The organism is Pseudomonas sp. F9001, assembly GCF_013385435.1.
Taxonomy (GTDB): domain Bacteria; phylum Pseudomonadota; class Gammaproteobacteria; order Pseudomonadales; family Pseudomonadaceae; genus Aquipseudomonas.
In genome coordinates, this window is the sequence record NZ_JACAPX010000014.1 from 1 (window position 1) to 53,282 (window position 53,282).

The 53,282-nt window shown below is 61.4% G+C and carries 46 protein-coding genes; 28 read left to right on the top strand and 18 right to left on the bottom strand.

The window, feature by feature from the left end; genetic code table 11:
* Window positions 1–249: 249 nt before the first annotated feature.
* The 4 genes from HX818_RS15580 (at window position 250) to HX818_RS15595 (ending at window position 7,594) form a co-directional block, all read left to right on the top strand.
* A complete protein-coding gene (locus tag HX818_RS15580) occupies window positions 250–1,161 on the top strand; it encodes an SDR family oxidoreductase (RefSeq protein WP_008438591.1) in 912 nt (303 codons plus the stop codon).
* 485 nt (window positions 1,162–1,646) lie between these two features.
* Window positions 1,647–3,437 carry a DUF1302 domain-containing protein gene (locus HX818_RS15585; RefSeq protein ID WP_177020369.1) on the top strand — a complete coding sequence of 597 codons (1,791 nt, stop codon included), beginning with the start codon at window positions 1,647–1,649 and terminating at the stop codon, window positions 3,435–3,437.
* A gap of 26 nt (window positions 3,438–3,463) precedes the next feature.
* Window positions 3,464–4,831 (top strand): DUF1329 domain-containing protein, encoded by a 1,368-nt coding sequence (locus HX818_RS15590; protein ID WP_003212808.1) that lies wholly within the window; start codon window positions 3,464–3,466, stop codon window positions 4,829–4,831.
* Window positions 4,832–5,104: 273 nt separating this feature from the next.
* The gene (locus tag HX818_RS15595; RefSeq protein ID WP_134325763.1) at window positions 5,105–7,594 is read left to right on the top strand and encodes a LuxR C-terminal-related transcriptional regulator; all 2,490 of its coding nucleotides are present in this window, start codon (window positions 5,105–5,107) and stop codon (window positions 7,592–7,594) included.
* A gap of 155 nt (window positions 7,595–7,749) precedes the next feature.
* On the opposite strand, the gene HX818_RS15600 is transcribed toward HX818_RS15595, so the two are convergent.
* The gene (locus HX818_RS15600) at window positions 7,750–8,538 is read right to left on the bottom strand and encodes an IclR family transcriptional regulator (RefSeq protein WP_008438587.1); all 789 of its coding nucleotides are present in this window, start codon (window positions 8,536–8,538) and stop codon (window positions 7,750–7,752) included.
* A 119-nt stretch (window positions 8,539–8,657) separates the two neighbouring features.
* Between HX818_RS15600 and hmgA the strand changes: the two genes are divergently transcribed.
* The 4 genes from hmgA to HX818_RS15620 all read left to right on the top strand — a co-directional run bounded on the left by hmgA (window position 8,658) and on the right by HX818_RS15620 (window position 13,404).
* Window positions 8,658–9,941, top strand: a complete 1,284-nt coding sequence (gene hmgA / locus HX818_RS15605; RefSeq protein ID WP_003212802.1) for a homogentisate 1,2-dioxygenase — start codon at window positions 8,658–8,660, stop codon at window positions 9,939–9,941.
* Window positions 9,942–9,944: 3 nt separating this feature from the next.
* A complete protein-coding gene (gene fahA, locus HX818_RS15610) occupies window positions 9,945–11,231 on the top strand; it encodes a fumarylacetoacetase (protein ID WP_003212801.1) in 1,287 nt (428 codons plus the stop codon).
* A 12-nt stretch (window positions 11,232–11,243) separates the two neighbouring features.
* The gene (gene maiA / locus HX818_RS15615; RefSeq protein ID WP_177020370.1) at window positions 11,244–11,885 is read left to right on the top strand and encodes a maleylacetoacetate isomerase; all 642 of its coding nucleotides are present in this window, start codon (window positions 11,244–11,246) and stop codon (window positions 11,883–11,885) included.
* Window positions 11,886–12,018: 133 nt separating this feature from the next.
* Window positions 12,019–13,404: an aromatic acid/H+ symport family MFS transporter gene (locus HX818_RS15620; RefSeq protein WP_177020371.1), complete on the top strand. Its 1,386-nt coding sequence runs from the start codon at window positions 12,019–12,021 to the stop codon at window positions 13,402–13,404.
* Here the strand turns inward: HX818_RS15620 and HX818_RS15625 are convergent.
* On the bottom strand, window positions 13,328–14,131 hold the full coding sequence (locus HX818_RS15625; RefSeq protein WP_003212796.1) for a SirB1 family protein: 804 nt from the start codon (window positions 14,129–14,131) through the stop codon (window positions 13,328–13,330). The genes HX818_RS15620 and HX818_RS15625 overlap by 77 nt on opposite strands.
* A 186-nt stretch (window positions 14,132–14,317) precedes the next feature.
* On the opposite strand from HX818_RS15625, the gene HX818_RS15630 reads away from it, so the two are divergent.
* Entirely contained in the window at window positions 14,318–15,337 is a 1,020-nt protein-coding gene (locus HX818_RS15630; protein WP_177020372.1) for a Glu/Leu/Phe/Val dehydrogenase, read from the top strand.
* A 6-nt stretch (window positions 15,338–15,343) separates the two neighbouring features.
* On the opposite strand, the gene HX818_RS15635 is transcribed toward HX818_RS15630, so the two are convergent.
* Complete coding sequence (locus HX818_RS15635) at window positions 15,344–16,651, bottom strand: acetamidase/formamidase family protein (protein WP_177020373.1); 1,308 nt, start codon at window positions 16,649–16,651, stop codon at window positions 15,344–15,346.
* A 217-nt stretch (window positions 16,652–16,868) separates the two neighbouring features.
* Here HX818_RS15635 and HX818_RS15640 point away from each other — a divergent pair, with 217 nt between their 5' ends.
* Window positions 16,869–17,594, top strand: coding sequence for a dienelactone hydrolase family protein (locus HX818_RS15640; RefSeq protein WP_087695180.1), 726 nt, complete (start codon window positions 16,869–16,871; stop codon window positions 17,592–17,594).
* Window positions 17,595–17,801: 207 nt separating this feature from the next.
* Here HX818_RS15640 and HX818_RS15645 read toward each other — a convergent pair whose 3' ends face one another.
* Entirely contained in the window at window positions 17,802–18,062 is a 261-nt protein-coding gene (locus HX818_RS15645; RefSeq protein WP_003212789.1) for a YebG family protein, read from the bottom strand.
* 305 nt (window positions 18,063–18,367) lie between these two features.
* Between HX818_RS15645 and HX818_RS15650 the strand changes: the two genes are divergently transcribed.
* Together HX818_RS15650 and HX818_RS15655 are read left to right on the top strand one after the other, a co-directional pair.
* A complete protein-coding gene (locus HX818_RS15650) occupies window positions 18,368–18,625 on the top strand; it encodes a DUF6124 family protein (RefSeq protein ID WP_008438570.1) in 258 nt (85 codons plus the stop codon).
* Window positions 18,626–18,908: 283 nt separating this feature from the next.
* Window positions 18,909–19,397, top strand: a complete 489-nt coding sequence (locus HX818_RS15655; protein WP_003212783.1) for a phosphate-starvation-inducible protein PsiE — start codon at window positions 18,909–18,911, stop codon at window positions 19,395–19,397.
* On the opposite strand, the gene HX818_RS15660 is transcribed toward HX818_RS15655, so the two are convergent.
* From HX818_RS15660 to HX818_RS15670, 3 genes are all read right to left on the bottom strand, one after another.
* Window positions 19,394–19,711 (bottom strand): DUF3509 domain-containing protein, encoded by a 318-nt coding sequence (locus HX818_RS15660; protein ID WP_003212781.1) that lies wholly within the window; start codon window positions 19,709–19,711, stop codon window positions 19,394–19,396. The genes HX818_RS15655 and HX818_RS15660 overlap by 4 nt on opposite strands.
* Window positions 19,712–20,011: 300 nt before the next feature.
* A complete protein-coding gene (locus tag HX818_RS15665; RefSeq protein WP_177020374.1) occupies window positions 20,012–21,307 on the bottom strand; it encodes a serine/threonine transporter in 1,296 nt (431 codons plus the stop codon).
* A 60-nt stretch (window positions 21,308–21,367) separates the two neighbouring features.
* Window positions 21,368–22,744 (bottom strand): L-serine ammonia-lyase, encoded by a 1,377-nt coding sequence (locus HX818_RS15670; RefSeq protein WP_008438553.1) that lies wholly within the window; start codon window positions 22,742–22,744, stop codon window positions 21,368–21,370.
* A 137-nt stretch (window positions 22,745–22,881) separates the two neighbouring features.
* On the opposite strand from HX818_RS15670, the gene HX818_RS15675 reads away from it, so the two are divergent.
* Together HX818_RS15675 and HX818_RS15680 are read left to right on the top strand one after the other, a co-directional pair.
* Complete coding sequence (locus tag HX818_RS15675) at window positions 22,882–23,829, top strand: LysR substrate-binding domain-containing protein (protein WP_003212775.1); 948 nt, start codon at window positions 22,882–22,884, stop codon at window positions 23,827–23,829.
* A 211-nt stretch (window positions 23,830–24,040) separates the two neighbouring features.
* Entirely contained in the window at window positions 24,041–24,451 is a 411-nt protein-coding gene (locus HX818_RS15680; protein ID WP_003212772.1) for an HPF/RaiA family ribosome-associated protein, read from the top strand.
* Between the two features lie 72 nt (window positions 24,452–24,523).
* Here the strand turns inward: HX818_RS15680 and HX818_RS15685 are convergent, their stop codons facing one another.
* The gene (locus tag HX818_RS15685; RefSeq protein ID WP_177020375.1) at window positions 24,524–26,032 is read right to left on the bottom strand and encodes an MFS transporter; all 1,509 of its coding nucleotides are present in this window, start codon (window positions 26,030–26,032) and stop codon (window positions 24,524–24,526) included.
* A 104-nt stretch (window positions 26,033–26,136) separates the two neighbouring features.
* Between HX818_RS15685 and HX818_RS15690 the strand changes: the two genes are divergently transcribed.
* Complete coding sequence (locus tag HX818_RS15690) at window positions 26,137–27,009, top strand: LysR family transcriptional regulator (protein ID WP_177020376.1); 873 nt, start codon at window positions 26,137–26,139, stop codon at window positions 27,007–27,009.
* Here the strand turns inward: HX818_RS15690 and fecA are convergent, their stop codons facing one another.
* From fecA to HX818_RS15705, 3 genes are all read right to left on the bottom strand, one after another.
* Window positions 27,010–29,355 carry a TonB-dependent Fe(3+) dicitrate receptor FecA gene (gene fecA, locus HX818_RS15695; protein ID WP_177020377.1) on the bottom strand — a complete coding sequence of 782 codons (2,346 nt, stop codon included), beginning with the start codon at window positions 29,353–29,355 and terminating at the stop codon, window positions 27,010–27,012.
* A gap of 90 nt (window positions 29,356–29,445) precedes the next feature.
* On the bottom strand, window positions 29,446–30,387 hold the full coding sequence (locus HX818_RS15700; protein WP_087695174.1) for a FecR domain-containing protein: 942 nt from the start codon (window positions 30,385–30,387) through the stop codon (window positions 29,446–29,448).
* On the bottom strand, window positions 30,384–30,872 hold the full coding sequence (locus HX818_RS15705; protein WP_177020378.1) for a sigma-70 family RNA polymerase sigma factor: 489 nt from the start codon (window positions 30,870–30,872) through the stop codon (window positions 30,384–30,386). Before HX818_RS15705 ends, HX818_RS15700 begins: the two co-directional genes overlap by 4 nt.
* A 159-nt stretch (window positions 30,873–31,031) precedes the next feature.
* On the opposite strand from HX818_RS15705, the gene HX818_RS15710 reads away from it, so the two are divergent.
* The 6 genes from HX818_RS15710 to HX818_RS15735 all read left to right on the top strand — a co-directional run bounded on the left by HX818_RS15710 (window position 31,032) and on the right by HX818_RS15735 (window position 37,304).
* Complete coding sequence (locus tag HX818_RS15710) at window positions 31,032–31,334, top strand: DUF3649 domain-containing protein (protein WP_003212759.1); 303 nt, start codon at window positions 31,032–31,034, stop codon at window positions 31,332–31,334.
* Window positions 31,331–32,905 carry a PepSY domain-containing protein gene (locus HX818_RS15715; RefSeq protein WP_177020379.1) on the top strand — a complete coding sequence of 525 codons (1,575 nt, stop codon included), beginning with the start codon at window positions 31,331–31,333 and terminating at the stop codon, window positions 32,903–32,905. The genes HX818_RS15710 and HX818_RS15715 overlap by 4 nt, the downstream gene beginning before the upstream one ends.
* The gene (locus HX818_RS15720) at window positions 32,906–33,232 is read left to right on the top strand and encodes a DUF3325 domain-containing protein (protein WP_177020380.1); all 327 of its coding nucleotides are present in this window, start codon (window positions 32,906–32,908) and stop codon (window positions 33,230–33,232) included. It begins immediately after the preceding gene.
* An 11-nt stretch (window positions 33,233–33,243) separates the two neighbouring features.
* A complete protein-coding gene (locus HX818_RS15725) occupies window positions 33,244–33,804 on the top strand; it encodes an RNA polymerase sigma factor (protein WP_003212753.1) in 561 nt (186 codons plus the stop codon).
* A complete protein-coding gene (locus HX818_RS15730) occupies window positions 33,801–34,790 on the top strand; it encodes a FecR family protein (RefSeq protein WP_087695170.1) in 990 nt (329 codons plus the stop codon). Before HX818_RS15725 ends, HX818_RS15730 begins: the two co-directional genes overlap by 4 nt.
* 273 nt (window positions 34,791–35,063) lie before the next feature.
* Window positions 35,064–37,304 (top strand): TonB-dependent receptor, encoded by a 2,241-nt coding sequence (locus tag HX818_RS15735; RefSeq protein ID WP_008438524.1) that lies wholly within the window; start codon window positions 35,064–35,066, stop codon window positions 37,302–37,304.
* Window positions 37,305–37,439: 135 nt separating this feature from the next.
* Here HX818_RS15735 and HX818_RS15740 read toward each other — a convergent pair whose 3' ends face one another.
* Entirely contained in the window at window positions 37,440–37,790 is a 351-nt protein-coding gene (locus HX818_RS15740; protein WP_003212747.1) for a glutaredoxin family protein, read from the bottom strand.
* Entirely contained in the window at window positions 37,790–38,794 is a 1,005-nt protein-coding gene (yejK, locus tag HX818_RS15745) for a nucleoid-associated protein YejK (protein WP_003212745.1), read from the bottom strand. The genes HX818_RS15740 and yejK overlap by 1 nt, the downstream gene beginning before the upstream one ends.
* 397 nt (window positions 38,795–39,191) lie before the next feature.
* Between yejK and HX818_RS15750 the strand changes: the two genes are divergently transcribed.
* Window positions 39,192–39,473, top strand: coding sequence for an HU family DNA-binding protein (locus HX818_RS15750; protein ID WP_003212743.1), 282 nt, complete (start codon window positions 39,192–39,194; stop codon window positions 39,471–39,473).
* Window positions 39,474–39,537: 64 nt separating this feature from the next.
* Here the strand turns inward: HX818_RS15750 and rlmF are convergent, their stop codons facing one another.
* The 5 genes from rlmF to HX818_RS15775 form a co-directional block, all read right to left on the bottom strand.
* Window positions 39,538–40,560 carry a 23S rRNA (adenine(1618)-N(6))-methyltransferase RlmF gene (rlmF, locus tag HX818_RS15755; protein ID WP_003212741.1) on the bottom strand — a complete coding sequence of 341 codons (1,023 nt, stop codon included), beginning with the start codon at window positions 40,558–40,560 and terminating at the stop codon, window positions 39,538–39,540.
* 248 nt (window positions 40,561–40,808) lie between these two features.
* Window positions 40,809–43,655: a valine--tRNA ligase gene (locus tag HX818_RS15760; protein ID WP_177020381.1), complete on the bottom strand. Its 2,847-nt coding sequence runs from the start codon at window positions 43,653–43,655 to the stop codon at window positions 40,809–40,811.
* A 185-nt stretch (window positions 43,656–43,840) separates the two neighbouring features.
* Window positions 43,841–44,245, bottom strand: coding sequence for a DNA polymerase III subunit chi (locus tag HX818_RS15765; protein ID WP_177020382.1), 405 nt, complete (start codon window positions 44,243–44,245; stop codon window positions 43,841–43,843).
* Window positions 44,246–44,252: 7 nt separating this feature from the next.
* Entirely contained in the window at window positions 44,253–44,681 is a 429-nt protein-coding gene (locus HX818_RS15770) for a DNA polymerase III subunit chi (protein WP_003210446.1), read from the bottom strand.
* 51 nt (window positions 44,682–44,732) lie between these two features.
* Window positions 44,733–46,223, bottom strand: a complete 1,491-nt coding sequence (locus tag HX818_RS15775) for a leucyl aminopeptidase (protein ID WP_008438515.1) — start codon at window positions 46,221–46,223, stop codon at window positions 44,733–44,735.
* 282 nt (window positions 46,224–46,505) lie between these two features.
* Here HX818_RS15775 and lptF point away from each other — a divergent pair, with 282 nt between their 5' ends.
* The 6 genes from lptF to era all read left to right on the top strand — a co-directional run bounded on the left by lptF (window position 46,506) and on the right by era (window position 53,240).
* Window positions 46,506–47,624, top strand: coding sequence for an LPS export ABC transporter permease LptF (lptF, locus tag HX818_RS15780; RefSeq protein ID WP_003210442.1), 1,119 nt, complete (start codon window positions 46,506–46,508; stop codon window positions 47,622–47,624).
* Window positions 47,617–48,696, top strand: coding sequence for an LPS export ABC transporter permease LptG (lptG, locus tag HX818_RS15785; protein ID WP_003210440.1), 1,080 nt, complete (start codon window positions 47,617–47,619; stop codon window positions 48,694–48,696). Before lptF ends, lptG begins: the two co-directional genes overlap by 8 nt.
* A gap of 152 nt (window positions 48,697–48,848) precedes the next feature.
* Complete coding sequence (gene lepA / locus HX818_RS15790; protein ID WP_003210439.1) at window positions 48,849–50,648, top strand: translation elongation factor 4; 1,800 nt, start codon at window positions 48,849–48,851, stop codon at window positions 50,646–50,648.
* Window positions 50,649–50,653: 5 nt separating this feature from the next.
* Window positions 50,654–51,508: a signal peptidase I gene (gene lepB / locus HX818_RS15795; RefSeq protein WP_003210437.1), complete on the top strand. Its 855-nt coding sequence runs from the start codon at window positions 50,654–50,656 to the stop codon at window positions 51,506–51,508.
* 147 nt (window positions 51,509–51,655) lie between these two features.
* Window positions 51,656–52,345 (top strand): ribonuclease III, encoded by a 690-nt coding sequence (gene rnc, locus HX818_RS15800; protein ID WP_003210434.1) that lies wholly within the window; start codon window positions 51,656–51,658, stop codon window positions 52,343–52,345.
* Window positions 52,338–53,240, top strand: a complete 903-nt coding sequence (era, locus tag HX818_RS15805) for a GTPase Era (protein ID WP_003210432.1) — start codon at window positions 52,338–52,340, stop codon at window positions 53,238–53,240. The genes rnc and era overlap by 8 nt, the downstream gene beginning before the upstream one ends.
* Window positions 53,241–53,282: the final 42 nt, after the last annotated feature.

A 53,282-nucleotide genomic window follows, 5' to 3' on the forward strand; every position in this document is an offset into this window, starting at 1 on the left:
GGGCGAGGCACCGAGTGGTGGGGCAAAGACCTTTTGGTTACTTTTGGGGCGTTTGCCAAAAGTGACCCGCTGTAAGAGCGGAACCATAAGCCGCCGTTACCTAAATAACGGATATGTCCCCCATCTAACCCACACCAATCATCCCCCAGCCTTATCGCGCACCATTCACCCCCAGCCGTATTTATTGTGACCACAAGCCCCGTGCCTGACACTCAACCCATCCACCCCTAACCACCCCTGGAGTCCCCAATGAGTGAGCCTGTGCAGTTCCAAGACAAGGTCGTGATCGTCACCGGTGCCGGCGGCGGACTAGGCCGCGCCCACGCACTCCTGTTCGCCAGACACGGCGCCAAAGTGCTGGTCAACGATCTTGGCGGCTCAACCCAGGGCGAAGGCGCCAACGCCTCGGCGGCCGACCGCGTAGTGGCCGAAATCCGCGAAGCCGGCGGCATCGCCGAGGCCAACCACGACTCCGTCACCGACGGTGACAAGATCGTCCAGAACGCCCTCGACGCCTTCGGCCGCATCGACGTCGTGGTCAACAACGCCGGGATCCTGCGGGACAAAACCTTCCACAAAATGGAAGACAGCGACTGGGACCTGGTCTACCGCGTACACGTCGAAGGCGCCTACAAAGTCACTCGCGCCGCCTGGCCCCATCTGCGTGAACAAGCCTACGGCCGGGTAATCTTCACCGCCTCCACTTCCGGTATCTACGGCAACTTCGGCCAGTCCAACTACGGCATGGCCAAGCTCGGCCTGTACGGCCTGACCCGCACCCTGGCGCTGGAAGGCCGCAAGAACAACATCCTGGTCAACGCCATCGCCCCCACCGGTGGTACACGCATGACCGAAGGCCTGATCCCGCCGCAAGTCTTCGAACGCCTCAAGCCGGAATTGATCAGCCCGCTGGTGGTGTACCTGGGCAGCGAGGCGTGTCAGGAAACCTCCGGGCTGTTTGAGGTGGGCGGCGGCTGGATCGGCAAGACCCGCTGGGAGCGCAGCCTGGGGGTTGGGTTCGACCCTGAAGCCGGGTTCTCCCCGGATGATGTCGCCGCCCACTGGCAGCAAATCTGTGACTTCGACGGGGCCGCTCACCCCAAGGACAACATCGAGGCCTTGAAGGAGATGATGGCCAACCTGCAGAAGTACAGCCTGTGATCATTACGTGAAAAAGTTTTAATCAAGCGGGGCGCCATGGCGCCCCGCTTTATTTCAGGCATAAAAAAAGCCGCTGCAAAGGCAGCGGCTGAAGTAAGACGTTTGATCAAGGAGCAATAAATCAACGTCAGTGAACACCGGTAACAGATTGAAAATATTGATCAATCCATAAAAAACTGGCTGTTCTTCCAGATTCTGGAAGCGGGCGGTTTGCCCTGAAAGCCAGGCAAGAATAGGCTTTTGTTACAAAATGAAAAATAGCGATTCGAGACAAGGACTGTTACCAAACCCGCAACAGTGGCAATAACACCTCATCCATCCTCCTGATAATCCTTCATCCATCTCGTCCATGGCCTCTCCAAGACCCCGGCCAGAGCGCCCTCTCATCCTTTCGAGCGACAACACGAATACCTCCTTGGTGCGCTTATCGCTCCTGATCGCGGGCAGTAGGGTGGGGCCTTCTGTCACACCACCGGGGAAGACGCATGACAAAAACAACAATGCGCGCCATCTTCAGGCCACAGGCGCTGGCCGCTGCGGTTGCTTTGGGTTGCTGTGCCCAGGCGCAGGCTGTTTCGTTCAACATCGGCGAGATCGAAGGGCAATTCGATTCCTCGCTGTCGGTCGGTGCCAGCTGGGGCATGCGCGATGCCGACAAGAAGCTGGTGGGCATTCCCAACGGCGGAACGGGCCAGGCTTCCACCGGCGATGATGGTCGCCTGAACTTCAAGAAGGGCGAGACCTTCTCCAAGATCTTCAAGGGCATCCACGACCTGGAACTCAAGTACGGCGACAGCGGCGTGTTCGTGCGCGGCAAGTACTGGTACGACTTTGAACTGCAGGACGAAGACCGCGAATTCAAGCAGATCAGCAATAACCACCGCGACGAAGGCGCACGCTCTTCCGGCTACGAATTACTCGACGCGTTTGTCTATCACAACTATTCCATCGGCGATTTGCCGGGCAACGTGCGCGTCGGCAAGCAGGTGGTCAGTTGGGGGGAAAGTACGTTCATCGGCAACTCCATCAACAGCATCAACCCCATCGACGTTTCCGCGTTCCGCCGCCCTGGCGCCGAGATCAAGGAGGGCCTGATTCCGGTCAACATGGTGTTCGCCTCCCAAAGCCTCACCAACCAGTTGAGCGTGGAAGGTTTCTACCAGTTGAACTGGGAAAACACCGTGGTGGACAACTGCGGCACCTTCTTCGGTAACGACGTGGTGGCCCACGGCTGTAACGGCAACTACACCGTCGGCAGCCCGGCGATTGCGCCGTTGCAGCCGGTGGCGGCGGCGTTTGGCCAAGGCTTCCAGGTCACGAACGAAGGCGTGGTGGTGCAGCGTGCAAAAGACCGCGAGGCGCGCGATGGCGGCCAGTTCGGCATGGCGTTGCGCTGGCTGGGGGATGACACCGAGTACGGCCTGTACTTCATGAACTATCACAGCCGCACGCCCACCGTCGGTACCATCACCGCCAACACCAACCTGGCAACCATTGGCGCTATTGCCAACGCGGCCAACGGGATCGCCCCGGGTTCCGGGGCCGGCCTGGCGCAAAGCACGATGCTCGGTCGCGGCCAGTATTACCTCGACTACCCGGAAAACATCCGCCTGTTCGGTGCCAGTTTCTCCACCACCTTGCCCACCGGCACCGCCTGGACCGGCGAAATCAGCTACCGCCCGAATGCTCCCGTACAACTCAACACCACCGACCTGACGCTGGCCCTGGTCAACCCGATTGCCGGCAACGCCGCTTCACCGATCAGCAGTTCCTTCGGTGCCGACAACGCCGGCTACCGCCGCAAGGAAATCACCCAGATCCAGAGCACCATGACCCAATTCTTCGACCAGGTACTGGGCGCCGAACGCCTGACCCTGGTGGGCGAGGCGGCCTTTGTGCACGTCGGCGGGCTGGAGGCGAAATCCAAGCTGCGTTATGGCCGTGACTCGGTCTACGGCCAGTACGGGTTCGGCGGCGACACCGATGGGTTTGTCACGGCCAACTCCTGGGGTTATCGCGCCCGGGCCATCCTCGATTACAACAACGTATTCGCCGGGGTCAACCTCAAGCCCAACGTGTCGTGGTCCCAGGACGTCAGCGGCTACGGCCCCAACGGCCTGTTCAACGAAGGCGCCAAGGCCATCAGCGTCGGCGTGGATGCGGACTACCGCAACACCTACACCGCGAGCCTGAGCTACACCGACTTTTTTGGCGGTGACTACAACACCCTCACCGACCGCGACTTCATCGCCCTCAGCTTTGGCGTGAACTTCTGATTTGGCTTAAGTAAGGACAAGAGACTATGCGCAAAATGATTCTGCAATGCGGGGTGTTGGCCCTGAGCCTGTTGGCCGCCAACGTGATGGCCGCAGTGTCGCCGGAAGAAGCGGCCAAGCTCGGCACTACCCTGACCCCGGTGGGCGCCGAGAAGGCCGGTAACGCCGATGGTTCGATCCCGGCATGGACCGGTGGTATCCCGAAAAACGCCGGGGCGGTGGACAGCAAAGGCTTCCTCGCTGACCCGTTTGCCAATGAAAAGCCGCTGTTCGTGATCACCGCCGCCACGGTCGACAAATACAAGGACAAACTCTCCGAAGGCCAGGTGGCGATGTTCAAGCGCTACCCGCAAACCTACAAGATTCCGGTCTACCCGACCCACCGCACGGTCAACCTGCCGCCGGAGATCTACGAGTCGATCAAGCGCAGCGCGCTCAACGTACACGCGATCAACGACGGCAACGGCCTGGAAAACTTCACTGGCAACCGCTACTACGCTTTCCCGATTCCGAAAAATGGCGTGGAAGTGCTGTGGAACCACATCACCCGTTACCACGGCGGCAACCTGCGCCGCATCATCACCCAGGCCACGCCGCAGACCAACGGCAGCTACACGCCGATCCGTTTCGAGGAAGAAGTGGCCGTGCCGCAACTGATCCCGGACATGGACCCGGTCAAGGGCGCCAACGTACTGACCTTCTTCAAACAATCGGTGACCGCCCCGGCGCGCCTGGCCGGCAACGTACTGTTGGTGCATGAGACGCTCGACCAGGTGAAGGAGCCGCGCCTGGCCTGGGTCTACAACGCCGGCCAGCGCCGCGTACGCCGTGCGCCGCAAGTGGCCTACGACGGGCCGGGCACTGCGGCCGACGGCCTGCGTACCTCGGATAACTTCGACATGTTCTCCGGCGCCCCGGACCGCTACGACTGGAAGCTGGTGGGCAAGAAGGAGATGTACATTCCCTACAACAGCTACAAGCTCGACTCGCCGACCCTCAAGTACGACGACATCATCAAGGCCGGCCACATCAACCAGGACCTGACCCGCTACGAGCTGCACCGGGTCTGGGAAGTGATCGGCACGGTCAAGCCGAGCGAACGGCACATCTACGCCAAGCGCCACATGTACATCGACGAAGACAGCTGGCAGGTGGCGCTGGTGGACCACTACGACGGCCGCGGCCAGCTGTGGCGTGTTGCTGAAGGTCACGCGCAGTTCTACTACGACCACCAGGTGCCGGCCTACACCGTCGAAACCCTGTACGACATCATCGCCGGGCGCTACATCGCCCTGGGCATGAAGAACGAAGAGAAGAGCAGCTTTGTGTTCGGCTTTGCGGCCAAGGCGGCCGACTACACGCCGGCAGCATTGCGCTCGGAAGGCGTGCGCTAAAACCTGATTGAAATACGGTCAAACTGTGGGAGCTGGCTTGCCTGCGATAGCGGTGCATCAGTAACAGATACCTGGCCTGACACACCGCCATCGCAGGCAAGCCAGCTCCCACACTGGAACGCATTTCAACGCTGAATCTGATGCCGGGTGGCCTTTTGGCTCCCGGCTTTTTTATGCCCGCCAATCAGCCTGCTGAATACTCCTCAACAACCGCCAGCCACAGGACTAGGGTAGGGCGCACGCCGCCTAATAATAAAAAACAGGGACGCAGTAATGACCGCCATGACCCGTTGTCTGGATCGTCCTGGATTCATGCCACGCTTGTCTCCCCATCATCTGTTGCGCCCGCGCCTGGCCGTGCCGCTGCTCAACGCCACCGCGCGGGTGAAGTTGCTCTGCGCCCCGGCCGGCAGTGGCAAGAGTGCATTGCTCGCCGAGTGCGCGTTGCAGGCGCCTTCGCAGTGCCAGGTGTACTGGTTGCCGCTGAATGGCGTGGCCTCGGATTTGTGTCAGCGCCTGGCGCAAAGCCTTGGCCTCGACTTTGTTGATGAGCCCACCTTGCTGCTGGCCCTGAACCGCTGGCAAGCGCCGGCCTGGTTGTTTCTCGATGACTTCTGCCGCGTGCCGGCGCCTGAACTGGATGGGTTGCTTGACCGCATTCTGGCCGCCAGCAGCCCGGCCTTGACCTGGTGGATCGGCGCGCGGCGGCGGCCGGCCTGCAACTGGCCCCGGCTGTTGCTTGATGATGAACTGTGGGAATGCAGCGCTGCCGAGTTGGCGTTTGACCCCAGCGAAATCCAGCACTTGGCCGGGCCCAGCGCCGACAAGGTGTTGCAGTTCAGCGCCGGCTGGTGTGCCGGAGTGCGTATCGGATTGCTTGAAGGCGACGGGCACCCGGACAAAACCTTGCTCGACTACCTGCAACACGAGTTGTTCACGGGCCTGGCGCCGGAATTGGCCGAGGCCTGGCGCGTGCTCGCGCACCTGCCACGCTTCAACCCGAGCTTGTGTGACCACCTGTTCGGCTTTGGTGATGGTGGCGACTACCTGCGAGACTTGCAGACGCTGGGCGCCTTTATCGAGCCCTGGGAGGAGTCCACCGACTGGCTGCAAGTCTTCCCGCCACTGGCCCAACTGATGCGCGCCGAACCCTGGCCAGCCAGGCGCTCCTGGCACCGGCGCGCGTGCCAATGGTTTACCGCCGCCGAGGACTGGCAAGCAGCGTTTGAGCAAGCGTTGCAGGCCGAAGAGTACGAAGTGGCCGTAAGCCTGTTGCAGCATTTCAGTTTTGAAGACCTGTTCCGCCAGCAAAACGCGGTGCTGTTGTTGCGCCTGCATGAGCAGCATGGTGATGAATTGATGCTGGGCTCGGCGCAACTGGTGGGCTTGGTAACGGCGGCGTTGCTGTTTGCCGGGCGTTTCGACCAGGCGGCGTTGTGCATTGACCAACTGGCGCGTTTCACTCCGCAACCGACCGCGCACCTGCAGCGTTATCTGCTGGCCCGCTGGCAGGCGCAATGGGGCTGGCTGTTGCATCTGGGCGGCGAAGCCGCACGGGCCCGGGAACATTTTCTCGAAGCCCTGCAAGACTTGCCCGAGAGCGCCTGGACGTCGCGCCTGATGTGCCTGTCGGGCCTGACCCAGCAAGCCTTGCTGCGTGGCGAGCTGGACGTGGCCCAGGCGCTGAACCGCGAGGCGTTGTGCCTGGCGCGCTCCCACGGCTCACTGCTGTTGGAGGCATTGTTGGAGCTCGATCATGCGCAGTTGCTGGAGCAGCGCGGCGCGCCGTATCGGGCCCAAAGCCTGCTGGAAAATGTGCAGCGCATGCTGGTGCAACAGCGGCTTAAAGCCGGGCCGTTGATGGGGCGGATTTGCTTGCGACGTGGGCACCTGGCGCTGCGCCAGGGCCACGACGCCGTGGCCGCCGAATGCTTCGAATCCGGCCTGGGCATGTGCCTGCACAGCCAGGACAAACGCGTGCTCTACGGCTACCTGGGACTGGCGCTATTGGCCGCCAACAAGGGCGATTACGCCCAGGCGTTTATCCAGTTGCGCGACGCTGAACGCCTGATGCAGCAACGCCAGGTGCCCGACACCGTCTATCGCGCCGTATTGCTGTTGCTCAGCGGGCATTTCTGGCTGCAACAGGGCCGTGCCGAACTGACCCTGGAGGCGGTGACCCGGGTGCTGCGGCACTACCGTGGCCCCAAGGCGAAACAAGCACCGCCGGCCACCCTGGAGTTGATCCCCAGGCTTGAATATTTGCAGGTGCTGGCCGAAGTGAAATTGCATCGCGCCGAAGAGCCTGTCGCCCGCCTGAGTGCGTTACTGGAGGCCGCCCGTCAGCGGGGCATGCTGTGCCTGGAAGCGGAGTTGCACTTGGTGCTGGGGGAAGTGGCCTGGCAAGTCGGCGATCGCCCGTTGGCCGTGCGCTCGCTGGAAGCCGGATTGGAACTGGCGGGGCGTTGCCAGGTACAGCAGGCGATTCGCGAGCTGCGCCTCAGGCAACCGGGGTTGTTGAGTGCGTTGGGGCTGGAGCCGCAGGAATGCCCGGCGGCGGCGGGGGAAAATCCCCTGAGCCAGCGCGAGCTTGAGGTGCTGCAACTGATTGCCCAGGGCAATTCCAATCTGGAAATTGCCAGCCAATTGTTTATCTCGCTGCACACGGTAAAAACCCATGCGCGGAGGATTCACAGCAAATTGGGGGTGGAGCGGCGCACCCAGGCAGTGGCCAAGGCCAAGACGCTGGGCTTGATGGCTTGAAGCCATGCACTATTCGTCAAACAATGACGATCAAATGTGGGAGCGGGCTTGCTCGCGAATGCGGTGTATCAGTCACTGATGCTTTAACTGACAGACTGCATTCGCGAGCAAGCCCGCTCCCACATTTTGTTCTGTTGGGTGCCTGATACTGAGCGTTACGGCTGATAACCCATGCGCCAACTCACCGCCTGGGTCGCCGCCAGCAAACGCTTCGCCGCCGGGCCGTCTTCATCGGCATGGAACAGCGACGTCGGCCCCACCACGGTCAACACCGCCGCCACTTGCCCGACCGCGTTGAACACCGGCGCCGACAACGCGTCCACACCCGGCATCAGCAAGCCATGCACAAAGTGCAAGCCGCGCTGGCGGATCTGCTCACAGGTGGTCGCGTATTCCTGGTCATCCGCCAACGCATGGGCAACGCCCGCCTGAATCTCCCGCTCGCGCAACTCCACGGTTTCCCGCGACGGCAGGAACGCACTGAACACCAGCCCGGTGGACGAACTGAGCAACGGCAACACCGAGCCCAATTGCGTGACCACCGTCACCGCGCGCACCGCCGGCTCGATGTGCACCACGGTCGCGCCCTGGTTACCCCAGACGGCCAGGAAGCAGGTTTCATTCAACTCATCCCGCAGTTCCGCCAGGGGCAGGGCGGCGACTTTCAGCACGTCCATGCTGCCCAGCGCGGCCAGCCCCACGCGCAAGGCTTCGCGGCCCAGGCCGTAATGGTTGGTGGCGGTGTTCTGTTCGGCAAAACCCGAGGCAATCAGCGCCTGCAAATAGCGGTGGACCTTGCTCGCCGGCATTTGCACGTGCTCGGCCAGGCGCGACAACGAGGTGGCCGGCGACAGTTCAGCCAGGGCCTTGAGGATGTCGGTGCCCACTTCAGCCGAGCGGACTTTCTGTTTACCGGTGTCGCGGGGGGCGGGCGGCTTTTCCATGGAAGGCATGAATCCGAAAGACGAATGGGCGTCTTTATAGCTTGACGGTCAACAGGTATCAAATTACGTTATGCGTAACTGGATTACGATAAAAACAACTTCCGCTCAGAGGACGATCCATGACCCTCGAATACCAATCGGGTTTTGGCAATGAATTTGCCACTGAAGCCTTGCCCGGTGCATTGCCCGTCGGCCAGAACGCCCCGCAGAAAGCGCCCTACGGGCTGTACACCGAACTCTTTTCCGGCACCGCCTTCACCATGGCCCGCAGCGAAGCCCGGCGCACCTGGTTGTACCGCATCCAGCCGTCGGCCAATCACCCGGCGTTCGTCAAGCTGGAACGGCAATTGGCCGGTGGACCGCTGGGCGCTGTGACGCCCAACCGCCTGCGCTGGAACCCGCTGGATATTCCGGGTGAGCCGACAGATTTCATCGATGGCCTTGTAGGCATGGTCGCCAATTCCGGATCGGAAAAACCCTCGGGCATCAGCATCTACAACTACCGCGCCAACCGTTCGATGGACCGCGTGTTCTTCAACGCGGACGGCGAACTGTTGATCGTTCCCGAGCAGGGCCGCCTGCGCATTGCGACCGAACTGGGTGTGCTGGAAGTCGAGCCACTGGAAATCGTCGTGCTGCCCCGGGGCCTGAAATTCCGCGTCGAACTGCTGGATGCCCTGGCCCGCGGTTACGTCGCCGAGAACCATGGCGCGCCACTGCGCCTGCCGGACCTTGGTCCTATCGGCAGCAACGGCCTGGCCAACCCACGGGATTTCCTCACGCCGGTCGCCCATTACGAAGACCTCAAGCAACCGACCACGCTGGTGCAGAAATTCCTCGGTGAACTGTGGGGCTGCCAGCTCGACCATTCGCCGCTGAACGTGGTGGCGTGGCACGGCAACAACGTGCCGTACAAATACGACCTGCGTCGTTTCAACACCATCGGCACCGTGAGCTTCGATCACCCGGACCCGTCGATCTTCACCGTATTGACCTCGCCCACCAGCGTGCACGGCCTGGCCAACCTCGACTTCGTGATCTTCCCGCCCCGCTGGATGGTCGCCGAAAACACCTTCCGGCCACCGTGGTTCCACCGCAACCTGATGAACGAATACATGGGCCTGATCCAGGGTGCCTACGACGCCAAGGCTGAAGGCTTCGTGCCCGGCGGCGCGTCGTTGCACAGCTGCATGAGCGCCCACGGCCCGGATGGCGAGACCTGCACCAAAGCCATCAACGCGACGCTTGAGCCCCACAAGATTGATAACACCATGGCGTTCATGTTCGAGACTAGCCAGGTGCTGCGTCCTACACAGTTCGCGCTGGAATGCCCGCAACTGCAACCTTCCTACGACGCTTGCTGGGCCTCGCTCCCTGCAACCTTCAACCCGAATCGGAGATAACCCATGACTCAGCCTAATCTCACCCGCAGTTGGGTGGTTTCCGCCAACGGTCACCGGGATTTCCCGCTGCAAAACCTGCCGTTGGGGGTGTTCAGCCTTAATGGCTCGGCACCGCGCAGTGGCGTGGCGATTGGCGAGCAGATTCTTGATCTGCACGCCGCGTTGGAATGCTTTGAAGGCGAAGCCCGCCGGGCCGTTGAAGCCACCGCTGGCGGCCAATTGAACGCGTTTTTCGAACTCGGCCGTGGCCCGCGCGTGGCCTTGCGTGAACGCCTGCTGGAACTGTTGGCCGAAGGCAGCGACCAGCAAGGCAAACTGCAAGCTGCGCTGCACCCGGCTGCCGATTGCCAGATGCACCTGCCGGCCAGGATCAACGACTACACCGACTTCTACGTGGGCATCGAGCACGCGCAAAACGTCGGCAAGCTGTTCCGCCCGGACAACCCGCTGCTGCCCAACTACAAGTATGTGCCGATCGGCTACCACGGCCGCGCGTCGACGATTCGCCCGTCGGGCACCGAGGTCCGCCGCCCGAAAGGCCAGACCCTGCCAGCCGGCCAGACCGAGCCGACCTTCGGCCCCTGCGCACGCCTGGACTACGAGCTGGAACTGGGCATCTGGATCGGCCAGGGCAATGCCATGGGCGACTCGATTGCCATCGGCGACGCGGCTGATCACATCGCCGGTTTCTGCCTGCTCAACGACTGGTCGGCGCGGGATATCCAGGCCTGGGAATACCAGCCGCTGGGCCCGTTCCTGTCGAAGAGTTTCATCACCAGCATTTCGCCATGGGTGGTGACGGCTGAAGCCCTGGAACCGTTCCGCAAGGCACAACCGGCGCGCCCTGAAGGCGACCCACAACCGCTGCCATACCTGCTGGACAAGCGCGACCAGGCGGCCGGTGGTTTTGATATCGAACTGGAAGTGCTGCTGACCACCGCCTCGATGCGCGAGCAGAACCTGCCGGCCCATCGCCTGACCCTGAGCAACACCCAACACATGTACTGGACCGTCGCGCAGATGGTTGCGCACCACAGCGTCAATGGCTGCCAGTTGCAGGCGGGTGACCTGTTCGGTTCGGGCACCTTGTCGGGGCCTGAAGCCGGACAATTCGGCAGCCTGCTGGAAATCACCGAGGGCGGTAAAAAGCCGATCGAACTGGCCTCCGGCGAAGTGCGTAAGTTCCTCGAAGACGGCGACGAAATCATCCTGCGTGCCCGCTGCACCCGCGACGGGTTTGCCTCCATCGGCTTCGGCGAATGCCGGGGTACCGTGGTCGCGGCACGCTGAGAGGGCAGGGCCATGGAACTCTATACCTACTACCGCTCCACTTCGTCCTACCGGGTGCGGATCGCGCTGGCCCTCAAGGGCCTGGACTTCACCGCCGTGCCGGTCAACCTGCTGGTGCCCAAGGGCGGCGCCAACCATCAGCCGGAGTACCTGGCGATCAACCCGCAAGGTCGCGTGCCGGCCTTGCGCACCGATGAGGGTGATGTGTTGATTCAGTCGCCGGCGATCATCGAGTACCTGGAGGAACGTTATCCACAGGTGCCGTTGCTCTCCACGGATCTGGCAACCCGCGCCCATGAGCGCGCGGTGGCGTCGATCATCGGTTGCGACATTCATCCGCTGCACAACTCCAGTACCCAGAATCTGCTCAAGCAATGGGGGCACGATGAAGCGCAGGTGCTGGAGTGGATCGGGCACTGGATCAGCCAGGGCCTGGCGGCGGTGGAGCAGTTGATTGGTGATCAGGGTTATTGCTTTGGCGAGCAGCCGGGGATGGCGGATACGTTCTTGATTCCACAGTTGTATGCGGCCGAGCGGTTCAAGGTGTCGCTGATGGCGTACCCGCGCATTCAGCGGGTGGCGGGGTTGGCGGCGCAGCATCCGGCGTTCATGGCGGCTCATCCCGCCAACCAACCGGATACCCCACCAGTCTGATCGTTCCCACGCTCTGCGTGGGAATGCCGCCCTGGACGCTCTGCGTCCGTGACGCGGAGCGTCACCTGATTCATTCCCACGCGGAGCGTGGGAACGATCTACACCACTATAAAAACAATACAGGTCCCTTGCGATGCACAATCAGATTGCCAGCTTTCGTGCGGCACTCGACGCCCGTCCGGTGTCGCGCTATCAGTGGTTGATTCTCCTGTTGCTGGCACTGTTGCTGGTCACCGATGGCTACGACGCCCAGGTCCTGGGCTACGTAGTACCGGCGCTGGCCAAGGACTGGGGCCTGGAAAAAGCCGCGTTCGGCCCGGTGTTCAGCGCCAACCTGCTGGGGCTGACGCTGGGCTCCCTGGCCGTCACGCCGCTGGCGGATCGCTTCGGGGTGCGGCGCATCCTGCTGTGCTGTGTGTTGATCTACGCCAGCCTCACGGTGCTGATGGTGTTCGCCAACTCTCTCAATACCTTGATGGCCGCCCGCTTTATCTGCGGCATCGGCATGGGCGGTGCAATGCCCAGCGCCATGGCCCTCATGTCGGAATACTCACCACCCCGCCTGCGAACATTGATGGTGACGCTCGCCGCCTGTGGCTTCTCTTTCGGCGGTGCGGCCGGTGGTTTTGTCGCGGCCGGGTTTATCGACAGCTTCGGCTGGCAGGCGGTGTTCCTCGCCGGTGGTGTGACGCCATTGCTGTTGTTTCCGTTTCTTGCCTGGATGTTGCCCGAATCCCTGCCGCGCCTGCTGCGTGATGCACCGCCCTATGCGCGCCTGCAAAAAGTCACCGCGCGCATGCTGCCCGGCTGGCAACCACCGCCAGCGAGCGAGGCAGAAAACCGCCAGGAGCAAGGCAGCAAACTGACGGTGGTGGAGCTGTTCCGCCATGGCTACGCGCGCCCGACATTACTGCTGTGGGCGACGTTTTTTGTCAGCCTGATCCTGCTGTATTTCATGATCAGCTGGCTGCCTTCGCTGTTGCTGGAAAGCGGTTTGAGCCTGAATGAGGCCAATCTGGTGACCTCGATGTTCCTGTTCGCCGGGACCTTGGGCGCCATCGGCATGGCCTGGTTTGCCGACCGGCTCAAAAGCAAAGTGCGCCTACTGTCCGGCGTGCTGGCAGCGGCTGCGGTGTGCACCATCCTGCTGGGGCTGAATCACGACAATCCGCGCTATCTGGTGGCCTGCGTGTTTGCTGCGGGCTTCTGCATCATCGGCGGTCAACTGACCCTGAACGCGTTCGCCAGTAACTTCTACCCGGCTCACGTGCGGGCCACCGGTACAGGCTGGGCACTGGGTGTCGGGCGGTTCGGGTCGATCCTGGGGCCGCTGTTCGGCAGCCTGCTGCTGGCGATGCACATACCGGTGCAGCAGATTTTCTTCTTCTGCGCGATTCCGGCGGTGATAGCGGCGTTGTTGATTATCCAGGTGCGCTCGCCAGTCAATGCACCACAGAGTTCGGCGGCAAATGCCCCAGCCGTTCGGTCAGGCGTAGACGCTGGATCGGGTCTTCGCTGAGCATCAATGCGTGTTCCAGGTCAAAACGCTCGGCGTTCGGGCAATCCAGGCGCTGATACAAACTGGCCCGGGCCAGGTAATCGGCGGCGCTGGCATTGCCCAGCTCCAGCACGCGTTCGGCATCCACCAGAGCGGCCAGGTGGTCGTCGTTGGACAGGTGCAACTGGCGCAGATTACGCGACAGCCGTTGCAGGATCGATCGCGGCTCGGCGGTGTGCAGGTGGTCGGCCTGCAACTTGAGATTGGGCCCGTACTGGCGGGTCAGCAGGTCGCGGCAATCGTTGGGGTACAGGCGTCGGCCGCCGCAGGGGTCGAGCAGGTGATCGGCGCCCGGCACGCGCAACAGGAAGTGCCCCGGGAAGTTGACGCCCACCAGCGGAATGTCCAGGCGCCGCGCCAGCTCCAGGGCAATCAGCCCGAGAGCCAGCGGCTGCCCGCGTTTACGCTTCAACACCTTGTCCAGCAGCGCGGCGGCGGGGCGCAGCGGGGTGTGGTCATCCTGGGCGAACCCCAGGTCGTTCATGCGCCGCAGCAACGGTTGTCCGAGTTCATCCGCCGGCAGCATCGGCATGCTGAGGCTGACCAACTGCTGCAGTACCTTGAAGTCCTGCAGGATGGCCAACGGGTCCACCGCCGGGTCGTGCTCGGCCGCCATCCACAGAGCGGCTTCAAACAGCGCGGGCGGTGACCGTTCCAGGCAGGCAAAAAAGGCGTCGCGGGGCTTCATTGGGTTCTCCTGCGGATGTCTCGTTTTAGCCTTGCTGTGAACTTTCGTCCAGTGCCTTAAGACAGGTCCTACCTGTTTATGTCGCAAACCCTTTAAAACCGGTGGTCTTATTCCTGCGCGCTTCAGCAGGGTTTCGCTGGCGGTCCTATACTTGGCGCCTACCAGAAGTGATTCGGGAGCTTGACGATGTTTGCGCTCATGCACAGCACCCGCCTTGAATCGCTGCACCTGAGCGTTGACCCGGCCACCGGGTTGAGGGCGGTCATTGCCATCCACAACAGCCGCCTGGGTCCCGCCCTTGGAGGCTGCCGCTACCTCTCTTACCCCGACGATGAAAGTGCCGTGGCGGATGCCGCGCGCCTGGCGCAGGGCATGAGCTACAAGGCCGCGCTGGCCGGTTTGCCGGTGGGTGGCGGCAACGCGGTGATCATCCGCCCCGCCCATGTGGAAAGCCGCGCGGCATTGTTTGAAGCCTTCGGCCGCTGCATCGAGCAGTTGGATGGCCGCTACATCACCGCCATCGACAGCGGCACCTCGGTGGCCGACATGGATTGCATCGCCCAGCAGACCCGCTATGTCACCAGCACCACGGCGGCCGGCGATCCCTCGCCCCACGCGGCGATGGGCGTGTTCGCCGGCATCCGCACCACCGCGATGGCTCGCCTGGGCAGCGATAATCTGGAAGGTCTGCGCGTGGCGATCCAGGGCCTGGGCAACGTCGGTTATGCCCTGGCCGAGCAACTGCACGCCGCCGGGGCTGAATTGCTGGTGAGCGACATCGACCACGGCAAGGTGCAACTGGCGATGGAACAACTGGGTGCGCACCCGATTGCCAACGAAGCCTTGCTCAGCACCCCATGCGATATCCTTGCGCCCTGTGGTGTGGGCGCGGTGTTCAACCGCTACACGGTCGCGCAGTTGCGATGCGCAGCGGTGGCCGGCTCCGCTAGTGCGCAGCTGACCAACCTGCAAGTGGCCGATCAACTGGAAGGGCGTGGGATTCTTTACGCGCCGGACTACGTGATCAACTCCGGTGGGCTGATCTACGTGGCCCTCAAGCACGGCGGCGCGGAGCTGGAAACCATCACCGCGCACCTGTCGAACATCGGCACACGCCTGACCGAGATCTTCGCCCATGCCCAGGCTGAAAAACGCTCACCCGCGCGGGTAGCGGATGAGCTGGCGGAGCGCTTGCTGTACCGCTGAGGCGGGTCAAAGCTGATATTTCTCCCGGGTCAGTTGGCCCACGCCCATACGATCAAGGATGTGCATCGGGCACAGAATCGTGACCCGCACGGTTCCCGGCAGGCGGCTGATTTCAATCGAGCCGTTGATGGTCGCGCGGTTGCGCACTTCGTCGAGCGGCAGCCCGGTCACGGCGGCTGCGCGTTCCAGTCCGTTGTCTGTCGCGACGTTGAGATTGGTCCCACTGCCGATGAAGGTGATGGGCGCGTTCTCCTCGATCTCCACCTGGCCCCAGCGCTCCCCCAGTGCCTTCACCCGCAGGCGTTGCTCCGCGGTCATCGGGCGCGCCATGGGCGGCAGGTCATCGAGGTTTTGCAGCAGGATCGGCCCGTCCAGGCTCAGGCCCTTGATCACCTGCACCGTCAGTTCGGTTTCCCCCGACACATCGGTGGCATGCCCGGCAATTTCGCCATTGCCCTGTTGAGCATGCATATCGCCCATGTATACCCCGGCGCCGGGGACCTTCACCGGGCAGATCAGGATGCAGCCTTCGCGCACGGAATTGGTGTCCATGTGGCCATCGGTTTTCGCGGCGTGCAGTTCATCGTGGGTCATGCTGTAGCGATGGGGCGCGCCCACCAGGTACTGGCCGAAGTCGCCGCAGTTGTGGGAATCCGGCAGATCCCGTGAAGGCGTGGTGCCGATGTTGCCCAGGAATGGGCGCATATGCGCGGCCAGGCCCGGGATATCGGCGCGGGCCAGGGACAGGATCGAGTGCTGGGCAGACAATTCGGGCAGCGCCGACATGTCCGATGCCTTGCCGGCCAGGCGATCCGCCACGGCCTGGTTGACCGTCAGGCTCACCTGATGCTCGGCATCCAGAACGATCACGTAACCATTGCTGAAACGAAACGCACTGACCTCGGCGCCACAGGCATCGCAACGAATGGCGTCATCGCCAATGCCTTCGACGTGGCTGGCGGGATGCTCTTGCCCGCAGTTGGAGCAGAACTTCGCGACGAACGGGTCGCCATGGTAGCGACCTTCGACAAAACTCATGACCCCCGAGGACGTGGCCAGGGAGGTGACGCGCATGCGCTTGATCTTCAGCGCCACCGCGTCGCCGATTTCGGCGCCGGCGATGAACACGGGCTGGGTCACTTCATGGCCACCCTCAAAGGCCGGCGTGATCATCGGGCCCCAGCAACCGGGCGGGGTGCCGGTGATCAAGGTGCCACCGTCGGCCAGCGGGCCGAGCATTTTCTGGCTGGGGCCGAGCAGCCCATTGGTGTAGGAGGTGACGGTGAGACGGTCGACAGATGGGAGGTTATTCATTTTATTTTCCGGGCCCTGAGTGATTGAATGTTGAACAGGCTTCATCACTTAAGCGCCGATGTGTATCTGTCGTGTGTCGCGCTGCCGCGATTGCCGGTACGTGTGTATCTCAGGGGCATCCATACACACTCTGATACACCCGCAGTGGCGGACACGTGCAAATACAGATATCTCTGTTGCAGGCTTACTTTTTCAAACCCATCAGAACGAGGTTGGCATGTCCAAACAAACAGCAGGGCGCTCCAGCGGGCGCATGATCACCTTCAAACGCCCGGATGGCGCTGACGTCAACGGCTACCTGGCCAGCCCGGCGGTACTCGAAGGCGCGCCGGCGATCGTGGTGATCCAGGAATGGTGGGGCGTAAACGATCAGATCAAGGGCGTGGCCAATCGACTGGCCGAATGCGGTTACCGCGTGTTGGTGCCGGACCTTTATCGCGGCGCGTCGACCGTGGAAGAGGAAGAGGCTCACCACCTGATGGATGGGCTGGATTTTGGTGACGCGGTTTCCCAGGACATCAAGGGTGCTGTGCAGTACTTGCAGGCGGATTCGAAAAAAGTCGGTGTGACCGGTTACTGCATGGGCGGGGCGTTGACGTTGCTGGCGTTGAACGCGATTCCGGAAGTCGCTGCGGGCGTGGTGTGGTACGGCTTCCCGCCGCTGGAGTATCTGGATGCTTCGAAGATCAAGGCGCCGCTGATCGGGCATTGGGGCACGCAGGATGCCTTCTTCAATATCGACACCGTGGCGGAGCTGGAGTCAAAACTGCATGCTGCGGGTGTGGACGCGACTTTCCATCGCTACCTGGCGCGCCATGCGTTTGCCAACGAGACGGCGATTGGTGATGGTCGGATTGCAGACACGCAATACGATGCCGCCTGGTCGCAACTGGCGTGGGACCGCACGTTGACGTTCTTCGGCAAGACCTTGTGGCAGGCATGACACATGTGAAAGGCATCAACGCATAACCTGTGGCGAGGGAGCTTGTTGTGGCGAGGGAGCTTGCTGTGGCGAGGGAGCTTGCTCCCGCTGGGCTGCGCAGCAGACCCAAAAGCTTGGGAGCGCTGCGCACTCCAGCGGGAGCAAGCTCCCTCGCCACAGCAAGCGCCCTCTGCCACAGCAAGCCCTTTCGCCACTACTGGCAATGCATCACTCAGCCGCTGGCTGCCCAATCTCCGCCAATGCACTCGCATTGTTCTTGAACGCCGCCGCAAACGCCGCGCGGTTCTTGGCCATGAAAATACCGGCATCTTCTGCCTGCTTCTCGCTCAAGCCTTCGACGTTTTTCAACAGCACTTCCATCAGGGACTCTGCCAGTTCAAGCATCTGGTCGTGTGCGTCGGCAAGTTTGCGATCCACGAATGTAGTCTCCAGGTCACGGGTACTGCGATACAGGGTTTCAACAGCCATTTTTCGGCCTCGTCATCGGTGCAGTATTGAAGGGAGTTGCCCTTGGTTCGAATGTCGCCAAGCGTTCTCGCGACTACTGTATTTATATACAGCTAAAAGCATAAGCCAATCCATGGGCTTTGGGTAGTGGCTTTTCAATGTAGCTGGCAAATGCTGGTTTGCCCTATCGGAAACTTCTCACAGGTTGGTGGGGTTGCAGGAGCGTCATTCAGTGGCTTACCTTCTCCGGGCTTCGCTTATGCGGTACACGAGTTTGGCGGCTCGAATTTAAGGAGCAAACATCTTGTAAATCCAAGGAATGCACCATGGTAAAAATGACTGCCTGTTTTTCTGAATCGCCTATAAAGCCGCCTACCGCGCTTTTCGCTGTGACCCCAAATACTGACACTGAAACATTACTCGCCAACGCCAGCGAAACCTTGAACAGTGCCCGTGAAATGGCCAGTAGCCTGGCTTTTGAGCTTGAAGGACCACAGCGAAGTTTGCTTCTGGCGATCCATCAACTGCTGGAAATGAGTGGTTTGTTGGTTGATCAGGCGTTGGACCAAGTCGCCCCGACCTGACCTGAATCACCCGGTCACCTGGATCGTTCCCACGCTCTGCGTGGGAATGCATACCGTGACGCTCCGCGTCACCTCTATCCGAAACCGTGGGGCATTGGACGCGGAGCGTCCGGGGCGGCATTCCCACGCGGAGCGTGGGAACGATCATCAAGCAGCAAGATAAGTGCCTCATATCACCCCGCCACCATCTCACTCCCTGTTCCCTGGCCTTTTTTCTGCATGCAGAGAAACCGTCACGTCCAACCCGCATTATCCGGTCGAGCCGACCTAAGGAAGCATCATCGTGAAAATCAACTGGGCTGAAAACCTGCGCAAGACCGTGCACCAACTGGCCGAGTCCTTGGGAAATCTGTTCGTCGAGACCTTCCACTACCTGGCACTGTTCGCCATTGGTGCGGTGACCGCCTATGCCGCGGTGATGGAATTTCTGGGGATGCTGGAGACGGGGCACATCAAGATCGATGACATCTTGCTGCTGTTCATCTACCTGGAACTGGGGGCGATGGTCGGGATTTATTTCAAGACCAACCACATGCCGGTGCGCTTCCTGATCTACGTGGCGATCACGGCGCTGACCCGTCTGCTGATTTCCAACGTGTCCCACCACAACCCGCCCGACATCGGCATCATCTACCTGTGCGGTGGGATTCTGCTGCTGGCGTTCGCGATTCTGGTGGTGCGGTATGCGTCGTCGGCATTTCCGTCGGTGAAGGTCGAAGGCCCGCGCCGCAAGGGCGAAGCGAGCCTTGAAACAGAGAAGGGCGAGCTCTAGAACCCTGCGTTGAGCGGCGGCCTGCTGACCGGCGGCCGCTGCAGTACCTGGTGGCTGTCCCCATCGGTCATCACCGCCAATATCTCCATCGCGCTGTGCCCCTGCTCGATCGCAATCCCGAATTGCACACTCTGCACCAGCCGTTTCAGGCGCTGGGGGTCGTTGCGTTGTTCGGCGCTGATCATGCGTTTGGCCACGACGCCGTCTTCATCGGACAGGGTCAGCATGATGCTGCCGTCCAGCCGCTGGATGCTTAAATTGACCCGGTATTTCGGGGCGAAGGTGTCGGTGATGATCTGAAAAGGGTTGTCCATGGTGCGTTACCGCCTGATAAGAACATGCAGTCATTGACGACCGGTGTCGGGATTAGTTCGCGTTTCCTGACCACCGGCCATTCGCTCGCTGAGGTTTTCACAAGGTCCGTTTTCCTCAGTAGCTGTACAGCAAGGGGCGTGCCGTACAGCAATCTGCCTGCCATCAAATTTCCCCTGTGGGAGCGGGCTTGCTCGCGAATGCGGTGTGTCAGCCAATGATTGCTCAGCTGAACGACCGCTTTCGCGAGCAAGCCCGCTCCCACAGTGGGTGGGTGGTGTTTTTGAGTTCGGTGATCCGTTTCAGGGCATGACCGAAAAAACGATCGCAGACAGCGCAATCAAGCCGATCAACACCACAAACACGTTGGACGCCTGGCCCGAGTACTGGCGCAGGGATGGCACTCGGCGGATGGCGTACATCGGCATCAGGAACAACAGGCAGGCGATGATCGGCCCGCCCATGGTTTCGATCATGCCGAGGATGCTCGGGTTGAAGGTGGCCACGGCCCAGCAGGTCAGCACCATGAACAGCGCGGTGCAGCGCTCCAGCCACTTGGCGGACATCGAACGGTTACGTCCGCGCAGGGATTTGACGATCAGGCCCTGGAAACCTTCGCTCGCGCCGATGTAGTGGCCCAGGAAGGATTTGGTGATTGCCACCAGCGCGATCAACGGCGCGGCGTAGGCGATGACCGGGGTCTGGAAGTGGTTGGCCAGGTACGACAGGATCGAGATGTTCTGCGCCTTCGCGGCGGCGAGGTCAGCCGGCGACAGGGCCAGCACGCAACTGAAGCAGAAGAACATCACCGTCAGCACCATCATGCTGTGGGCCATGGCCAGGATGCCGCTGCTTTTGCGCTCGGCTTGCGGGCCGTACACACGTTTCTGGTCGACGGCGAAGGCGGAGATGATCGGCGAGTGGTTGAAGGAAAACACCATCACCGGGATCGCCAGCCACAAGGTCTTGAAGAAGGCCGGCAGGGGCATGCCTTCGCTGGCGGAGGCGAAGAATGCACCGTTCCAGTTGGGGATCAGGCTCACCGCCAATAGCAGCAGGGCGGCGACGAAGGGGTACACCAGCACGCTCATGGCCTTGACGATCACGCCCTGGCCGCAGCGCACAATGGCCATCAGGCCGAGGATCAGCACCAGCGACAGGATTGCCCGGGGCGGTGCAGCCAGGTGCAGTTGGTGTTCCATAAAGCTGGTCAGGGTGTTGGTCAGCGCCACGCTGTACACCAGCAAAATCGGGAAGATCGCGAAGAAGTACAGCAGGGTGATCAGCTTGCCGGCGCCGATGCCGAAGTGTTCTTCCACCACTTCGGTGATGTCGCCGGATTTGCCCGACAACACAAAGCGCGTCAGCCCACGGTGGGCGAAGAAGGTCATCGGGAAGGCCAGCAGAGCCAGCACGATCAACGGCCAGAAGCCGCCCACGCCAGCGTTGATCGGCAGGAACAAGGTGCCGGCACCGATGGCGGTGCCGTAGAGGCCGAGCATCCAGGTGGTGTCGTGTTTGTTCCAGCCTTGTGTAACGGTGGTCGGCGTCAGGTCTACAGCGGGATTTTCGGCAGCAGGTGTACGTACATCGGTCATCGTTATTGCCTCGTTATTATTTTTGCGCGGGCTCACGTTGGGGCGATCAGGGAATGCTCCTCAGCACTCCACCCAGCTGACGGCCAGGCCGCCCCGTGAAGTTTCTTTGTATTTGTCGTGCATGTCGGCGCCGGTGTCGCGCATGGTGCGGATCACCCGGTCCAGGGAGATGAAGTGTTTGCCGTCGCCGCGCAGGGCCATTTGCGTGGCGTTGATCGCCTTGACCGCGGCGATGGCGTTGCGCTCGATGCACGGCACCTGGACCAGGCCGCCAACCGGGTCGCAGGTCAAACCCAGGTTATGTTCCAGGCCGATTTCGGCGGCGTTTTCCAGTTGCTCCGGAGATGCGCCGAGCACGTCCGCAAGGCCGGCAGCGGCCATGGCGCAGGCGGAACCGACTTCGCCCTGGCAGCCGACTTCGGCGCCGGAGATCGAGGCGTTTTTCTTGCAGAGGATGCCGACGGCGGCGGCAGCCAGGAAGAAATTCACCACGTCATCGTCGGACGCGTCCGGGTTGAACTTCATGTAGTAGTGCAGCACCGCCGGGATGATTCCCGCCGCGCCATTGGTCGGCGCCGTCACCATGCGCCCGCCGGCGGCGTTTTCTTCGTTGACGGCGAGGGCGAACAGGTTGACCCATTCCATGGCCGACAAGGTCGAGGTGATGACGTTGGGTTTGCCGATTTCCAGCAGGCTGCGGTGCAGTTTCGCCGCGCGCCGTGGCACATCCAGACCGCCGGGCAGGATGCCTTCGTGGCGCAGGCCTTGTTCGACGCATTCACGCATCACCGACCAGATATGCAGCAGGCCGCTGCGGATCTCGGCATCGCTGCGCCAGGCCCGCTCGTTGGCCATCATCAGCTCGGAAACCCGCAGGCCGTGCTTGTTGCACAAGGCCAGCAGTTCGACGGCGCTCGAAAAGTCGTAGGGCAATTGCACTTCGCTGGTAGGCGCGATACCGGACTCGGCTTCTGCCGCTTCGATGATGAAACCGCCGCCCACCGAGTAGTACGTTTGCTCGCTCAACGGGCCGTTTTCGCCGTAGGCATGCAGGGACATGGCGTTGGGGTGGTAGGGCAGGCTTTCGTCCAGCAGCAGGAGGTCGTGTTGCCAGTTGAAGGCAATCGACGTGCGGCCGCCGAGCAGCAATTGGCCGGACTCGCGCAGTTGCTGGATGCGTGGGCCGATGCTGGTGGGGTCGATGCTGTCTGGCCATTCGCCCATCAGGCCCATCACACAGGCGCGGTCGGTGGCGTGGCCGACACCGGTGGCGGACAGCGAGCCGTACAAACGCACCTCTACGCGACGGGTTTCGTCGAGCAATTGCTGGTCGATAAGTGCTTGGACGAAGGTCGCCGCGGCCCGCATCGGGCCGACGGTATGGGAGCTGGAAGGACCAATGCCCACTTTGAATAGATCGAAAACACTGATAGCCATGCTAAACCCTTACAAGCAATGGAGTAGGAATCGCTGCCATGTTTTGTAGGACAAGCGGAATTGGCGCGATACTGAGCCTCTGGATCTGCACTGACCAACGAATTATCCTAAGACACCCTTTAGCAGGACTAAACCCTATGGCTCGCCCGCTTCATGGCCAGACCTACGTCTGGTTGCACGTTTTTTCCTGCGCGGCACGGCATTTGTCGTTCACCCGTTGCGCCGAGGAACTGCACATCACCCCGGGCGCGGTCAGCCAGCAAATCCGTCAGTTGGAGGAGCGCCTGGGCTTTCGCCTGTTCCATCGGCGCGCACGCGGGGTTGAGCTGAGCGCAGAGGGCCAGCGGTTGGCGATCACCGTGGGCGAGGCCTATGGCAGCATCGATGCCGAGTTGCAGCGGCTGGACGCCGGGATGATCAGCGGCACCTTGCGCCTGCGCTCGATCCCGTCGTTTCTCGGCAAATGGCTGACCCCGCGTTTGCCGCGTTTGCAGCAGCGCTTCCCGGATATCCAGCTGCGCATGGTTGCCGAAGACAGCAGCGTCGCCCTGCACGAGGGCGACTTCGACCTGGCCATCGACCTTAACGACGGCAGCTATCCCGGCTTGTTGTCCACAGCCTTGCTGGACGAGCAGATTTTCCCGGTGTGCGCACCGAGCCTGCTGCGGGGGCGACCGCCACTGCATGGCCCCGCTGACCTGGTGCATTTCCCGCTGCTGCACGACATCACTGCCTGGCGTGGGAGTTATGAGTACGCAGAGTGGGAGTTCTACCTGAACGCCATCGGCTATGACGCCGCCGACGTACGGCGCGGGCATACCTTCAACCGCAACCACCTGACCATCGAGGCGGCGATTGCGGGCATGGGCGTGGCGATTGCCCGGCGAACCTTGCTCAATGACGAACTGGAACGCGGCACCTTGATCGTGCCATTCGGCCTCGCCGTTCCCAACCACAAACGCTATGTGCTGCTGTACGCGCCGGGTGCGTTGAGCCATCCGGGCGTGCGGGCGGTGCATGACTGGCTGGTGGAGGAAGCGGAGATTTTTCGCGGATTGCACCCGTTGGGAGAGGGGCAATTGTAAGGAAGTTGGCGGTAAGAAGATGTAACCAACTCCCCACCCTAACAGCGTTTTTGGTTGTAGTCAGGGTTAATTTGTAATGTGGGATTTATCTTTGCAAAGGGGTTGAAATGTTCCTCTGTCTGCTCAATTGTGTAATCAGGAGGTCATGGTTTTCACCCATCCGGTGAAGCAGGAATGGCCTTCGGCGAGCTAGCTGAAATAAGGGAAAACTATGCAAATCCAAGTCAATAGCGATAACCATATTGAAAGCAGCATCCGACTGGAGGAGTGGGTACGTACCACCATTGAGAGCACGCTCGAACGTTACGAAGAAGATCTGACCCGCGTCGAGGTTTACCTGCGGGACGAGAACGGTGACAAGCCCGGCCCACACGATCTGAGTTGCCGACTGGAAGCACGGCCAAAAGGCCATCAACCGCTTTCGGTCCTCCATAAAGCCGATACGCTGGAACAGGCGATCGATGGCGCAGCGACCAAGCTGGAGCATGCCCTGGAGCATCTGTACGGCAAACTGCGCGGCAAACCACGCGCCGCGGGTCAAAGCCTGCCCAATACCAAGGCCGACGAGGCCGAGCTAGAAGAGGAATTCCTGGAAAACGAACAGGCTGCGCTTAACGGCTGATAGCTGATACTTTTTTCAACCCCACTGAAAACGGGCCTGCAGATGCAGGCCCGTTTTTTTATGCGCAAAAGGTCAGCGCGGGCTGCGCCGGAAAAAACAGGCGCTCAAGGCCGCCAGTGCGCACGCTCCAACGCCGGCATACAACATGGCCCAGCCCGCACCGTTGCGCAGCGCGGCCTGGGCGATCAGTGGGCCCTGCGGCAACACGTCCAGCCTGCCGGCGGCGATGTCCTGACTGAGGGTGGCCAACTGTGCCGTGCCAGGCAATATGCCAGCCAGGTAATGAGCGATCCCGAGTATCAACACCAACCCCATCAACGCGATATTCAGCGCCAGGGTGATCAGACGTGCACTGAAGTCGATGCCCGAGGCCATCCCTGCGCGGTCGGATGAAACTGATCCGGTAGTGGTGTTGGTGGTGGGCGAGTTGGTAAACGCCAAGCCGCTGCCGGCAATCCCACAGGCGATCAGGACCCATACCACACTGGGCTGGCCGCTATGATTGATCGCCGCCATTGTCACAAACCCCACGCCCATCAGGCCCAGGCCCAATGGAATGATGCGTTCGGCGCCATAGCGCAGGGCCAGGCGTTCAGCCAGCGGCGGCACCACCAACGTGGGCAGGGTATAGGCGAGCAGGGCGAGCCCGGTGAGCATGGTGTCGTAGCCCAGGCCGGCCTGGAAATACAGCGGCAGGTAGATCATGAAGGGCCAGAAGCTGAAGTTCATGCCGATCGAGCCCATCAGTGCGCCGTTGAAGCGCGGGATGCGAAACACCGAGAAGTCGAACATCGGATGCGGGCTGCGCCGCTCGACAACCACGAACAACAGCAGGCTGGCCACTGACAATCCGGCCCAGCCGAGCATGGCCGGGGTGGCAAAGCCGCTCTCGGTGCCCTGGGTGATGAAATAAACCAGGGCGAACACTGCCAGGGTGAGGGTGGTCATGCCGGCTATATCGAGGCGATGGGCCGCCGGGTCACGGGATTCCTGCACGCTGATGCGCAGCAACACCAGGGTGAACAAGGTCAACGGCACATGCACCAGGAACACCCAGCGCCAATCCGCCACCGCCAGGATCAATGCCCCCACCATCGGCCCGAAACCCAGGCCCACCCCGGCGATCACGCCCCACACCGCAAAGGCCCGGGCCCGGGCCGCCGGCTCGCGGAACTGGTGCGAAAGGATCGCGAACTGGCAGATCATCATCGCCCCGCCTCCCACGCCCTGGACAAAACGCGCCGCGATCAGCGTGGACGCATCGTTCGCCAGCCCGCAGGCCAGCGAAGCCAGCCCGAATACCCACAGGCACAGCACCAGCATGCGTCGGCGGCCAAAACGATCGGCCAATGTGCCGGCGGCCATCAGCACGCTGGTGCAGGCCAGGGTGTAGGCGTTCATGATCCATTGGGCGTCCTGGAAGCCGGTGCCCAGTTGCTGCTCAAGGGTGGGCAGGATGACCGGCACGCTGGAAATCTCCAGCCCGAACATCAGCGCCACCAGGCACACGGCGGTGAGTGCAAGGCCGTCCCGGGCGGTACGCGGCGGGTTGATGGCGGATACAACTGCGTCGGATGACATGGCCTCTTCCTTTCGATGGGGGAAGGTGTCATTTTCACGGGAATCTGATTCTTTATTAGCGATACTTCTTCCTGTGATAAGGGAATATAGGGCGACAAACGACCATGGCCACTCCGCGTTTTGATGGTGTTGAACTGTTTTTGCAGATCGTCGAGAGCGGCAATCTGACGGAGGCCGCCGAACGGCTGAACCTCACGCGCTCGGCGGTGGGCAAAGGCCTGGCGCGGCTGGAGGCGCGGTTGGGGACGTCGCTGTTGCAACGCTCCACCCGGCGTCAGCGTTTGACCGAGGACGGGCAGGCCTATTACGAGCATTGCCTGCGTGCGCTGGAGGAACTGGAAGCCGCCGAATCCGTGCTGGAAAGTGGTCGCCAGCAGCCACGAGGGCGGTTACGGGCGAGCTTGCCTTTGGCATTCGGCCACCACTATGCGGCGCCTGCGTTGTGGGGGCTGATGGACCGTTTTCCGCAACTGGAGATTGAAATTTCCTTTTCCGACCGACTGATCGACCTGGCCCAGGAAGGCTTCGATCTGGCGGTACGCATTGGTGCGCTGCCTGACACCGACCGCCTGAGCGCCCGCCGCCTGGGGGAACAGGCGATTGCCCTGGCGGCGTCACCCGCGTACTTGCAGCGCACACCTCGTATTGACTCCATCGACGACCTGGCCGGGCACCGGGGCATTGCCTATCGCAGCAATGCCCCACACCGCGAGCGAGTCGCCTCGCCGTTGATCCTCGATGACCTGCAGGCCGTGGCCGATGCCGCCATCGCCGGGGTCGGCCTGGCCTGGTTGCCCAGTTGGCTGATCGCCCACTACGTGTTGCGCGGGCAATTGCAGGCGGTGCTGCCGGGCCACCGCGAGCAACCGATGCCGATCCATGTCATCTGGCCCACGGCGACGCACATGCCGGCCAAGACCCGTTGCGCCATCGACGCGTTGGTGGCCGGCACACCGTCGTGCCTGGCGGGCAGTTGATCAGAACGCGATGGACGTCTGCACATACAGCGTGCGCGGCTCGCCGACGTATTTGCCCTTGTTGTTATCGTCAAACGAGCGGGTGTAGTACTGCTTGTTGAAGATGTTTTTCACACCCACCGCCACGTTCAAATCCGACAGCTGCGGGCCAAAGTCGTACGCCGCGCGGCTGCTGAACAGCATGTAGCCAGGAATGCGTCCGGTGCTGCCATCAGCACTTTCTGCTTCAGTGTTGGCGTTGTCGGCAAACTGGCTGCTCTGGTAGCTGCTGTCCACGTTCAACTTCCAGCGACCTTCGGTGTAACCCACACCCAGGGTGCCCTTGTGCTTGGAGGAGAAGGGTACGCGGTTGCCTTTGTTCGGGCCGTCTTCGCGGATGGTGGCGTCGACGTAGGCGTAGGTGGCGTACACATCAAAACCGGCGAGCGCCGGGCTCAAGCCGTCGAGGGCGTAGTTGATGCTGGACTCGATGCCCTGATGGCGGGTTTCGCCGCGGGCGATCACGGTGTCGTTGGTCTGGTTGCTGTCGTACTGGTTGTCGAAGTTGATCAGGAACGCGCCGATCTCGGCGCGCAAGGTGCCGTTGTCATAGCGTGTGCCGAGTTCCCAGGTGCGGGCTTTTTCCGGCTTCACTTCGCCACTGGTCACGCGGTTGGGCATCTGGCTGTACTGCACGCTGCCGAACGATCCTTCGGTGTTGGCATAGAGGTTCCAGTCGTCCGTCAGGTGGTAGAGCACGTTCAACGCCGGCAGGGCGGTGTTGTAGTCACCCTTGTATTTGACGTTGCTGAGGTTGTTGGTCTGCTGGGACTCGATCATCTCGTAGCGGATGCCCGGGGTGATGGTCCATTTGCCGATATCAATCCGGTCGTCGACGAAGAACGCATTGGCTTCGGTGCTGCCCCGGGTGTCGCGGTCGTTGCGGCTGTCGGTGGTCGGCAGTTGCTGATTGGCGGTAATTGGCGTGCGGTAGCGCAGTTCGTGGCCGGCCTCGTTGATGTAGCGGTAGCCCACGCCGACTTCGTGGCTGGTTGGGCCGAGGTCGAAGCCTTGGGCGAAACGGGTTTCCAGGCCGCGTACCCAATACTCGCGGGGCGACAGGGAGAGGAAGTTGCCCTGGTCCAGGTAACCGCTGCGCAGGGTGGTGGTGAAGAAGCTGTTGACCGTGAATTCCCGGCGATCTTCCTGGTAGCGATAGCCCGCGTTGAACATGGTACGCCGGCCCCAGAACTGGTCGTAGGGGCGGGTGGACTGATACGGGTCGGCCTTGTAGGCCGCAGTGCTCAAACCACCGGGCATATCGGCTTTGCCTTCGTAGTACTGCGCCATGGCGTTGAAGCTGTTGGCGTCGTCCAGCTGGTATTTGCCCTTGAGGATCAGGTCGTCGATGCGGGTGTCGCTGTTTTCGCGCCAATCACCACCACGGGTGCCGGAATACAGGATCGCGCCGCCCAGGCCGTTGTCCGCCGTGCCGCCGGCCAGCAGGTTGCCGGTGGTCTTGAAGCCATCGTGGCTGGAAGACGGGCTGGTTTCGGTTTGCAGGCCGCCTTTCACCGTTGGCGCATCGGGAATCGCGCGCGTGACGAAGTTGACGATGCCGCCGACGTTCTGCGGGCCATAACGCACTGCGCCGCCGCCGCGTACCACGTCCACGGCATCCATGTTGCCCATGCTGATGGGCGCGAACGACAACTGTGGCTGGCCATACGGCGCGAACGGCACCGGGATGCCGTCCATCAAGACCGTGGAGCGCGAGGCCAGGCGTGGGTTGAGCCCGCGAATGCCGAAGTTCAGCGCCATGTCGTGGCTGCCGGTGCCGTTGTTTTCCGGGGCGTTGACCCCGGGAATGCGGTTGAGCACGTCGCGGGCCTGGGTCGCGCCCTGGCGTTCGAATTCTTCGCGGCGGATCACGTCCCGGGCGCCCGGGTGCTCGAAGACGTTGGTTTGCGCCGCGTCCCCCAGCCAGTCGCCGACCACGTTGGAGGTGCCCAATTCGAGGGTGGCCGGAGCATTCGCCGGTTGCAGGCTGAAGGCGTTGTTGCCCTCGGCACGGGCTTGCAGGCCGGTGCCTTTGAGCAACGCATTCAAGCCTTCTTCAGCGGTGTAGTTGCCCGACAGGCCGTGGCTTTGCACGCCGGCAGTCACGTCCGAGCCAAATGAAATCAGCACGCCGGCTTCCCGGCCAAATTGATTCAGCGCCGCTTCCAGTGACGTAGGGGCGATGCGGTAGGGCTTGGCGTCGGCCGCCATTACGTAGGGAACGGTGCTGAAACTGAGGCTGGCCCCCAGCAACAAGTGGCGCAGGGTGCGGGCGAGGGGCGTCAGGCGAGTCGGTTGCTGGGGCATGAAGTGCGGTCCTGAGAAGGAAGGATCAAGGTGGCTTTCCTTCTCTGTCACGCGAGGTGCGGAAAACGGCTCACGGGGTTTGAAAATATTTCAGGCACGGGCTTCGACGGTGACCCAGTAGCGGGTAAACCGCCGGACCCTGACCGGCAGGCTGACTTGCAGCAGGTCCAGGATTCGTTCGCTGTCGTCCAGCGGGTAGCTGCCGGAAATCAGCAGGTTGGCCACCTGCGGGTCGCAATTGAGCTGGCCACGGCGATAACGGCTCAATTCGGCGAGGAAATCTTCCAGGCGCATGTGGGCCGCCACCAGCATGCCGTCGGCCCAGGCGCCGCTGCCGGCGTCGGTGGGGCGGGCGGTGTCCCAGCCTTTGCGGGTGAAATTGACCTGATGGGCTTTCTCCACCGACAACGGCAAACCGCTATAGGTGTTGGGCATCACGTCAACGTGCCCATCAAACACCGCCAGTTGTGTGTGATCGTTGAATTGCCGCACGTTCAGCCGCGCGGCCTGGGCGCTGAGCAGGCCCTGGGAAGTGATGACCCGCAGCGGGGCGTTGCCGGGTTTTGCGGTCAGCAGGATTTCGCCTTCGAGCAGGCGGATCAAGCGTTGCTGGCCATCAAAATGCACATCCACCGCACTGCCGGTGTTGAGCTGCAATTGGCTGCCATCCGCCAGCTGGAACTTGCGCCGTTGGCCGATGGGGCTGCGGTAGTCGGCACTCAACGGCGGCAATATATGTTGCTGGCGCAAACCCCAGGCCGCTGCCGACCCGGCGCCGAGTATCAGCAACAACTTCAGGGCCTGACGACGACTGTTGGATTTCGGTGCATTCAAGGCGGCGTGGGCCAGGGGTGATGGCATCCCGCGCAAGCGCTGGTTCACTCGCTGGATGTGCTCCCAGGCCCGCTGATGTTCGCTGTGGGCGTCCAGCCACTGTTGCCAGGCCGCCTGTTTACGTGGGTTGAGCGGGCCCTGCTGCATTTCCATCAGCCAGTGCACCGCTTGTTCGGCGACTTGCGTTGAGAAACTCATAGGGCGAAGTAGCAGCGCATCGCCGCTTTATTCAGATGGCGCTTGACCGTGGCGATGGAGATGCCCAGTTCCGCGCCGATTTGCGCGTAGGTCAGGCCGTCGAGCTGGGCCAGCAGGAACGCGCGTTTGACCAGGGGCGCCAGGCCATCCAGCAACTGGTCCAGCTCCATCAGGGTTTGCAGGATGATTGCCCGTTCTTCCTCCGACGGCGCCACGTGTTCGGGCATTTGCGCCAAGGCGTCGAGGTAGGCGCGCTCCAGGTCCTGGCGGCGGTAATGGTTGCACAGCACACGCTTGGCGATGGTGGTGAGGAAGGCGCGAGGTTCGATCAGCGTCGGTGTTTCCCGTGCGGTGAGCACGCGGATGAAGGTGTCCTGGGCCAGGTCGGCGGCGCTTTCCGGGCAGCCGAGCTTGCGTCGCAACCAGCCGGTGAGCCAGTGGTGATGGTCGTGGTACAGGACTTCGACGGTGTTGGACGGCTGCAACGCGCACACTCCGGCAGCATGGGCATGCTTTAGAGAACAAGAATTGTTCGCATTGTAGGGCGCGCGGGCGGGTTCGGCAATTGCCAGTGATGCGTTCTCTTTTGCTTATGAGAACCTTTATCATTAATATTGCGCACTGACGAACCTGGCGCCTTGTGCATGAAACGCAAAACCTCACTTCCCGTTTCCTACCGTCTTGCCGTGACTTCGCGGGTGCTGGCGGCTGTGGTCGGCGGTTACCTGCTGGCCTCGCTGGCCAGCGTGTGCATGACGCTGTGGCTGCCCACCAGCCGCGCCGATGCGGTGATCAGCGGCATGCTGAGTTCGTTTGTGTTCTACCTGTTGGCGGTCATCTGGTGCTTCGCCTGCCGCACGGCCTGGCGCGCCTGGTTTGGCGTGTTGCTGCCCAGCGCGATAATGGCCACGTTCGCCGGGTTGGCGTACTGGATGGCGCGCACATGAAAGAGGGCTTCCGCCAGGCCATGGCCTGGTTGCACACCTGGGCCGGGTTGATCTTTGGCTGGCTGCTGTTTGCGATTTTCCTGACGGGCACCCTGTCGTATTTCAAGGACGAAATTACCCACTGGATGCAGCCCGAAGTGCAGGCGCATCCCGTCGATGACGCCCGTAGCCTGGCCGCCGCCCAAACCTATCTGCAACACCAGGCGCCCAATGCCGCGCGCTGGTTTATCACCTTGCCGAGCAACCGTGAGCCGGGCCTGTCGGTGATGTGGCAAGACAAGGTCGACCCGGGCAAACGCGGCAATTTCGTCGAAAAACTCCTCGATCCCGTCAGCGGCCAGCAGGTCCAAGCCCGGGAAAGCATGGGCGGCGAATTCTTCTATCGTTTCCACTTCCAGCTGCAAATGCCCTATCCGTGGGGGCGCTGGCTGTCGACCATCGCCGCGATGGTGATGTTCGTGGCGTTGATCACCGGGATCATCACCCACAAGAAAATCTTCAAGGACTTCTTCACCTTCCGCCCGCGCAAGGGCCAGCGGTCCTGGCTAGACGGGCACAACGCCGTGGGCGTGCTGGTGTTGCCGTTCCACTTGATGATCACCTACAGCAGCCTGGTGATTTTCATGAGCATGGTAATGCCGGCGAGCATCCTCGCTTCCTACGGCAACGACACCCGTGCGTTCTTCAACGATGTGTTTCCGGCCACCGACAATGCGCCGGCCCTCGGCCAGCCGGGGCAATTGCTGCCACTGGGTCCGATGTACGAGCAGGCGCGCGGGCAATGGGCCGGCGGGCATGTCGGAAGGCTGGTGGTGAATAATCCAAGCGATGTAAACGCCTCGGTCAATGTATTCCGCGCCGGGTCGGATCGAGTGGTGCATGACTTTGGCAGCACCGTGTCATTCAACGGCACTACCGGCGAACTGTTGCGGGTGAGCGGCGAGCAGTCGCTGCCGGCGGCGATTGGTGGCAGCTTCTACGGTTTGCACATGGGCCATTTCGCCGGCCCGGTATTGCGCTGGCTGTATTTCATCTGCGGCCTCGCGGGCACGGCAATGATCGGCACCGGGCTGGTGATGTGGCTGGGCAAGCGTCAGCTCAAGCACACCAAAACCGGTGTGATGCCCTTTGAGCTGCGGCTGGTGGAAGTGCTGAACATCGCCAGCATGTCCGGCTTGATGATCGCCATCGCTGCATTCTTCTGGGCCAACCGCCTGTTGCCGGCCAGCTTTGCCGGGCGCTCGGACTGGGAAGTACAAGCCTTCTTTATTGCCTGGGGCTTGAGCGTCGTGCACGCGATTGTTCGCCAGGGGCGCCGCGGCTGGGTTGAGCAATTGAGTGTGGGCGCGCTGCTGTTTATCGGCGTGCCGGTGCTCAACGCGCTGACCACGACCCAGCATTTGGGTGTGACCCTGGCCAACGGCGACTGGGCCATGGCCGGCTTCGACCTGACGTGCCTGGGCAGCGGTGTGTTCCTCGCCTGGGCTGCCTGGAAAATGCAGCACCGCCGCGTCCCTCAGCCCAAGGCCGAACGTGCCCGGCCATTGACCCTCAAGGGCGAGGTGAACTGAATGCTCCTGGCGCTATTGCTGTGTTACGCAGGGTTTGCCGCGTTGTGCCTGTCCATGGACCGGCACCATGGCGAACTGCTGCACAGTAAACCTTCGCCTCGTCGGCGCCTGGGTTTGCGCGTGGGCGGCTGGCTGCTGTTGATTGTCTCGATCTGGCCGGCGGTGCTCGCGACCGGGTGGAGCCAGGGGTTGGTGGAGTGGTGCGCGGTCTTGATGCTCAGCGGGTTGTTGCTGGTGTTGCTGTTGCCGTATCGGCCAAGGCTGGCCTTGATCCTGGCTGGCCTCGGCCTGCTGGCCAGCCCGGTTGCGGCCTTCGCGACCCTTTGAGTCCACCGTTGATGATCACCACGCCCCCCGAACACCCAGAGCAGCACGCAGACGCGGCGGGCGGACGGGCGCATTTCCTGCAGGTGTTCCTGTCCCAGCGCTCGCAGATGGAAGCGCTGGTCAGCCGCCGCGTGGGCTGCCGTGCGACGGCGGCGGACCTGGTGCAGGATTTGTTCCTGCGCTTCTGGCGCCGGCCGCTGGTGCAGGTCGAGGAACTCAGCACCTACCTGCTGCGCTGCGCCGGCAATATCGCCATCGACCACCTGCGCAGCGAAGGCGCCCGGGTGCGCAGCAGCGAAGGCTGGCTGCCGGAACAACAGGATAACCAGGGCTGCGAACCCCAGGCCGCGCTGGAGGCGGGCAATGATCTGCGTCACGTTGAAGCAGCCTTGCGCAGCCTGCCGGAACGTACCCGGCAGATTTTCCTGCTCAACCGCATCCATGGCCGCAAGTACGCGGAAATCGCCAAGGCCATGGGCCTGTCCCAAAGCGCCGTGGAAAAACATATGATGCGTGCCCTCGAAGCCTGCAAGGCCAGCCTTCGTGAACCATCGCCAAGGAAAGCCCCGTGAACCCCACCGCCAGCGTCACCCCGACGCCCGACCAGGAACAGGCCGCACTGGCCTGGTTGAGCCTGTTGCATGACCAACCCAGCAGTGGCGACCAGGCCACGTTCAGCCGTTGGCTGCGGGCCGATCCTGCGCATGTGGAAGCCTACGCCCAGGCCCAGGTGCTGTGGGAATTGAGTGAAGTACCGGCCAGAACGTTGGCGGATGAGGATGCCCTGGCGCTGCAGGGTTACTTGAACGCGATGAATACCTCGAAACGCTCCAGCGTGCGGCGCTGGTCTGGCGCCCTGGCCATGGCCGCCTGCCTGCTGGTGATGATCTCGATGGGCGCCGGCTGGCAGCCGTCACGCTGGGTCGATGACTTCGGCGCGGATTACGTCACCGCGCCGGGTGAGGTGAAGACCGTGACCCTGGCCGATCAAAGCCAGGTCACCCTGGACGCCGACAGTGCGATCGCAGTGGATTTCAAGCATGGCGAGCGCCATATCCAGCTACGCCGTGGCGCCGGTTTTTTCAGTGTGACCCACACTGGCGAATCCTTTGTGGTCGAGGCCGGCAGCGGCGAAGCACGGGTGCTCGGCACGCAGTTTGAGGTGCGCCTGCAACCGGCAGGTGCGCAGGTGACGGTGTTGTCCGGTCGGGTTGGGGTAACGCCGTCGAAGTATGCTCAGCAACAGATTCTGACGGCCGGCCAGCAAGTGGCCTACGCCGACGGTGTCGCCGATGAGCTGCACGCGGTCGACAGCGAGTCGCGCCTGGCCTGGCGCGATGGTTGGCTCAACTACTACAAGGCGCCGCTGGCCGATGTGGTGCAAGACCTCGGCCGCTACTATCCGGGGCGCATTCTGCTGCTCAACGAAGACCTCGGCGCCCGGCGTGTCAGCGGCAGTTTCCCGAGCAAGGACCCCCAGGCGGTGCTCAATGCGTTGCAGGCGGTCCTGGGGTTTGAACAACACTCGCTGCTCGGTCGGATGATCGTATTGCGCTAGATACAGAGCGCTACGCCGCAATGGCGTGGCGCTGTCATTACTTGCACCACCTTCCCTTGAAAATCCCCATGCCTTGGCACATCCGTGTGTGTGGACCTTTCATTTAACCTTCATCGCAATCGCCAAAACCTGTAACCAAATCGTTACGTGATGCACGGATGATCCTCGGATTCCTGAGCAGGTGGTCAGGAAGATTGGCGGCGCTGTTCACCCAGCCGAGATCGCCAATACCTCCCCCATAACAACAGATAGATGCATGTAAGGGATCTACTCGTGACCTACAACAAACTCTATGCCCTGCTTTTAGCATCGGGCCTGGGCGGCTTTGCGCCGCTGGTTCTGGCAGACGATTCCCAGGATGTCGGTTCGGTGCACGTCGCCGGCGAACGTACCCTGGGCACCGGCCACATGATTCAGGAAGAAAGTGCCAAGGCCCGGTCCACGGTGACCAAGGAAGCCATGGACGAAATGTCCCCGACGGCCAACGCCATCGACAAGCTCAAGTACACCCCGGGCATCAACGTTTCCAACGACGACGCCAGCGGCATGAGCGGCACCAGCTTCACCATGCGCGGCATGAACTCCGACCAGGTCGGGGTTTCCATGGACGGCGTGCCGATCAACGACTCCGGCAGCTACGGTGTTTACGCCAACCAATTGGGCGACCCGGAAAACGTCGGCGAAGTATTTGTCACCCAGGGCTCCTCGGAAGCGGACGGCCCGCACATTGGTTCCAGCGGCGGCAACATCGGCATGGTCACCATTCGGCCGACCAAGGAGCCGGGGCTGTTCGTCAAGCAATCCATGGGTTCGAACAACCTGACAAAGTCCTTCGCCCGCATCAACACCGGGGACCTCGGCGGCTTCAAGACCTGGGTGTCTGCCTCTCACACCGAGGGCGACAAGTGGCGCGGCAAGGGCACCTTGCGGGGCGACAAGGTGGAGTGGAGCACGCTGTTCGAAGACGACAACGGCAACACCAGCAACTTCACCATGAAGTACAACACCCAGGAAAACTACAACTACAACACGCTGAGCAAGAGCCAGTTCCAGCAACAGGGCCGCCGCCTGGATTACGCGGAAACCCCGGTCTACAAGAACGGATTGCTGTCGTCTTCCTACAAGCTCAACCGCAACCCATTTGAAAGTGTCATGACCACCTTCACCCAGCGCTGGCGCCTGCGTGATGACCTGGCCCTGACGGTTGCGCCTTACTACTACTGGGGCAACGGCGGCAGTTTCAGCGGCCAGACCGCGACCAACCTGGGGCCGAAGTCCGACAAGAGTGGCAACTACGACCTGAGCAACCTCAAGTCGGCCAACTACTATCGCCCCTCGTGGACCGAAACCTGGCGCCCTGGCGTGACGGTCAAAATGAAATGGGACATCAACGAGGAGCACAGCCTGGATTACGGCTACTGGTACGAGCGCGCTCGCCAGCGCCAGACCCAGCCGTATATCGGGATCAACAGCGAAGGTGCACCGGACGACGTCTGGGGCGATTACAACAGCGGCGGCCAGGTAGTCGACAAGAACGGCAAGACTGTCCAGGGGCGTCATCAATACACCGTGACCCCGGCCCAGAAGCTGTGGGTGCAGGACAGCTGGCAAGCCACGCCAGACCTGAGCTTTGTCGGCGGGCTGGCGTACCAGTACGTCGAGCGTGACGGCGACAACCTCGGTAGCCTGTACGACAAGCCGGAAAAGCGTAACGCCCGCTACCATCAGTTCCTGCCGAACTTCAGCGCCAAGTACCAGGTCGACGAGAGCAACCAGGCGTTCTACAACGTCACTCGCAACATGCGCACACCGCAGAACTACGTGCTGTACAACAAGGGTGATTCCCTCAACCTCAACCCCGAGCTGAGCTGGAACCAGGAACTGGGCTGGCGCTACACCGAAGAGAAAATGGCCCTCAGCGCCACCCTGTTCTACATCACCTTCAAGGACCGTCAGCTGTCGACCACCGACTTGAACGGTGACTACGTGATGGCCAACGTCGGTGACGTGACCAACAAAGGCCTGGAGTTGGAGTGGAGCGGCCTGCTGCCGTACAACTTCAACTACTACGCGTCGTACACCTATACCAAGTCCGAGCAGCAGGACGACTTTGTCAGCAAGAACGTGTTGTTGCCGACCAAGGGCAACCAGTTGGCCAACGTGCCGGAAAACATGCTCAACCTGGTGTTTGGTTACGACGACAAGCGCTATTACGGCAACATTGCCGGCAAGTATGTCGGGGCGTTCTACGGTGATTTGACCAACAACGAGAAAATCTCCGGGCGCACCGTGTTCGACCTCAACGCCGGTATCTACCTGCCGGTGGACAAGAAGGTCTTCAAGTCGGCCGCGCTGCGCTTCTCGATGCTCAATGTATTTGATAAGGAATACTTGAGCTCGGCGCGCACCGTGTCGTTCAACTCGGCGCCGGTGAATGGCCTGGCGGCCAGTTCGGCTTACTACAACGTAGGAGAGGAGCGTACGGCGATGGTTTCCCTGGAGGCCAATTTCTAACGCGTACGCAAACCCAATGTGGGAGCAGGCTTGCTCGCGAAAGCGGTGGGTCAGTCGCCAGATGTATTGACTGAACCAGCGCATTCGCGAGCAAGCCCGCTCCCACATTTGATCTGCGGTATTTTACAGAGTGAGTTACTTCAGCGCCGCCATGATCGCTTCAGGGTTGTAGTCGCGAATCAGCGTGCCGTTCACGTCCACAAACGGAATCCCGCCGCCCCCCAACGCCTCGTACGCCTTGCGCGCCTGGGCGTCCTTCTCGATATCAAACGCCTGGTAGGGAATCCCCTTGGAATCCAGAAAACGCCGGATCTGTTTGCAGTAGCCGCACCACTCGGTGGAATACAGCACCACGCGCGCTGCCGCGCGTGTCTGCTCCGGCACCACCTGGGAGGGGTTGAACAGCCGCTCGATCTTGCCCCAGTTCTGGAAAACCACCACCACCAGCAACACCAGCAGGACTTTCTTCAGAACCCCGCCCAGCATCAGTTGCGACGCTTGAGCTGGTCGGTCAACTGGGTCGGCAGGCCCTTGATGATCAAGGTGCCGGCGGCTTCGTCGTATTCGATCTTGTCGCCCAGCAGGTGCGCTTCAAAGCTGATGGACAAGCCTTCGGCACGCCCGGTGAAACGGCGGAACTGGTTGAGGGTGCGTTTATCCGCCGGGATTTCCGGCGACAGGCCGTAGTCCTTGTTGCGGATGTGATCGTAGAAGGCTTTTGGCCGATCTTCATCGATCAACCCGGACAGCTCTTCCAGGCCCATCGGCTCGCCGAGCTTGGCCTGGCTGCTGGCGTAGTCCACCAGGGTCTTGGTTTTCTCGCGGGCGGATTCGTCCGGCAGGTCTTCGCTCTCGACGAAGTCGCTGAAGGCCTTGAGCAGGGTGCGGGTCTCGCCCGGGCCGTCGACGCCTTCCTGGCAGCCGATAAAGTCGCGGAAGTACTCCGAGACCTTCTTGCCGTTCTTGCCCTTGATAAACGAGATGTACTGCTTGGATTGCTTGTTGTTCTGCCACTCGGACACGTTGATCCGCGCGGCGAGGTGCAGTTGGCCAAGATCCAGATGGCGCGACGGCGTCACGTCCAGTTGGTCGGTCACGGCCACGCCTTCACTGTGGTGCAGCAGGGCGATCGCCAGGTAATCGGTCATGCCCTGTTGATAGTGGGCAAACAGCACGTGGCCGCCGGTGGAGAGGTTGGACTCTTCCATCAGCTTCTGCAGGTGTTCCACCGCAATGCGGCTGAAGGCGGTGAAATCCTTGCCGCCGTCGAAATACTCCTTCAACCAGCCGCTGAACGGGTGCGCGCCGGACTCGGCATGGAAAAAGCCCCAGGCCTTGCCTTGTTTGGCGTTGTAGCTCTCGTTGAGGTCGGCGAGCATGTTCTCGATCGCGGCCGACTCGGCAAGCTCGGAGTCGCGGGCGTGGAGAACTGCGGGTGTGCCGTCGGGTTTTTTGTCGATCAGGTGGACGATGCAATGACGGATCGGCATGGGCTTCTCGGCTGGTTGAAGGGGAGGGCTGGGGCTCCCGGAAAAAGTCGCCAGTGTACCGCACCCGCTGGGGATGGCGCTGTTCGGAGGGCGTTTTGAGCGCCATCCGACGGGCCATATGCCTTTTTTTCACGGTTTAGAGCGATAAAGCTGACCAAATGGGTATGTTGAGGCGGATATTTCCCCGTCTCTGTGCTAGTTTTGCCCCGTCTTACGCGCAGTCTGGGCGTTAAGCGTGCATTCAGCATTTGTCAGGTCGAACCAAACCCGGTTTCAGGTATCTATAACCCCGATCTTCGTGGTTATAGCCCTTGGGTGCCAGGCCTTGATGGCAGGGCTCGATGGCTGACACTGCACTCTGCAATCCAAATGAATTTGATAGGGAAGGAACACCACAATGGCTATTACTAAAGACCAACTGATCGCTGATCTGGCTGAAGCTGTAGACGCACCGAAAACCACCGTGCGTGCTCTGCTGGACCAACTGAGCCAGATCGTTGCTGATCAGCTGGAAAACGGCGGCGAAATCACTCTGCCAGGCGTTGGCAAACTGAAAGTGACCGAGCGTCCTGCCCGTACTGGCCGTAACCCTTCGACTGGCGCTGCCATCGAAATCGCTGCCAAGAAAGTTATCAAGCTGGTTGTGGCCAAAGGCCTGACCGACGCTGTTAACAAGTAAGACGCAGCAAAAAAAACCGTGCTCCGGAGCGATCCGGGCACGGTTTTTTGTTGCCTGCGATTTATCAGTCTTTACGGGCCCAACGCTGGCGCCACACCTGTTGCTCGCTCGGGGTCTGGAAGGTCCAGGCGACGAAGCGGCTCTGCTTCTGGCCCTGGGACATCTCCACTACCTGGCTTTCCAGCACACCGGCCTTTTTCAGCGCTGTCTGAATGGCCGGCAGGTTTGACGCTTTCGACACCAGGGTGCTGAACCACAGCACTTTATGCTGGAAATGCGCGCTTTCAGCGATCAACTGCGTCACAAACCGCGCTTCACCGCCTTCACACCACAATTCCGCCGACTGGCCACCGAAGTTCAGCACCGGCAGCTTGCGTTTCGGATCAGCCTTTCCCAGTGCGCGCCATTTACGCTCGCTGCCCTTGGTCGCCTCATCCATGGACGCGTGGAAGGGCGGGTTGCACATGGTCAGGTCAAACCGCTCGCCTGGCTCCAGCAAGCCCAGCAGGATCTGCTTGGGGTTGGTTTGCTGGCGCAGCTGGATGGCCTTGTTCAGCCCGTTGGACTGCACGATCGCCTTGGCGGCGGCCACGGCGGTCGGGTCGACTTCCGAGCCGAGGAAGTTCCAGCGGTACTCGCTGTAGCCAATCAACGGATAGACGCAGTTGGCGCCCATGCCGATGTCCAGCACCTTCACCGGCGCGCCACGGGGGATCACGCCTTCGTTGACGCTGGCCAGCAGGTCGGCGAGGAAGTGCACGTAGTCGGCACGCCCCGGTACCGGTGGGCACAGGTAGTCAGCCGGGATGTCCCAGTGATTGATGCCGTAGAACGCCTTGAGCAACGCCCGGTTGAACACCCGCACCGCGTCTGGGCTGGCAAAGTCGATGCTTTCCTTGCCGTACGGGTTGATGATCACGAATTGCGCCAGTTCGGGCGTGGTCTTGATCAGCGCCTGGAAGTCGTAACGGCCCTGGTGGCGGTTACGCGGGTGCAAGGTGGCCTCTTTGCGCGGAACGACGGGCTTGGCCGGCGTACTGGATTTTGGCTTCTTGCGCGGTGCTTTGGGTGTGCTGGGGGCGGTCATGGGCTGCGTCGATTCTGCGTTTGTTTCAAAAGTGGTGGGTATTGTCACACATTCCTTGGTCGAACTCGGTCAAATGTGGGAGCTGGCTTGCCTGCGATGCAGGCGACTCGGTGTATCTGCCAGACCGAGGCGATGCCATCGCAGGCAAGCCAGCTCCCACATTGATCGGGTTTCCGAAGAGAAATAGTGGTGTTTTTCCAAGCAAAAAAAAGAGACCCGAAGGTCTCTTTTTCCGCACGGGCTGCCCCTTACAGGCTGGAAATCCGCGCGTGTTGCTCCGCCAGCTTGCCCAAAGCCTGTTCAGCCTCAGCCAGTTTGGCGCGTTCTTTCTCGATGACTTCAGCCGGAGCCTTGTCGACGAACGCCGCGTTGGACAGCTTGCCGCCCACCCGCTGCACTTCGCCTTGCAGGCGCAGGATTTCCTTGTCCAGGCGCGCCAGTTCGGCACCCTTGTCGATCAGGCCGGCCATCGGCACCAGCACTTCCATCTCGCCCACCAGTGCGGTGGCGGACAGCGGTGCTTCTTCGCCAGCGGCCAATACGGTGATCGACTCCAGCTTCGCCAGCTTCTTGAGCAGCGCGTCGTTCTCGGTGAGGCGACGCAGGTCTTCGCTGCTGGCGTTCTTCACGAACACGGCCAGTGGCTTGCCCGGACCGATATTCATCTCGGCGCGGATGTTGCGCGTACCCATCATCAGGGTCTTGAGCCACTCGATATCGCTTTCGGCTGCCTCGTCAATGCGGGCTTCGTTGGCCACCGGCCAAGGTTGCAGCATGATGGTCTTGCCGTCTTTGCCCGCCAGCGGCGCGATGCGCTGCCAGATTTCTTCGGTGATGAAGGGCATGAACGGATGCGCCAGGCGCAACGCCACTTCCAGTACGCGCACCAGGGTTTGACGGGTGCCGCGCTGACGTTCGATCGGCGAGTTCTCGTCCCACAGCACGGGCTTGGACAGTTCCAGGTACCAGTCGCAATACTGGTTCCAGATGAACTCGTACAGGGCCTGCGCCGCCAGGTCAAAGCGGAACTGGTCGAGTTGACGGGTCACTTCGGCTTCGGTGCGCTGCAGCTGGGAGATGATCCAGCGGTCCGCCAGGGACAGCTCGATGGTCTCGCCGTTCTGGCCGCAGTCTTCGCCTTTATCCAGCACGTAGCGCGCGGCATTCCAGATCTTGTTGCAGAAGTTGCGATAGCCTTCGACGCGGCCCATGTCGAACTTGATGTCGCGACCGGTGGACGCCAGCGAGCAGAAGGTAAAGCGCAGGGCGTCGGTGCCGTAGCTGGCGATGCCATCGGCGAACTCGTCGCGGGTCTGCTTCTCGATCTTCTTCGCCAGTTTCGGCTGCATCAGGCCCGAGGTGCGTTTCTGCACCAGGGTTTCCAGGTCGATGCCGTCGATGATGTCCAGCGGGTCCAGGACGTTGCCCTTGGACTTGGACATCTTCTGGCCCTGGCCATCACGCACCAGGCCGTGCACGTACACGGTCTTGAACGGTACCTGCGGGGTGCCGTCTTCGTTCTTCACCAAGTGCATGGTGAGCATGATCATCCGGGCAACCCAGAAGAAAATGATGTCGAAGCCGGTGACCAGCACGTCGGTGGAATGGAATTTCTTCAGGAATTCGGTCTGTTGCGGCCAGCCGAGGGTGGAGAACGTCCACAGGCCCGAGCTGAACCAGGTGTCCAGTACGTCGTTGTCCTGTTGCAGCGCCACGTCCGCGCCAAGGTTGTGCTTGGTACGTACTTCGGCTTCGTCGCGGCCCACGTAGACCTTGCCCGACTCGTCGTACCAGGCCGGAATCCGGTGGCCCCACCACAGCTGGCGGCTGATGCACCAATCCTGGATGTCACGCATCCACGAGAAGTACATGTTTTCGTACTGTTTCGGCACGAACGCGATGCGGCCGTCTTCCACGGCAGCAATTGCCGGCTCAGCCAAAGGCTTGGTGGACACGTACCACTGGTCGGTCAGCCAAGGCTCGATGACAGTGCCGGAGCGGTCACCTTTCGGTACCTTCAGGGCGTGGTCGTCAACGCTCACCAGCAGGCCGGCAGCGTCGAAGGCGGCAACGATCTGCTTGCGCGCTTCAAAACGGTCGAGGCCGGCGTATTCAGCCGGGATCTTGCCGTCGATGCTCTCGTTCAGCGTGCCGTCGAGGTTGAACACCTGGCAGGCCGGCAGAACAGCGGCGTTTTTGTCGAAGATGTTCAGCAGCGGCAGGTTGTGGCGCTTGCCGACTTCGTAGTCGTTGAAATCGTGGGCCGGGGTGATTTTCACGCAGCCGGTGCCGAATTCAGGGTCGCAGTAGTCATCCGCAATAATCGGGATGCGACGGCCAACCAGCGGCAGCTCGACGAACTTGCCGATCAGCGCCTGGTAGCGTTCGTCATTCGGGTTGACCGCGACGGCGGCATCACCAAGCATGGTTTCCGGACGGGTGGTGGCGACGATCAGGTAATCATTGCCTTCGGCGGTCTTGGCGCCGTCAGCCAGCGGGTACTTGAGGTTCCACAGGAAACCTTTTTCGTCGTGGTTTTCCACTTCAAGGTCGGAAATCGCCGTGTGCAGCTTGGTGTCCCAGTTGACCAGGCGCTTGCCGCGGTAGATCAGGCCGTCTTCATGCAGGCGCACGAAGGCTTCCTTCACGGCTTCCGACAGGCCATCGTCCATGGTGAAGCGCTCGCGGCTCCAGTCGACGGACGAGCCCAGGCGACGGATCTGACGGCTGATATTGCCGCCGGACTGATCCTTCCATTCCCAGATTTTCTCGAGGAATTTCTCGCGGCCCAGGTCGTGACGGTTCTGGCCGGTGGCTTCCAGTTGGCGTTCCACCAGCATCTGGGTGGCGATACCGGCGTGGTCTGTACCTGGTTGCCATAGGGTGTTGCGACCCTGCATTCGGCGGAAACGAATCAGGGCATCCATGATCGCATTGTTGAAGCCATGGCCCATGTGCAGGCTGCCAGTGACGTTCGGTGGCGGAATCATGATGGTGTAGGCATCGCCCGCGCCTTGCGGAGCGAAATAATTCTCGGACTCCCAGGTCTGGTACCAGGAAGTTTCAATAGCGTGCGGCTGGTAGGTCTTATCCATGCGCGGCGGGACCCTAGTTGGCATTAATTCAGGAAAGCCGACAAGTATAACGGGGGATAGGGGAGAGGGGTAGGAGCGAGCTTGCTCGCGAAAAACCTGAGGGCGGCGCGTTCATTCAGGATGTACGCGTTATCGTTCACGCCCTTCGCGAGCAAGCCCGCTCCCACAGGGGATATATGTCAGCCTTAGTTCTGGTACTGGCTCAACAACCGCTCCATGCGCGCATCCAGCCGGCGCTTGATCTCGGTTTCGATATGCGGGGCGAAATCGTCGATCACGTCTTGCATGATCAGTTGCGCGGCGGCGCGCAGTTCGTTGTCCAGGTGCAGCAGCAGGGCGTCGGGGGCTTTTTCGGCGGCCGGTACGGCAACAGCCACAGCCGGCGCAGCTTGTACCACGGGCGTTTCGACAGGTTCCGGCGTAACCGGCTTGCCACCCACCATATCGAACAGCAGGGGAATTTGTACGTCACCGTTGACCGCATCGGTCAGCAGCGGCGGTTGCAGGTCATCATCACCGAGCAGCTTGCGGATCGACTCAAGGTCGTCCAGCAGGTGGTCAGGGTCTTTTAGCGGGTTTGGAGTGTCCATCGTGTGCTCAAAGTCGTTGTAGCCGGTGATCTTGCAGAGAATAGCCCTGTTCGCGGTAGAAACGGAAACTCTCCCGCGCGGCCTGACGAATAGCCGGGTCTTCCACCACCACTTCCGCCACGCGGGCGAAACCCTTGGCGAAGGCCGGTACTTTCAGGTCAAGGTTGACCAGCAGGTCTGTGTGATCGCCGCAGCTGTCGCCCAAACCCAGTACTACCAGGCCTTCCGGTTCTGATTCGGCGGCACCGTGGGGCACGAAGCTTTCGCCCTTGAAGCGCCACAGGCGGGCGTCGAGGTCGTCACGCTGGGCGGCATCGCTGCAATGCAGGTAGATACGGTGGCCCATGCGCCAGGCTTTTTCGGTGAGCTTGCAGGCAAAGTCCAGGCGCGCGGAAGGGTCGGCGCTGGGCAATATATAGAAGTCGACTTGGGTCATTGCGGTTCCTGAGCCCCGGGCGGCTTTACAAGCGCCCGGGGATCTTCATTTTCAGGCTTTGGCGCGGTCCAGCAGGTACTGGGTCAGCAATGGAACCGGACGGCCAGTGGCGCCCTTGTCCTTGCCGCCGCTGGTCCAGGCGGTGCCGGCGATGTCCAGGTGGGCCCAGTTGAAGTTCTTGGCGAAACGCGACAGGAAGCACGCCGCAGTGATGGTGCCGGCTTTCGGGCCACCAATGTTGGCGATGTCGGCGAACGGGCTGTCCAGCTGTTCCTGGTACTCATCGAACAGCGGCAGTTGCCAGGCGCGGTCGTCGGCAGCCTGGCCGGCGCTGAGCAGTTGGCCGATCAGTTCGTCGCTGTTGCCCAGCAGGCCCGACGTGTGGGCGCCCAGGGCAACCACGCAGGCACCGGTCAGGGTGGCGATGTCGATCACGGCTTGCGGCTTGAAGCGCTCGGCGTAGGTCAGGGCGTCGCACAGCACCAGGCGGCCTTCGGCGTCGGTGTTGAGGATTTCCACGGTCTGGCCGCTGAGGGTGGTGACGATGTCGCCCGGACGGGTCGCGCCGCCGCTCGGCATGTTCTCGGCGCAGGCCAGGATGCACACCAGGTTGATCGGCAGCTTGAGTTCCAGCACGGCACGCAGGGTGCCGAACACGCTGGCGGCGCCGCCCATGTCGTACTTCATCTCGTCCATGCCCAGGCCCGGCTTGAGGCTGATGCCGCCGGTGTCGAAGGTGATGCCTTTACCGACCAGGGCAAATGGCTTCTCGGACTTCTTGCCGCCGTTGTATTGCATCACGATCAGGCGTGGCGGCTGGTCGCTGCCCTGGCCCACGGCATAGAACGAGCCCATGCCCAGTTCCTTGATCTTCTTCTCATCCAGGACTTCGACTTTCAGGCCCTTGAATTCCTTGCCCAGCGCCTTGGCTTGCTCGCCCAGGTACGTCGGGTGGCAGATGTTCGGTGGCAGGTTGCCCAGGTCACGGGTGAACGCCATGCCGCCGGCGATGGCCTGGGCGTGGGTCACGGCGCGTTCGACTTCAGCCTGGGCCGCCTTGATGGTCAGCAGGGTGACTTTCTTCAGGGCGCGGGGTTCGGCCTTGGTGCTCTTGAACTGGTCGAAGACGTAGCCGCCGTCCAGCAGGCTTTCGGCCAGCAGGCGGGTCTTGCCGTAGCTGTCGCGGCCCTTGACCACGACTTCGTCCAGCGCCAGGGCCGCGTCGGTGCCGCCCAGGCCCTTGAGGGTGTTGAGGATGCCGGCGATGATCTTGCGGAACGGACGGTCGCCCAGTTCGGCGTCTTTACCAATGCCCACCAGCAATACGCGGTCGGCTTTAAGGTTAGGCAGGCTTTGCAGCAGCAGGCTTTGGCCGACCTTGCCGGCCAGGTCACCGCGCTTGAGGACTGCGCTGATGGCGCCGCCGCTCAGTTCGTCCAGTTGCTTGGCGGCAACGCCGAGCTTGCGGCCTTCGCCGACAGCGACCACGAGGGTGGCGGTTTTCAACGTTTCGGGGCTAACGCTTTTTACAACCAGTTCCATTTTCGGGTCCCTTATAAAGGTCAGTGAGCCAGGAGTCTGTACTCCGGCTTGTAAGCTTGGCAGCCTGTAGGCCGCCCGCGACAAAGGCCGCAGTTTGAACCTCGCCGCCCGAGCCTGACAACCCTTGCGGGCAGCTTTGTGCACGCGTATGAGCAAGCTCCGTGACAGGTGCGGTCAATCACAGGATAATGCGCCATCTTTTTAGCCGGCCTGCAGCAATGGGTCGACTCGATATGCTTGCTTGTTTGGCCGCCTTAGCCTGACAACCCTGGAGTGTCTGGTTTGATCGTCTTCCGTTATCTATCCCGCGAAGTCCTGTTGACCCTGAGTGCCGTGAGTGCGGTATTGCTGGTCATCATCATGAGTGGTCGCTTCGTCAAATACCTCGCCCAGGCTGCCTCGGGTGCCCTGGATCCGGGTTCGCTGTTCCTGATCATGGGCTTTCGCCTGCCGGGCTTCCTGCAGTTGATCCTGCCATTGGGCCTGTTTCTCGGGATTCTGCTGGCCTATGGCCGCTTGTACCTTGAAAGCGAAATGACCGTGTTGTCGGCCACCGGCATGAGCCAGCAACGTTTGCTGGCCATGACCATGGTTCCGGCCACCGGTATCGCGCTGGTCGTGGCCTGGCTGAGCTTGAGCCTGGCACCCCAGGGCGCCATGCAGTTCCAGCTGGTGCTGAACAAACAGGACGCCATGACCGAATTCGACACCCTGGAGCCGGGCCGCTTCCAAGCGCTCAACGACGGCACCCGGGTGACCTATACCGAGCAAATGTCGGATGACCGTGCCAACCTGGGAGGGGTGTTCATCTCCCAGAAAAATCTCGGCCAGAACCAGAAAGACCGTGGTATTTCGATTCTGGTGGCCGACAAGGGGCGCCAGGAAGTGCGCCCGGATGGCAGCCGTTACCTGATCCTGGAAGATGGCTATCGCTATGACGGCAGCCCCGGTCAGGCCGATTACCGCGCAATCAAGTACGACACCTATGGCGTGATGCTGGCCCGGCCGGATGTCAGCGATGAGGTCACCGACCGCGACGCGATCCCGACCCCAGACCTGATCGGCAGCAAGGAACTGCGTTCGATCGCCGAGCTGCAATGGCGGATTTCCCTGCCGCTGCTGGTGTTCATCGTGACCTTGATGGCCGTGCCGCTGTCCCGGGTCAACCCGCGCCAGGGCCGCTTCCTCAAGCTGCTGCCGGCCATCCTGCTTTATATGGCTTACCTGACCATCCTGATTTCCGCCCGCGGCTCCCTGGAGAAGGGCAAACTGCCGCCGGCCCTCGGGTTGTGGTGGGTCCACGGGGTCTTCCTGGCCATTGGCCTGGGGCTGCTTTATTGGGAACCGATGCGGTTGAAGATGCGGAGTCGTCGCAGCGTGAAGGAGATGGCTCGTGGTTAAGCTCGACCGCTACATTGGTAGCAGCGTCCTGGTCGCAATCCTTGCGGTATTGGGCATTATTCTGGGGCTGGCCTCGTTGTTCGCCTTCATTGATGAAGTCGGCAACGTCAGCGATACCTACACCGTTACCGACGTCCTGAGCTACGTGGCGCTGACGGCGCCCCGTCGCCTGTACGACATGATGCCGATGGCCGCGCTGATCGGCTGCCTGATCGGCCTGGGCAGCCTGGCCAGCAACAGCGAGCTGACCATCATGCGCGCGGCGGGTGTTTCCATCGGTCGCATCGTGTGGGCGGTCATGAAGCCCATGCTGTTGCTGATGGTGGTCAGCGTGCTGATCGGTGAATACGTGGCGCCTCCAGCCGAGTCCACGGCCCAGGCCAATCGTGCCCTGGCCCAGGGTTCGGGCGATGCCCAGAGCTCCAAGCATGGCCTGTGGCACCGCCAGGGTGAGGAGTTTATCCACATCAACGCCGTGCAGCCGGGTGGCTTGCTGGTGGGTGTCACCCGCTACCACTTCGACAAGGAACGTCACCTGCTGTCGTCGAGCTTCGCCAAACGTGCACAGTACGCCGACGAAAAGTGGCAACTCAGCGATGTGACCACCACCTATTTCCGTGATATCGGCAAGGGTGCGGCATCGACCACCGAAGTGATCAATGTGCCGACGGAGCAGTGGGATATTTCCCTCAAGCCCGAATTGCTGAATACCGTGGTGATGATCCCGGAAAGCCTGCCTATCTCCGGCCTGTGGGGGTATATCCATTACCTCAAGGACCAGGGCTTGAACAACGGCCGTTACTGGCTGGCGTTTTGGGTCAAGGTGTTGCAGCCGGTGGTGACGGCCGCGCTGGTGCTGATGGCGATCTCGTTCATCTTTGGCCCGTTGCGTTCCGTGACCCTCGGCCAGCGCGTGTTTACCGGCGTACTGGTGGGTTTCACCTTCCGTATCGCCCAGGACCTGCTGGGGCCGTCCAGCCTGGTATTCGGTTTCTCGCCGCTGTTTGCGGTGCTGGTGCCGACCGCCATCTGCGCCGTGGCCGGCTTCTGGCTGTTGCGTCGGGCCGGTTGAGCCCGCGCTTATGAACAAAAAATGCCCCGTTCGAACGACCGGGGCATTTTTGTTCTTGGTCGCCATGGATGACGTCTGGTCTGCGCATCAGGTACAATTCCCGGCTATTTTTCAGCGGGCAGTCTGCCTGCAGCCTTTTTGAGTGTTGATCCGTGAGTGATTTGAGTCATATCCGCAATTTCTCCATCATCGCCCACATTGACCATGGCAAGTCGACGCTGGCCGATCGATTCATCCAGATGTGCGGCGGCCTTGCCGAGCGTGAAATGGAAGCCCAGGTGCTGGACTCCATGGACCTCGAGCGCGAGCGCGGGATCACCATCAAGGCCCACAGCGTAACCCTGTACTACACCGCCAAAGACGGTATCAAGTACCAGCTCAACTTCATTGACACCCCGGGTCACGTCGACTTCACCTATGAAGTCAGCCGTTCCCTGGCGGCCTGCGAAGGTGCGTTGCTGGTAGTGGACGCGGGCCAGGGCGTTGAAGCCCAGTCCGTGGCCAACTGCTACACCGCCATCGAGCAAGGCCTGGAGGTGATGCCGGTGCTGAACAAGATCGACCTGCCACAGGCCGATCCGGACCGCGTCAAGGAAGAGATCGAGAAGATCATCGGCATTGACGCCACCGACGCCGTCGAGTGCAGCGCCAAGACCGGCCTGGGCGTCGACGAGGTGCTCGAGCGCCTGGTCAAGACCATTCCAGCCCCCACCGGCAACTACGAAGATCCGCTGCAAGCGTTGATCATCGACTCCTGGTTCGACAACTACCTGGGCGTTGTTTCCCTGGTACGCGTGCGCCACGGCCGTGTGAAGAAGGGCGACAAGATCCTGGTCAAGTCCACCGGCAAGATCCACCTGGTGGACAGCGTCGGTGTATTCAACCCGAAGCACACGGCTACCACTGATCTGAAAGCCGGCGAAGTAGGCTTCATCATCGCCGGTATCAAGGACATCCACGGTGCACCGGTAGGTGACACCCTGACCTTGAGCTCCACCCCTGACGTCGACGTGCTGCCGGGCTTCAAACGCATCCAGCCGCAGGTTTACGCCGGCCTGTTCCCGGTCAGCTCCGATGACTTCGAGGACTTCCGCGAAGCCCTGCAGAAGCTGACCCTCAACGACTCGTCGTTGCAGTACACCCCGGAAAGCTCCGACGCCCTCGGGTTCGGCTTCCGCTGCGGGTTCCTGGGCATGCTGCACATGGAAATCATCCAGGAGCGCCTTGAGCGCGAATACGACCTGGACCTGATCACCACCGCGCCGACGGTTATTTTTGAACTGGCGCTGAAAACCGGTGAAACGATTTACGTCGACAACCCGTCCAAGCTTCCGGATCTGTCTTCCATCGAAGACATGCGCGAACCGATCGTGCGGGCCAATATTCTTGTGCCGCAAGAGCATCTGGGCAACGTCATTACCCTGTGTATCGAAAAGCGTGGCGTACAGCACGACATGCTGTTCCTCGGTACCCAGGTGCAAGTGACCTACGATTTGCCGATGAACGAAGTGGTCCTGGACTTCTTCGACCGTCTCAAATCCACCAGCCGCGGCTATGCTTCGCTGGATTACCATTTTGACCGTTACCAATCAGCTAATCTGGTGAAGCTGGATGTGCTGATCAACGGCGACAAGGTGGATGCCCTGGCGCTGATCGTGCACAAGGACAACGCGCACTACAAAGGTCGCCAGTTGACCGAAAAGATGAAAGAACTGATTCCGCGCCAGATGTTCGACGTCGCGATCCAGGCCGCCATCGGCGGGCAGATCATTGCACGGACTTCCGTCAAGGCACTCAGAAAGAACGTACTGGCCAAATGCTATGGCGGCGACGTCAGCCGTAAGCGCAAGCTGCTCGAGAAGCAAAAGGCCGGTAAAAAACGCATGAAGCAAGTGGGTAACGTGGAAATTCCACAAGAAGCCTTCCTTGCGGTGCTCAGGTTGGATAGTTAGGTCCTATGTCACTAAATTTCCCGCTGTTGCTGGTCATCGCCGTTGCCGTTTGCGGTCTATTGGCGTTGCTCGATCTGGTGTTCTTCGCCCCGCGTCGCCGGGCAGCCATCGCGTCCTATCAGGGCAGCGTCAGCCAGCCCGATGTGGCGGTGATCGAGAAACTGAACAAAGAGCCGATGCTGGTTGAATACGGCAAGTCGTTCTTCCCGGTGTTGTTCATCGTGCTGGTGCTGCGTTCGTTCCTGGTGGAACCGTTTCAGATCCCTTCGGGCTCGATGAAACCTACCCTGGACGTGGGCGACTTCATCCTGGTGAACAAGTTTTCCTACGGGATCCGCTTGCCGGTGATCGACAAGAAAGTGATCGAGATCGGTGACCCGCAGCGCGGCGATGTGATGGTGTTTCGCTACCCAAGCGACCCGAACGTCAACTACATCAAGCGTGTAGTGGGCCTGCCGGGCGACGTGATTCGCTACACCAGCGACAAGCGCCTGTTCGTCAACGGCGAGTCGGTGGCAGAAAAACTGATCGGTTCCGAGCCGAACACCCTGGGCAGCGCCGAGCTGTACCAGGAAAAACTCGGGGCGGTAGAGCACGAAATCCGCAAGGAGATGAGCCGCTACCGTTCGCCGCCTGACAACCAGTGGACAGTGCCTGCCGGGCACTACTTCATGATGGGCGACAACCGCGACAACTCCAACGACAGCCGCTACTGGGATGACCCGAATATTCCCAAGGACCTGCTGGGCATGGTCCCCGACCAGAATATCGTCGGCAAGGCCTTCGCGGTCTGGATGAGTTGGCCGGAACCCAAGCTCAGCCACCTGCCGAACTTCTCGCGGGTCGGGCTGATCAAGTAATCCATGCGGCGCTGTGAACACAGCGCCGAATGCTTTTCTGGGGCTTGGACAAAACCAGGCCCCATGCAGCAACCACCAGGATTTGAATTTGAACACAGCGTTAATCGTCGCAGGCCACCGGTGCCTCGAACTGAATGTGGGTAAACCGTGAGCGTTTCTCTAAGCCGTCTCGAGCGCCAGCTCGGCTACACCTTCAAGGATCAGGAATTGATGATCCTTGCCCTCACACACCGTAGTTTTGCCGGGCGTAACAACGAGCGCCTGGAATTCCTCGGTGATGCCATCCTCAATTTCGTCGCCGGCGAAGCCCTGTTCAATCGCTTCCCGCTGGCCCGCGAAGGCCAGTTGTCGCGCTTGCGTGCGCGCCTGGTGAAAGGCGAGACCCTGGCTGTACTGGCCCGTGGTTTCGACCTGGGTGATTACCTGCGCCTGGGCTCCGGCGAGCTTAAGAGCGGCGGTTTCCGTCGCGAGTCGATCCTGGCCGACGCCCTTGAGGCACTGATCGGCGCGATCTACCTCGACGCGGGCATGGAAGCGGCCAAGGAGCGCGTCGTCGCCTGGCTGTCGACCGAAATCGAAAGCCTGACGCTGGTAGACACCAACAAAGATCCAAAGACCCGCCTGCAGGAATTCCTGCAGTCCCGTGGTTGCGACCTGCCGCGTTACGAAGTGGTGGATATCCAGGGTGAACCGCATTGCCGAGTCTTCTTCGTCGAATGCGAAATCACCTTACTGAATGAAAAAAGCCGAGGTCAGGGTGTGAGCCGTCGTATTGCCGAACAGGTAGCGGCCGCTGCAGCACTGATTGCCCTGGGCGTGGAGAATGGCCATGACTGATTCAACCGCAACTCGCTGTGGCTATGTTGCCATCGTCGGCCGTCCGAACGTGGGCAAGTCCACGTTGCTGAACCACATCCTGGGACAGAAGCTGGCGATCACCTCGCGCAAGCCCCAGACCACCCGCCACAACATGCTGGGCATCAAGACCGAAGGTGCCGTACAGGCTGTCTACGTTGATACCCCGGGCATGCACAAAGGCGGCGAAAAGGCCCTCAACCGCTACATGAACAAAACCGCTTCGGCAGCGTTGAAAGACGTCGACGTGGTGATCTTCGTGGTCGACCGCACCAAGTGGACCGACGAAGACCAGATGGTTCTGGAGCGCGTGCAGTATGTCACCGGCCCGTTGATCGTCGCGTTGAACAAGACTGACCGCATCGAAGACAAGGCCGAGCTGATGCCGCACCTGAGCTGGCTGCAGGAACAACTGCCGAACGCCCAGATCATGCCGATCTCGGCACAGCACGGGCACAACCTTGAAGCCCTGGAACGTGTGATTGCTGGCTACCTGCCGGAGAACGAACACTTCTTCCCGGAAGACCAGATCACCGACCGCAGCAGCCGTTTCCTCGCCGCCGAACTGGTACGCGAGAAAATCATGCGCCAGATGGGTGCCGAGCTGCCGTACCAGATCACCGTCGAAATCGAAGAGTTCAAGCAGCAGGGCAAGACCCTGCATATCCATGCGCTGATCCTCGTCGAGCGTGACGGCCAGAAGAAAATCATCATTGGCGACAAGGGCGAGCGCATCAAGCGCATCGGCACTGAAGCGCGCAAGGACATGGAATTGCTGTTTGATTCCAAGATCATGCTCAACCTGTGGGTGAAGGTTAAGGGCGGTTGGTCCGATGATGAGCGCGCGTTGCGTTCGTTGGGTTACGGCGACCTGTAACAGGTCTCCGGAACACCGCAGGACAAATGTGGGAGCGGGCTT

Bases quoted from the DNA above. Each gene is read 5' to 3' on its own strand.
- HX818_RS15625 (WP_003212796.1), bottom strand. From the start codon at position 14,131: ATGAAGCCCCGCGACGCCTTTTTTGCCTGCCTGGAACGGTCACCGCCC.
- HX818_RS15770 (WP_003210446.1), bottom strand. From the start codon at position 44,681: ATGACCCAAGTCGACTTCTATATATTGCCCAGCGCCGACCCTTCCGCG.
- HX818_RS15585 (WP_177020369.1), top strand. From the start codon at position 1,647: ATGACAAAAACAACAATGCGCGCCATCTTCAGGCCACAGGCGCTGGCC.
- HX818_RS15590 (WP_003212808.1), top strand. From the start codon at position 3,464: ATGCGCAAAATGATTCTGCAATGCGGGGTGTTGGCCCTGAGCCTGTTG.
- HX818_RS15720 (WP_177020380.1), top strand. From the start codon at position 32,906: ATGCTCCTGGCGCTATTGCTGTGTTACGCAGGGTTTGCCGCGTTGTGC.
- HX818_RS15645 (WP_003212789.1), bottom strand. From the start codon at position 18,062: ATGGCTGTTGAAACCCTGTATCGCAGTACCCGTGACCTGGAGACTACA.
- HX818_RS15660 (WP_003212781.1), bottom strand. From the start codon at position 19,711: ATGGACAACCCTTTTCAGATCATCACCGACACCTTCGCCCCGAAATAC.
- fecA (WP_177020377.1), bottom strand. From the start codon at position 29,355: ATGCCCCAGCAACCGACTCGCCTGACGCCCCTCGCCCGCACCCTGCGC.
- HX818_RS15740 (WP_003212747.1), bottom strand. From the start codon at position 37,790: ATGCTGGGCGGGGTTCTGAAGAAAGTCCTGCTGGTGTTGCTGGTGGTG.
- HX818_RS15750 (WP_003212743.1), top strand. From the start codon at position 39,192: ATGGCTATTACTAAAGACCAACTGATCGCTGATCTGGCTGAAGCTGTA.
- HX818_RS15580 (WP_008438591.1), top strand. From the start codon at position 250: ATGAGTGAGCCTGTGCAGTTCCAAGACAAGGTCGTGATCGTCACCGGT.
- HX818_RS15600 (WP_008438587.1), bottom strand. From the start codon at position 8,538: ATGGAAAAGCCGCCCGCCCCCCGCGACACCGGTAAACAGAAAGTCCGC.
- HX818_RS15640 (WP_087695180.1), top strand. From the start codon at position 16,869: ATGTCCAAACAAACAGCAGGGCGCTCCAGCGGGCGCATGATCACCTTC.
- HX818_RS15765 (WP_177020382.1), bottom strand. From the start codon at position 44,245: ATGGACACTCCAAACCCGCTAAAAGACCCTGACCACCTGCTGGACGAC.
- HX818_RS15665 (WP_177020374.1), bottom strand. From the start codon at position 21,307: ATGACCGATGTACGTACACCTGCTGCCGAAAATCCCGCTGTAGACCTG.
- HX818_RS15670 (WP_008438553.1), bottom strand. From the start codon at position 22,744: ATGGCTATCAGTGTTTTCGATCTATTCAAAGTGGGCATTGGTCCTTCC.
- HX818_RS15675 (WP_003212775.1), top strand. From the start codon at position 22,882: ATGGCTCGCCCGCTTCATGGCCAGACCTACGTCTGGTTGCACGTTTTT.
- HX818_RS15630 (WP_177020372.1), top strand. From the start codon at position 14,318: ATGTTTGCGCTCATGCACAGCACCCGCCTTGAATCGCTGCACCTGAGC.
- HX818_RS15680 (WP_003212772.1), top strand. From the start codon at position 24,041: ATGCAAATCCAAGTCAATAGCGATAACCATATTGAAAGCAGCATCCGA.
- era (WP_003210432.1), top strand. From the start codon at position 52,338: ATGACTGATTCAACCGCAACTCGCTGTGGCTATGTTGCCATCGTCGGC.
- HX818_RS15620 (WP_177020371.1), top strand. From the start codon at position 12,019: ATGCACAATCAGATTGCCAGCTTTCGTGCGGCACTCGACGCCCGTCCG.
- HX818_RS15710 (WP_003212759.1), top strand. From the start codon at position 31,032: ATGAAACGCAAAACCTCACTTCCCGTTTCCTACCGTCTTGCCGTGACT.
- HX818_RS15700 (WP_087695174.1), bottom strand. From the start codon at position 30,387: ATGAGTTTCTCAACGCAAGTCGCCGAACAAGCGGTGCACTGGCTGATG.
- HX818_RS15715 (WP_177020379.1), top strand. From the start codon at position 31,331: ATGAAAGAGGGCTTCCGCCAGGCCATGGCCTGGTTGCACACCTGGGCC.
- HX818_RS15595 (WP_134325763.1), top strand. From the start codon at position 5,105: ATGACCGCCATGACCCGTTGTCTGGATCGTCCTGGATTCATGCCACGC.
- HX818_RS15685 (WP_177020375.1), bottom strand. From the start codon at position 26,032: ATGTCATCCGACGCAGTTGTATCCGCCATCAACCCGCCGCGTACCGCC.
- hmgA (WP_003212802.1), top strand. From the start codon at position 8,658: ATGACCCTCGAATACCAATCGGGTTTTGGCAATGAATTTGCCACTGAA.
- yejK (WP_003212745.1), bottom strand. From the start codon at position 38,794: ATGCCGATCCGTCATTGCATCGTCCACCTGATCGACAAAAAACCCGAC.
- HX818_RS15650 (WP_008438570.1), top strand. From the start codon at position 18,368: ATGGTAAAAATGACTGCCTGTTTTTCTGAATCGCCTATAAAGCCGCCT.
- rlmF (WP_003212741.1), bottom strand. From the start codon at position 40,560: ATGACCGCCCCCAGCACACCCAAAGCACCGCGCAAGAAGCCAAAATCC.
- maiA (WP_177020370.1), top strand. From the start codon at position 11,244: ATGGAACTCTATACCTACTACCGCTCCACTTCGTCCTACCGGGTGCGG.
- HX818_RS15760 (WP_177020381.1), bottom strand. From the start codon at position 43,655: ATGGATAAGACCTACCAGCCGCACGCTATTGAAACTTCCTGGTACCAG.
- HX818_RS15775 (WP_008438515.1), bottom strand. From the start codon at position 46,223: ATGGAACTGGTTGTAAAAAGCGTTAGCCCCGAAACGTTGAAAACCGCC.
- HX818_RS15635 (WP_177020373.1), bottom strand. From the start codon at position 16,651: ATGAATAACCTCCCATCTGTCGACCGTCTCACCGTCACCTCCTACACC.
- HX818_RS15725 (WP_003212753.1), top strand. From the start codon at position 33,244: ATGATCACCACGCCCCCCGAACACCCAGAGCAGCACGCAGACGCGGCG.
- fahA (WP_003212801.1), top strand. From the start codon at position 9,945: ATGACTCAGCCTAATCTCACCCGCAGTTGGGTGGTTTCCGCCAACGGT.
- HX818_RS15690 (WP_177020376.1), top strand. From the start codon at position 26,137: ATGGCCACTCCGCGTTTTGATGGTGTTGAACTGTTTTTGCAGATCGTC.
- lepB (WP_003210437.1), top strand. From the start codon at position 50,654: ATGTCACTAAATTTCCCGCTGTTGCTGGTCATCGCCGTTGCCGTTTGC.